The following is a 54732-nucleotide window of genomic DNA, read 5'->3' as shown; positions in this document are numbered from 1 at the left end:
AGTCGTTCCGCCGAGAGTTCCGGCCACCGGGAAGGGCGGTTGAGGCCGGCGAGCACCTCGACGGTGCCTGCGCTGGTCTCCATCGACACCGAGATGCGATCGAGCTCTGCGGCGTCGAGTCCGCCGAGCCCGGCACGACGGCACGCCGCAGCGATGCCGGGAGCATCATCGCCGAGCCCGAGCAGCAGCGCCAGCGACGGGGCGACGGTGTCGGCGTCGATCAGTGCGCAGCGGCTCGCCGAGCGCGAGAGCTCGAGGGCGAGCTGGATCGCGAGTGTGGACCGCCCAGGAGCCCCGTGCGGACCCCATACGGCCACGATGCGGTGCGGAGCGTTCGGCGCAGGTTCGACGGTCCGCGGTGCTTCGGCGGACAGCGCTGCGGCCACCTGCCAGGCGTCCGCATCCTCGGGGAGCGCTTCGGGGAGGCCGTACCGGCTGAGCAGCCGCGAGTCGCCCATCCCGAGCGTCACGATCCGCACACCGGACTCATCGCACGCCGCGACGAGGTCGCCGGTGAGCGCTGCGCGCGTGGCGGGAAGGACGAGCGCATCAGCCGCCGAGAGGAGGCTGCGGCTGAGATCCACTGGCCGCACCACGCCGATCACCGTGTGCCCGATGCGTTCGAGGTCCTGCGCGAGTGCTGCGGCGCGCGGCTCCTCGACGGCGACGACGACGGCCGTCATGAGCCGGACCCGAGCGGGACGATCGACAGGGCGGCCCCGGCGTTGATGGCGGCGAGCACGTCGGCGACGTCCGCCCTGTCGATGACGAGCTCGACGGCGGCGCTCCGTTCGGCCAGCACTCCGTCGCTCTCGGGGATGGATGCCACGACGACGTCCGCTGCCAGGATGCGCGGCGCGTCGTACTCGCCGTCGTCCTGAAGCGGCGGCGAGTACCAGAGCTCGACCGGTGTCCCGGCCTCGACCCTGGCGGGGATGCCGACGCTGCTCTCGACCACGATGTTCGTCGTGCGGCCGCTCTCTGCATCGCCGGTGGCCGCGGCCGCGAGCAGTTCGCCGTCGGCGACCGTTCGGGCTGCGATCATGCCCGGCTCGAGATCCTGGGGCGCGAGGTAGCCGTCCACGACCGTGCCCAGGCTCACCTCCACGACCTGGAAGTCGCCGGACGCGAGTGCCTCGCCCTGCGTGATCGTGCGATTCGCCTGGAGCACGGGAGTCGTCTCGCGCGCGGACGAGACGATGAGCCAGACGCCGGCGATGGAGAGGATCACGAGGACCAGGCCGATCAGAAACCGGATGTCACCCCAGAACGGCCGTCTGGCGCGTGGATGCGTCGTCATGCGTTCATCGTCACAGAATCATGAGCCGGCGGTCGAAAGTTATCCACAGGACCGCGCCGCATCTCATGACTCCGACCGCAGCGGGACACAATGGAGGCATGGCCGATTCGCCCGCATCTGCTCCTCGCTTCCTCGCGCCCGCGCAGGTGGCCGAGCTGCTCGACATCGATGTCGATGAGGTGATCGCCCTCGTGATGGCCGGGCGCCTGCGCGGTGCTCAGCTCGGCGCCCCGGCGCGATGGCGTGTGGAAGAGGCCAGCGTCTCCGACTATCTCGCTGAGCAGACCGAGGATGCCCGGCGCATGGCCCTGTGGCGCCAGGCCGACGCTGCGAGCTTCCCCGAGGTGTGGGGCCCGCAGCGGCCCTGACCTCCGTCGCATGGATGAGCGTGCCTCGCGCTCACACCGTGGCTGCGGTCGTCCGCACCCACCGCACCGCTGTGAGCGGGACGATGCGGAACGACCGCACGGCACTCGCGAGCCGCGACTCGCCCGCGTCATGAACGGCGAGGTCGAGGTGATCTTCGCCTGCCCGATCTATCGTCCCGTGCACGCGCTCGCCGCCGCCGAGGGCGAGGTGCACGGCCACGCGGCGGCGCGCGAAGTCGCGCAGCAGGAACCCGAGCGTCATTCGGGAGCGCAGTGCGTCGTGAGGCGCCTCGACATCCTCCAGCGTCTCGAGGATCGCGCCGTGGTGCGTCTCGATTCCGCTCAGCGCACCGACCGGGACGATCAGCGCTCCTGCGGTGTCGCGGGAGTGCACGGCGATCCAGTCCGCTCCGACCGCGGCGAGCCGCCCGGAGACCCGGTCTCCCTCTGCGAGATGAACGACCACCGGCGCCCCGCTCCGGTGCAGGACGTTCAGCCGGTCGCGCAGCGTCAGCTTCGAGATCCGCAGACGCTCGGACTCGGCATCCAGCACGGCCCGCTCCGCCTCCCACTCGGCGGCGAGCTGACCCTCGAGGTCTTCGAACAGACGATCCCAGTGCACACGAGAGAGCGTACGGGAGCCGATCGGCCGCATACGAGTTATCCACATCTTGCGCTTCGTGCCCGGCGGGCAGGTGCTCAACCGTGCTGTACTGACTCCCATTGCCGACGGAGAGTGACGACGATGACGCTTCATGAGTACTTCGCACCGCAGCCGACGCCCGCATCCGAGCTGCCGGACCCCGCGCCGCTGCTGCGGAGTCTGACCCAGGGAGTGCTCGAGGTCTTCGCCGGAGTCCGCGAGCTCGATCAGCTCGCACGATGGTTCAGCGAAGAGGCGTTCCGCAGGCTCGGCGCGCGGGCGAACCTCTCCGCCCGGGCGCGCAGCGCCCGCGGCACGGCCCCGGTCCGCCCCGTGTTCGAAGTGCTGTCGATGCGTCAGTCCGCCCCTGCCGACGGCGTCATCGAGGCCGTCGTGATCGTCGCCGGCCCCGGGCGTACGAGGGCGGTCGCCGTGCGCCTGGAGGGCCTCGACAGACGGTGGCGCGCCACGTCGTTCGCCGTGCTCTGATCGGGCCGACAGCTGACTAGTCTGGGAGAGTGTCGACCCTCAGTGACCTCGTCCATGCCCAGGGACTCCTGAACGACGAAGACGTCGAATGGCTCCACCGTCTCGCCGGTGACGGCCAGCTCCTCGCGGACCTCGCATCCGCTGACATCGTGATCTGGATCGCCACAGAGGACGGATCGTTCGTGGCCGTCGCGCACACGAGGCCCAGCGGAGCCGCGACCCTGTTCTACCGCGACATCGTGGGGGAGCGCGTGCGCCCGCAGTGGAAGACGCAGGTGCAGGGCGCGTTCGACTCCGGCGAGATCGTCGATTCGTCTTCACCGGACTGGTTCGAGGAGACGCCGACGCGGGTCCGCGCGGTGCCCATCTTCAGGGCGCGCCGTTCCGACTCGGGCAAGCCGGTCATCGGCGTCGTCACCAGGCACACCAACCTCGGCGAGGCCCGCACACCGTCCAGGCAGCAGATCACCTTCGACGAGTGCGCGAACGACCTCTTCCACATGATCGCGGGCGGCGACTTCCCCGACCTCGCCGCTCCCACCTCACCGCGCCGCGGCGCCCCCCGGGCCTCCGACGGGCTGATCCGCATCGACGTCGACGGCATCACGACGTTCGCGAGCCCCAACGCGCTGTCCGCGTTCAACCGGATGGGCTTCGACGACGAGCTCGAGGGCGAATCGCTCGCCGAGGTCACCACGCGTCTGGTTCCGCCCGGCCGTGAGGTCGACGAATCACTGCCCGTCGTCGTGACCGGTCGCGCCCCGTGGCGCACGGACATCGAGGCGCGCGGAGTGACGGTTTCGCTGCGCGCGATTCCGCTCAAGGACCACGGATCCCGCATCGGCGCGATCATCCTGTGCCGCGACGTCAGCGAACTGCGCCACCAGGAGCAGGAGCTCATCACGAAGGACGCGACGATCCGCGAGATCCACCATCGTGTCAAGAACAACCTGCAGACGGTCGCCTCACTGCTGCGCATCCAGGCACGGCGCACGCACTCCGACGAGGCCCGCGACGCCCTCACACAGGCGATGCGCCGCGTCGACGCGATCGCCGTCGTGCACGACACCCTCGCACAGGGTCTGACGCAGAAGGTCGACTTCGACGAGGTGTTCCACCGGGTCCTCAAGCTCGTCGCCGAGGTCGCGGCCGCCCCGAACACCCGGGCGCGGACGCAGTCCACGGGGCACTTCGGCGTCCTGCCCAGCGAGTATGCGACGCCGCTTGCGCTGGCGCTGACCGAAGTGGTCACGAACGCCGTCGAGCACGGCCTGGCCGGCAAGGAGGGGACCGTCACGATCGACGCCACGCGCACGGACGAGAACCTGCACGTCTCGGTGCGCGACAGCGGCCACGGCCTGCCCGAGGGTCGGGTCGGTCAGGGCCTCGGCACGCAGATCATCCGCACCCTGATCCAGGGGGAGCTGGGTGGCAGCATTGCGTGGCACGGCAGCGAGGGCGAGGGCACGGAGGTGTCCATCGACATCCCGCTGCGCTGGCTGACCAAGTAGTCCCGCGCAGCGGGCGGGCGGTGCTCCGCGTCAGCTGGCGCGGCGCGCGCGGGCAGCGCGGCGCTTGAGGGCGCGGCGCTCGTCTTCGGACAGACCGCCCCAGACGCCGGAGTCCTGGCCGGTCTCGAGTGCGTACTGCAGACAGATCTCGGTCACCGTGCAGGTGGCGCAGACGGCCTTCGCCTTCTCGATCTGGTCGACCGCTGGTCCGGTGTTCCCGACGGGGAAGAACAGCTCGGGGTCGACAGTCAGGCAGGCGGCCTTGTCGCGCCAATCCATGGGGGCTCCTCGGTGTGGATGTACGGTGAGCGTTCGCGGTGCGAAGACTCGATTTCGAGCGACGATATCGGGGGACATCGCTCATCAGTAGTGCGAGCGGATACTCGCCCCACGCCGCTGTGGGAGCACATGACTGTTAACATTGTGTTACAGCGTGGGCATGAAATCAAGGGTTTCCTGCCGGCAACCTGATTTCTGGAGTCACCGTGCGTTCATCTGCCGTCGCCACCGCAGCCGCGGCGGTGCTCGCCCTCGAGGGCGCCGCCCTCCTCGTCTTCGCCGTCGTCGAGCTGTTCGGTCTCGGCAGGGGCGAGGCGGCCTCGCTGCCCACGGCGCTCGCCCTGATCGTCCTCACTCTGATCGGCGCCGCCGCGCTGGTCGCGTTCGCGCTCGGTACGCGGCGGGGGAGGACCTGGGCCCGTTCAGGCGGGATCGTCCTGCAGGTGCTCGCGCTTGCGCTCGCCCTCGCGTCCCTGACGGTCCAGCCCGTGATCTGGGCATTCGTGCTCGGGGTCGGCATCCCCGCGCTCGTCGGTTTCGTGCTGCTGATCGCGGCGACGCGCGCCGGGGCCGGCGCAGAGCGCGCGGCAGAACCTGCGGGTGACGACCAGGAGACCTGATCAGGCGTCGACGCCGAGCAGCTTGCGCAGCCGAGCGACGTGGCCGGTCGCCTTCACGTTGTACAGCGCCGTCGTGATCACGCCCTGCTCGTCGAGCACGAACGTCGAGCGGATGACGCCCTCGACGACCTTGCCGTAGTTCATCTTCTCGCCCCACGCGCCGTAGGCGCTGTGCACCGCGTGGTCGGGGTCGCTGAGCAGCGTGAAGGTGAGCCCGTCGCGTTCGCGGAACTCGGCGAGCTTCGCCGGCTCGTCGCGCGAGATGCCGACGACGCGGTACCCGGCACCCTGAAGCGACCCGATGCTGTCGCGGAAGTCGCACGCCTGCGTCGTGCACCCGGGCGTCATCGCCGCCGGGTAGAAGTACAGGATCGTCCGCTGCCCGTTCAGATCAGCGAGCCGGACGGTCGTGCCGTCCTGGTCGAGGAGCGAGAAGTCGGGGGCGGGGGTTCCGGGTTCCAGGCGCAGGTTCGTCACGCCACCAGCCTACTTGGCGTCCCTGCTGTCGGCCTTGTCGGCGAAGGTCTGCAGCAGGCGCTGCAGCGAGTCGAGGCGGGCGAGCTCTGCGGGGCCGAGCTCGCCCCGTTGTGCAGCCTCGATCAGCGCGCAGTCCGGCGCGTCGACGAGATGCGTGCAGCCGCGCGGGCAGTCCTCGGCGATCGCGGCGAGCTCGGTGAACGCCGCGAGGATGTTCGCCGGGTCGACGTGTCCGAGGCCGAAGGACCGGACGCCGGGGGTGTCGATCACCCAGCCCGTGCCCGCGGCGTTCTCGTAGCGGAGCGACACGGTCGACGACGACGTGTGACGGCCGCGACCGGTGACCTGGTTGACGTGACCTGTGGCGCGTCCGGCCGACGGGACGAGGGCGTTCACGAGCGTGGACTTGCCGACGCCCGAGTGCCCGACGAACACCGTCGAGTGCCCCACCAGTTCGGCGCCGATCGCGTCCGTGGGCATCTCACCGCGTGCGCTCGTGAAGACCCGCAGATCGAGCCCGTCGAAGTGCGACAGGAAGGGTGCCGGGTCGGCGAGGTCGGTCTTCGTCACGACGAGGAGCGGGCGGATGCCGGCATCCAGCGCCGCGACCAGATAGCGATCGACCAGCCGCGGGCGCGGCTCCGGGTCGGCCGCGGCGACCACGATGAGCATCTGGTCGGCATTGGCGACGATGACCCGCTCGACCTGATCGGTGTCGTCGGCGCTGCGGCGCAGCAGCGAGGTGCGCTCGGCGGTTCCGACGATCCGAGCGAGGGTGCCCTCCGCCCCCGAGGTGTCGCCGACGACACGTGCCTGGTCGCCCGTGACGATCGGCGTGCGACGGAGTTCGCGCGCCCTGGTGGTGGTGATGACCCGCTCGTCGGGCCCGCCCTCGTCGACCATGACGCTGTAGCGGCCCCGGTCGACCCCGAGCACGCGGCCGATCTCGGCATCCTCGTGCGCGGGGCGGCGCTTGGTCCGCGGGCGGTTCGCCTTCGGGTTCGGGCGCGTGCGGATGCTGCTCTCGTCGAACTCCTCGTAGTCGTCGTCGAAGTCGTCGGGGCCCAGCCAGCTCACGCGTTCGCGCTCCCCGGCTGCGCGCCTGCGAGCATCCGATCCCACAGCCGGGTGAACTCCGGAAGCGTCTTCGCGGTCGTCCCGATGTCGTCGATGACGACGCCAGGCACGCGCAGGCCGACCAGCGCACCGGTCGTCGCGATCCGGTGATCGTGGTAGGCGGCCCACGCGCCCCCGCGCAGGGGCCGCGGGGTGATGCGCAGCCCGTCGGGGAGCTCCTCGGCCTCGCCGCCGAGCGCTGCGAGGTCCTCGATCAGTGCCGCGATGCGATCGGTCTCGTGCAGGCGGATGTGCCCGATGCCGCGGATCGTCGTCGGGCGGTCCGCGAAGGCGGCCAGGCCCACGATCGTGGGTGTCAGCTCGCTCGCGGCGGACAGGTCGAGGTCGAGGCCTCGGATGCCGTCGCCGGCGCGCACCGTCATGGTGCCGCTGTGCCGGCCGACGTGCGCGCCCATCGCCTGCAGGATGTCGGGGAGCAGGGCACCGGGCTGCGTGGAATGCAACGGCCACCCGGTGACGGACACCTCGCCGCCGGTGATCATCGCCGCCGCGAGGAACGGCGCGGCGTTGGACAGATCGGGTTCGATCGCGATCTCCTTGGCGCGGGGAACGCCGCCCTCGACCAGCCACTCGCCGGGGGCGGGCCGCTCGATGCGGATGCCGCGGCGGCTGAGCGATTCGATCGTCATGTCGATGTGCGGCAGGCTCGGCAGGTGCTCGCCGGTGTGCACCAGGTGCAGCCCCACGTCGAAGCGGGGAGCGGCCAGCAGCAGGCCCGAGACGAACTGGCTCGAAGAGGAGGCATCGATCTCGACCCGTCCGCCGCGGATGCGACCGTGCCCGCGGACGGTGAACGGGAGGGCCCAGGTGCCCTCGTCGTCGATGTCGACGCCGAGGTCGCGCAGCGCCGTGATCATGGCGCCCATCGGCCGATGCAGCGCGCTCTCGTGCGCGGTCAGGTGCACGTCTTCGGCGGCGAGACCTGCAAGCGGGGTGACGAAGCGCATCACCGTTCCCGCCTGGCCGCAGTCGATCGTCGTGCCGCCGCGCAGAGGGCCAGGGGTGACGGCGAGGTCGGGTCCGAACTCGCCGTCACCCTCGACCTCGTCGATCCGGATGCCGAGAGCGCGCAGCGCATCGATCATCCGGCGGGAATCGTCCGAGTGCAGTGGCGCGATCAGGCGCCCTGGACCGTCGGCGATCGCGGCGATCATGAGCTCTCGGTTGGTGAGCGACTTCGACCCGGGGATGGTCAATGTCGCATGCACGGCCCCGGCGGCGGCGGGCGCCTCATACGCGCCCGTTGCGGGTGAAGGGGAATAGGTCGTGTCGCTCATCGGTTCCAACCTTAGTGAATGGCCCCGAGAACCCTGAGAGGAGGGGGAATGATCGCGACGCTGGAACGCGAGGTCGTGGACGTCGTCGGCCTAGACTGGCCGGTGATGGATGACACGACCCCCGCAGACACCCTCGGCGACGCTCAGCGCCAGTTCGAGGAGCAGGCGATCCCCTTCATGGATCAGCTGTACGCCGCAGCGATGCGCATGACGCGCAACCCTGCGGATGCCGCCGATCTCGTGCAGGAGACGTTCGTCAAGGCGTTCGCCTCGTGGTCGTCGTTCACGCAGGGGACGAACCTGAAGGCGTGGCTGTACCGCATCCTCACGAACACGTACATCAACATCTACCGCAAGAAGCAGCGTGAGCCGTTCCAGGGGACGATCGACGAGCTCGAGGACTGGCAGATGGGCGGTGCGGAGTCGACCACGGCGTCGCACAGCCGCTCGGCCGAGGCCGAGGCGATCGATCGGATGCCTGCGTCCGTGGTCAAGGATGCGCTGCAGGAGGTCCCCGAGGATTTCCGTTTGGCTGTGTACCTGGCCGATGTCGAGGGATTCGCCTATCAGGAGATCGCCGACATCATGAAGACCCCCATCGGCACCGTGATGAGCCGTCTGCACCGTGGCAGGCGGATGCTGCGGGAGCTGTTGGCAGATTATGCCGCCGAGCGAGGGATCGCGGCGGCCAGCACGAGGAGCACGAAATGACCGATTGCGGCTGTGAGAAGGCCCGACTCGATCTGGAGGAGTACCTCCGCAACGAGGTCTGCAAGACCGAGCACGCGCAGATACGCGAGCACATCGAGAGCTGCCCGTCCTGCCAGGGTGAGGCGCTCGTCGCCAGTACCCTGACCGAAGTCGTCGCTCGCGCCTGCAAGGAGTCCGCTCCCGAGGAGCTCCGCGACCAGGTCCTCGCCAAGCTGCGCGAAGCCCAGGTCGCCGCTCACTGACGCCGCTCCGGGCGCCTCCCATAGGCTGGGACGATGACCGACGCACGCCAGATCCCCGTCGACCCCGCATCCGCCGAGCGCCTGGCGGGTCAGAACCTCACCTATCGGCTCGTCGACACCGAATCGGATGCCGATGCCGATGCCTTCCTGCGCGCGGACGCGCGCGGCTTCCTCGACGGCGAACCCGAGGCCGATGTCGTCGCGGCCGACCGCGAGGGCATCAAGGACCGCCGCAACATCGGCGTCTTCGAGGCCGAGGCTCCGGTGGGCACCTGGCCGGTCGCCACCATCAACTCCTGGGTCACACCGCTGACGGTGCCCGGCGCAGAGATCGACATGTGGGCCATCAGCTCGGTGACCGTCTCCGGTACTCATCGCAGGCGCGGGATCGCGCGGGCGCTACTCGAGGGAGAACTGCGCGCCGCAGCATCCGCCGGTGTGCCGATCGCCGGGCTCACGGCCTCCGAGGCGACGATCTACGGGCGGTACGGGTTCGCGCCGGCCGTGCCTGTCGCGAAGCTCACCGTCGATACCCGCCGTGCCGGCTGGAACTCTCCCACGCCGGCTGGCCGGCTCGAGTACGTCGACAAGGATGCGCTCAAGACCACTCTCGCCGCAGTCCATGACGTCGAACGCACGCAGCGCGCCGGCCAGATCGCCGGTTGGGAGCGGCGCTGGGGGCGCATGACGGGTGTCGAGCCGGGCAACTCCTCGGCAGCCAAGGTGCGCGGCGTCCGCTACGTCGACGAGAACGGAGACGTGCGCGGCGTGCTGGTGTACACGCTCGAGGACATTCCCGCGGTGTTCCGGTCCGAGATGCGCATCGCACTGCTTTCGGCTGTGACGCCCGACGCGCTGACGGCGCTGTGGGGATTCGCTCTGCAGCACGACCTCGTGGACACGGTCACCGCCGATCTGCGCCCGATCGACGATCCGCTTCCCTGGCTCGTGCGCGATCCGCGCGGCGTCGAGGTGTGTGTGCACGATCACGGTTGGCTGCGGATCCTCGACGTTGCGGCCGTCCTCGAAGCTCGCACCTATCGGGCGCCGCTCGACCTCGCGCTGCGCGTCGACGACGGTCTCGGATTCGCAGCCGGAACATGGCGGCTGACGATCGCAGACGGCCGCGCCGTCGTGAGGCCATCCGACACGGCGGCTCCGGATGCCGTGCTCGACGTCGCGACCCTCTCGGCCCTCTACCTCGGCGGTGTCAGCGCCGCCCAGCTGCGCTCGGCAGGGCGACTGCAGGCGAGCGCAGAGGTCGCGGGACTCATCGACGACGCATTCCGCGCCGTGCAGGCGCCCGTCCTCGGCATCTGGTACTGAGGGCGGACGCCGCAGCGGTCAGTCCAGGGTCAACGCGCGGCGCAGGATCTCCGCCTGCTCGGCCGCGTGCACCTTCGACGAACCCGTCGCAGGTGATGCCGAGGCGGCACGCGAGATGACGCGGAACCCGCGCTCGCGCACCTTGTCGAACTCGAGGGCCAGGAACGGCCAGGCACCCTGGTTCTCTGGCTCGTCCTGGACCCACACCAGTTCGGCGTTCGGGTACGAATCGGTGATCTGCCTGAGCCCGTCCAGCGGCGTGGGGTAGAGCTGCTCGAGGCGCACCAGGGCGACCCGGTCGTCGGGGTTCTTCTCGAGCTCGCTGCGCAGGTCCCAGTGGATCTTGCCCGAGTGCACGAGCACGCGCTTGACGGCGTCCTTGTTCAGCTGACGGTGGTCGTCCAGCAGGGGCTCGAAGCGGCCGCTGGTGAAGTCCTCGACGCTGCTGGTCGCGCCGCGCAGACGCAGCATCGCCTTCGGGGTGAAGACGATCAGCGGCTTGCGCGGGCGTGCGTACGCCTGCCGGCGCAGCAGGTGGAAGTGCGAGGCAGGAGTCGAGGGGCGAGCGACGACCATGTTCTCCTGCGCGCACAGCTGCAGGAAGCGCTCGATGCGCGCGGAGGAGTGGTCAGGGCCCTGACCTTCGTAGCCGTGGGGGAGGAGGAGGGTGACGCCGGACTGCTGGCCCCACTTCTGCTCGGCCGATGAGACGTACTCGTCGATGACGGCCTGAGCGGTGTTGGCGAAGTCGCCGAACTGCGCCTCCCACAGCACGAGCGCTTCGGGCGCCTCGACCGAGTAGCCGTACTCGTACCCCACCGCGGCGTACTCGCTCAGCAGTGAGTCGTAGATGAAGAAGCGGCCCTGGTTGTCGGAGAGATTCGCCAACGGCAGCCACTCCTGGCCGTTCGTGCGGTCGTGCATCACGGCGTGCCGCTGCACGAACGTGCCGCGGCGCGAATCCTGGCCGGCCAGGCGCACCGTGGTTCCTTCGACGAGCAGCGATCCGAACGCGAGGAGTTCGCCGAAGCCCCAGTCGATGTTGCCGGTCTTGGCCATCTCGACCCGCTTGTCCAGCAGCTGCTGGATCTTCGGGTGCACGGTGAAGCCCTCGGGCTTGTTGCCGAAGGCCTCGCCGATGAGCGACACGATCTCGTTCGAGATCCCGGTGACGTCCGGTGCGCCGACGACCTCGTCGACCGGCGAGACCTCCGGTGCGATCGGCGTTGCGCCGGTCTCGGCGGCGTGCGTCTCGGCGAAGGCGATCTCCAGGCGGTTCTGGAAGTCCTCCTTGGCCTGCTCGTACTCCTCTTCGGTGATGTCGCCGCGACCGACGAGGGCCTCGGTGTACAGCTTGCGCACCGAGCGCTTGGCCTGGATCAGGTCGGTCATGAGCGGCTGCGTCATCGACGGGTCGTCGCCCTCGTTGTGACCGCGTCGGCGGTAGCAGACGAGGTCGATCACGACGTCGCGGTTGAACCGCTCGCGGTACTCGAACGCGAGCTGCGCGACGTGGATGACCGACTCGGGGTCGTCGCCGTTCACGTGGAAGATCGGGGCCTGGATGGTCTTCGCGACATCGGTCGCGTACACCGAGGTGCGCGCATCCGTCGGCGTCGTGGTGAAGCCCACCTGGTTGTTGACGACCACGTGGATCGTTCCGCCGGTGCGGTAGCCGCGAAGCTGCGACATCTGCAGGGTCTCGACGACGACGCCCTGGCCGGCGAAGGCCGCGTCGCCGTGCACGAGGATCGGCAGCCACGAGAACGTGCCGATGGGCTTGCGGTCCTGCTTGGCGCGGACGATGCCCTCGAGCACGCCGTCGACGGTCTCGAGGTGCGACGGGTTCGCGGCCAGGTACACGGGCAGCTCGGACCGGTCATCGGCGACGAACGTGCCCGCGGTGCCGAGGTGATACTTCACATCTCCCGAGCCACGCTGGTTGCCGGGCATCTGCGTGCCCTCGAACTCGCGGAACACCTGACCGTACGTCTTGCCGGCGATGTTCGTGAGCACGTTCAGCCGACCGCGGTGGGCCATGCCGATCGCCGCGCCGTCGAGGCCTGCGGTGGCCGCGCCCTGGAGGATCTCGTCCAGCAGAGGAATCAGCGACTCGCCGCCCTCGAGCGAGAACCGCTTCTGCCCGACGAACTTCGTCTGCAGGAACGTCTCGAACGCCTCGGCCTCGTTGAGCTTGCGGAGGACCCGCAGCTGCTCGTCGTGGCCCGGCTTCTGGTACTTGACCTCGACCTTCTCCTGGAACCAGCGGCGCTGCTCCGGGTCCTGGATGTGCATGTACTCGATGCCGAGCGTGCGGCAGTACGAGTCGCGCAGCACGCCGAGGATGTCGCGCAGCTTCATGACGCGCTTGCCGCCGAAGCCGCCGGTGACGAACTCGCGGTCGAGGTCCCAGAACGTCAGCCCGTGGTTCTCGATCTCGAGGTCGGGGTGCGAGCGCTGGACGTACTCGAGCGGGTCGATGTCGGCCATGAGGTGGCCGCGGACGCGGTAGGAGTTGATGAGCTCCTGCACGCGGGACTGCTTGTCGACGCGCTCGGCGAGGTCGACGGCGATGTCGGCGTTCCAGCGAATCGGCGCGTACGGGATGCGCAGGGCCGCGAAGACGTCGTCGTAGAAGCCGCGCTGCCCGATGAGCAGCTCGTGCACCTTCTTGAGGAACTCGCCCGAGCCCGCGCCCTGGATGACGCGGTGGTCGTACGTGCTCGTGAGCGTGATGGTCTTGCCGATCCCGAGCTCGGCGAGCGTCTTCTCGCTTGAGCCCTGGAACTCGGCCGGGTACTCGAGGGCGCCGGCGCCGATGATGCAGCCCTGGCCCTTCATCAGACGCGGCACCGAGTGCACGGTCCCGATCCCGCCCGGGTTGGTCAGCGAGACCGTGGTGCCGGCGAAGTCGGCGGCGGTCAGCTTATTGCCGCGGGCGCGGGTGACGAGGTCTTCGTACGCGGCGAGGTACTCGGTGAACGTCAGGGTGTCCGCGTGCTTGATGCTGGGCACCATGAGCGCACGAGTGCCGTCGGGCTTGGGCAGGTCGATCGCGATGCCGAAGTTGATGTGTGCTGGGGCGACGACGGAGGGCTTGCCGTCGATCTCGGCGTAGAACACGTTCTGGCTGGGGAACTCCTTGAGCGTCTGGATCAGAGCCCAGCCGATCAGGTGCGTGAAGCTGACCTTGCCGCCGCGGGAGCGCGCCATGTGGTTGTTGATGACGATCCGGTTGTCGATCATCAGCTTCGCCGGGATCGTGCGCACGCTGGTCGCGGTGGGAACCGTGAGCGACTGATCCATGTTGGCCGCGAGGGTCTTGGGCATGCCGCGCAGGACGGTGACCTTGTCCTCGTCCTCGGCCGTCTCGTCGGCCGGCTTCGCCTTCGGCTCGGGCTTCGGCGCCTGAGCGGGGATGGGAGCCTGCTTCGCCGGCTTGGCGGTGGTCCTGGCCACCGGCTGCGTCCCGATCACGGGGATCGGCGCGGTGACGGGGTGCTGCTCGTTCGCCTGGCTCGTCGCGGGGGATGCAGGAGCTGCGGATGCGGCATCAGGGGAGTAGTTCTCGAGGATCGGCCACCACTCCTTGTCGACGGAGTTGCGATCGGTCTTGAACTGCTCGAAGAGTTCGTCGACGAGCCACGAATTGGCTCCGAAATCTCCGTCGTCCGAACCCCCGACGCCGGTCACCTGGTTCGCCACGCGCTATCGCCCTCTTTCATCGCTGAAGATCTGTGTGTGCACGCGAGTTCGGGAGGCTCCCGGGTCCGCGCATCCTGCCCTCTAGCCTAACGTGTTCCTCCACCCCGGCACCCCTCGTGACGCACCGCGGAGGAGCGGGAAAAGCTACCGTGGAGATATGAAGTTCGTCACAGAGCAGCCCGCCGTCGATCTGACGTATTCGGACGTCTTCCTCGTGCCGAGCCGCTCGGGCATCACGAGCCGTCTCGAGGTCGATCTCGCTCCGCAGGACGGCACCCCCGCGACGATCCCGCTCGTCGCATCGAACATGAATTCGGTGACCGGCCCGAGGCTCGCCGCCGTCCTGGCCCGTCGAGGCGGTCTCGGCGTCCTGCCCCAGGACATGCCCCTGCAGGAGCTCGATGCGGCGATCCGCGAGGTCAAGGCGCAGCCGGTGGCCTGGGACACCCCGCTCGTGCTGTCGCCGTCCGCGACGGTGGCCGACGCGCTGGAGCTGATCCCGCCGGTGAGCGGGCACGGTCTCGTCGTGGCCGAGGGCGCCGGGCGGATCGAGGCATCAGCCGTGCGCGGCATCCTGCCGGCCACGCGCCTGGCGACCGCGCTTCCCGATGCGCAGCTGGGCGACCTCGTGCACACCGGCAGTCCGGCGCTCGAGGCCGCGGACGTCGGCGACGCCCGCGCCGCCTTCGACGTCATCACCGAGACCGGCGCGGACCTCGTCACGATCATCGATCACGGTCACCTCGTCGGCACGCTCAGCGCGCGCAGTGCGCTGCGCTCCACTCTCTACGGGCCCGCGGTCGATGCGGACGGCCGCCTCGCGGTCGCCGCCGCGGTGGGGATCAACGGCGACGTCGCGGAGAAGGCGCGGGCCCTGGCGGCCGCCGGAGTCGACGTACTCGTGATCGACACGGCGCACGGACATCAGGAGGGCATGCTGCGCGCCCTCGCCACCGTGTCGTCGTTGAACCTCGGCATCCCGCTCGTGGCCGGCAACATCGTCACGGCCGACGGTGCGAACGACCTCGTCGACGCAGGCGCGTCGATCCTCAAGGTCGGGGTCGGACCCGGCGCCATGTGCACGACCCGCATGATGACGGCGGTGGGGCGCCCGCAGTTCTCCGCGGTGCTCGAGACCGCCGAGGCGGCCAAGGCGAGCGGCGCGCACGTGTGGGCCGACGGCGGCGTGCGCTATCCGCGGGATGTGGCGCTCGCGCTCGCCGCGGGCGCCGCGTCCGTCATGATCGGCTCGTGGTTCGCCGGCACGATCGAGGCGCCGGGGCGCCTGCAGGCGGATGCCGATGGACGGGTCTACAAGGAATCGTGGGGCATGGCCTCGACCAAGGCCGTGCAGGCGCGCTTCGGCCGCCTCGACGCCTACGAGCGGGCGCGCAAGGAGCTGTTCGCCGAGGGGATCTCCTCTTCGAGGATCTACCTCGACCCGCGGCGGCCGGGCGTCGAGGACCTGCTCGACATGATCACCTCGGGTGTGCGCTCGTCGTTCACCTACGCCGGGGCCTCATCCGTGCCCGAGTTCCACGACCGCGCCCTGGTGGGACGGCAGTCGGCGGCGGGCTACGAGGAGGGCAAGGCTCTGCCGGTCAGCTGGTGACCGGGATTCACAGCGGAATCAACGCAGGCGCGGCGAGCGACTCGCTAGAATCTTTCCATCATGGACGACCCTCCCAGTTGTAGTACCTCGCCCCACTGCCCGCGCTTGCACTCCGAGGAGGGGAGCGTCTGATGGATTACGTCATGCTGGGCGTGGGGCTCCTGCTCACGGTGGGGACGGGCCTGTTCGTCGCCAGCGAGTTCGCGCTCGTCAACCTGGATCGCGCTGAGCTCGAGGCGAGGCAGGCGCGCGGCGAATCACGGCTGTCGTTGACGATCAGCGCGCTCAAGCACACCTCCACCCACCTCTCGTCCGCGCAGCTCGGCATCACACTGACCACGCTGCTGACCGGCTACACGATGGAACCGGCGCTGTCGAACCTGCTGCGGCCGGTGCTGACCGGTTGGGGGATCGCTGAAGCCGTCGTCGCTCCGATCGCCACGGTCGTGGCGATGCTCGTCGCCACCGTGCTGTCGATGATCCTCGGCGAACTCGTCCCGAAGAACTTCGCCCTCGCGATCCCGCGTCAGACGGCGAAGCTCGTGGTGCCGTTCCAAGTGGCCTTCACCACGGTATTCAAGCCCGCGATCCTGCTCCTCAACGGAAGCGCCAACGGCATCCTGCGCTCGATGGGCATCGAGCCCAAGGAGGAGCTCTCCGGAGCCCGTACGGCCGAGGAGCTCTCGTCGCTCGTGCGCCGCTCCGCCAGCGCGGGCGTGCTCGAGGCCGACACCGCGACCCTGCTCGACCGCAGCCTGACCTTCGCCCGCCTGTCGGCCGCCGACGTCATGACGCCCCGCCCGAGCATGCACGCGATCGCCGCGAGCGACTCGGCGGAGGATGTCATCCAGCTCGCCCGCCGCACCGGCCACAGCCGCTTCCCCGTCTACGAGGACGATCTCGACGACATCACGGGCGTCGTGCATCTGAAGGCCGCCGTCTCCGTGCCGCGCGAGCGTCGCAGCGAGGTGCCCGTCGGGGCGCTGTCGACCGAGCCGCTGCGTGTGCCCGAGACGCTGCACCTCGACGTGCTCATCTCGGAGCTGCGCGCCAAGGGATATCAGCTCGCGATCGTCGTCGACGAGTACGGCGGCACCGCGGGCATCGTGACCCTCGAGGATCTCGTGGAGGAGATCGTCGGCGAGGTCTCCGACGAGCACGACCGCAGCCGTGCCGGCGTCGTCCGCGGACGCGACTCCATCACGTTCCCCGGCGAGCTGCGTCCGGATGAACTCAAGAACAGGACGGGCATCGACGTGCCGGAGGGCGATGTGTACGACACCGTCGGCGGATACATCATGAGCGTGCTCGAGCGCGTGCCGTCCACGGGCGACGAGGTCGCCCTCGACTCCGGCGTCCTCCAGGTCGTGCGCATGGACGGCCGTCGTGTCGATCGCATCCGGTACACGCCGGAGCCGGTCGATGCCGCGAGTGAGGAGGTGACACGATGAGCGACTGGATGGGAATCGTCTGGCTCGTGATCCTGCTCGTCGCGAACGCCTTCTTCGTCGGGGCAGAGTTCGCCGTGATCTCCGCGCGCCGATCGCAGATCGAGCCGCGTGCGGAACGGGGCTCCCGTGCGGCGAAGACAGCACTGTTCGCGATGGAGCACGCGACGCTCATGCTCGCCACCTCGCAGCTGGGCATCACGATCTGCTCGCTGCTGATCCTGAACGTCTCAGAGCCCGCCATCCACCATCTGCTGGCCGTGCCGATGCACGCCCTCGGGTGGGCCGAGCCCGTCGTCGATATCACCGGCTTCGTGATCGCGCTGGTGCTGGTCTCGTACCTGCACGTCGTGTTCGGCGAGATGGTTCCGAAGAACCTCGCGTTCTCGGTGCCGGACCGGGCCGTGCTCATGCTCGCACCTCCGCTGGTGTGGATCTCGAAGGTGTTCCACCCCGTCATCTGGTTGCTCAACGCCGCAGCCAACGCCGTGCTGCGCCTGTTCCGCGTCGAGCCGAAGAACGAGGCGGCATCGACCTTCACGATCGACGAGGTCGCGACGATCGTCGACCAGTCGCGCCGTGAGGGCGTGCTCGCCGACGCCTCGGGCGCGGTGGCCAACGCGGTCGAGTTCACCGACAAGAAGGCGCGCGACGTCGCCGTCGGACTCGGCGACCTCGTCACCCTGCCGCAGACGACGACGCCCGACGACATCGAGCGCGCGGTCGCCCGGTACGGCTTCTCGCGCTACGTGATCGTGGACGACGATGGCGCCCCGATCGGGTACGTGCACCTCAAGGACATCCTCCGGGCCTCGGAGGGGGAGGATGCCGCGTCGAAGGCGGCGGCCCCGATCCCGTCCAAGCGCATCCACCACATGGTGCCCGTGCAGGAGGACACCGATCTCGAGGACGCCCTCGCGATCATGCGCCGTGCGGGACGGCACCTGGCGAAGGTGCGCAACGCTCAGGGTGAGACGACCGCGGTGCTCTTCCTCGAGGACATCATCGAGGAGCTCGTCGGGGAAGTGCAGGATGCGACGCGGCGGGTGCACGGCCGCTAGCTCATCGGCCGCCAGGCCGCCGCAGGATCAGCGCCAGCGAGCGCGCAGGTACTGCGGCGGCCAGGTGGTCTCGGCGCCGAGCTCATGCGCGGCACGAAGGCCGAAGTGCGGATCGCGCAACCACTCGCGGCCGGCGAAGACGGCATCCGCCGAACCGCTCGCGAGCACCTGCTCGGCCTGTTCGGCCGCCGTGATCAGCCCGACGGCGCTGACCGGGATCCTCCCGCTCTGCCGGACCGTCGCCGCCAGCGGCACCTGGTAACCGGGGTGCACGTCGATGCGCTGATGCGCGACGAGTCCGCCGCTGGAGACGTCGATCAGGTCGGCGCCGCGGGCGATCGCCCAGTCCGAGACCTGCGCGGCCTCGTCGGGGGTGAAGCCGCCATCGGCATGGTCGGTCGCTGAGATCCGCACGAAGACGGGCACCGCGTCGCCGGCTGTCTCGCGCACCGCGTCGAGCACGCGCAGCAGCAGCCGCGCCCTGTTCTCCAGCGTGCCGCCGTACTCGTCGGTGCGCAGATTCGACAGCGGCGAGAGGAACTGGTGCAGCAGGTATCCGTGTGCACCGTGCAGCTCGAGAACGTCGAACCCGGCATCCACTGCGCGTCTCGCCGCCGACGCGAAGCCCGTGACGACGCGTTCGATGCCTGCGGCATCCAGCGCGACCGGTTCCGCGAAGCCGTCGAAAGCGATGGCGGACGGCGCGACCGTCTGCCAGCCGCCCTCGCTCGCGGGAACCGACCCGCGCTCGTCCGCCCACGGCCACCACGTCGACGCCTTGCGCCCGGCGTGCGCGAGCTGGACGCCGGCGACGCCGCCGCGGTCGTGGATCGCCTGGACGATCGGCGCCCAGGCGTCGCGCTGCTTATCGGTCCAGATTCCGGCGTCGCGCGGGGAGATGCGGCCCTCCGGTACGACCGCGGTCGCCTCGGCGACGATGAGGCCGGCGCCGCCGGACGCGAATTGCGCGAGATGCGTGTGGTGCCACTCCTGCACGACGCCGTCGACGGCGCTGTACATGCACATGGGCGACACCCACAGTCGGTTGCGGAAGGTCACGGAGCGGATGCTGAGACGGGAGAACAGGAGAGTCACTCTTCGACCGTAGTGCCGCAGCGGCCCGGGTCGGCGCGATAGCGTGGAACCCATGGTCGACGTACGCGAATGGTCCCGTGCGGACACCGTGACGCATCTGCGCGTGCCGATCGCAGACGACGACAAGTATTCACGGGGCGTCGTCGCCCTGCGCACCGGCTCGGACGCGTATCCGGGCGCGGCGGTGCTCGGCGTCGAGGCCGCCTGGCGCACAGGAGCAGGATTCGTGCGCTTCGTCGGAGACGGCCGTGCCGCGGATGCCGTGATCGCCCGGCGCCCGGAGACCGTGACCGGTCGCGAGGTCGGGGCGACGCGGGTGGACGCCTGGGTCATCGGGTCCGGCACGTCCGCTCAGGAACGTGCTCCCGAGGAGGAAGCAGCACTGCGGAGCATCCTCAACAGCGACGCTCCCGTGATCGTCGATGCCGGCGCACTGGAGCTCGCCGCGCGCAGCCGTGCCCCGAAGATCATCACCCCGCACGCCGGCGAATTCGCCCGGCTGCGCCAGACGCTGCGTCTGAGGCCCGACGGCGACCGCGCCGCCCAGGCCGTCGAGGTCGCCGCGCTCCTGGACGCCGTCGTCCTGCTCAAGGGCGCGACCACGCTCATCGCCGGCCCCGACGGCGTCGTCCTCTCGACGGCGTCGGCGCCGCCCTGGCTGGCCACGGCCGGAGCAGGCGACGTGCTCGCCGGCGTCCTCGGCGCTCTCGTCGCGGCGAATCCGACCGCACCGCTCGCCGAGGTCGCGGCATCCGGCGCCTGGTTGCACGGCTACGCCGCGACCCTGGCCGCCGGGCGCACCGGAGGTCGACGCGGGCGCCCGATCGTCGCCCTGGACGTCGCCGAGCACGTGCCGACCGCGATCGGGGACCTGCTGTCGTGAAAGCGCGCGTCGCGGCCGCATGGGCCGCCTTCCTCGCCGCGCACGTGCTCATCGCGTGGCTCGGCTGGGTGCTTCCCACCCAGCCGATGGGCGATGTCGTCCTCGTCTACCAGCCGTGGTCGTCGGCTGCGCTCAGCGGGGGCCCGATCGTCGGGATCACGGAGTCGTGGGTGTATCCGCAGCCGGCCCTGCTGCCGATGCTCCTCACGCAGCTGATCGCGTGGCCGCTGAACGGCGTCGTCGGCACGACCGGCGCCTATCTGATCGGCTGGGCCGTGCTCGTGACCGCGGTCGATGCGGTCGGCTTCGGGCTGCTCGTCGGCCGGACCGGTACGGCGGCGCGGCGTTCGGCCGGCTGGTTCTGGACCACCGCCCTCGTGCTGCTCGGGCCGATCGCGATGTACCGCATCGACGCGATCACCGTGCCCCTGGCCGTGATCGGCGGATGCTGGCTCGTGAAGCGCCCTGCCGTCGCCGCCGCGATCCTGACATTCGCCGCCTGGATCAAGATCTGGCCCGGTGCGCTCGTCGCCGCGGCCGTGGTCGCGGCGAAGGCTCGGATGCGGATGCTGCTCGCCATCCTCACCGTCATCGCCGGGATCATCGTGGTCCTGTTCGTCCTCGGAGCGGACCGCCACCTGTTCGGGTTCGTCTTCGAGCAGACCGGCAGGGGGCTGCAGATCGAAGCGGTCGCGGCGACTCCGTTCCTGTGGCTGGCGACGGCGGGCGCGGCGTCCATCGACTACAGCCACGAGATCCTGACGTTCCAGATCGGGGCGCCCGGCGTCGAGATCGTGGCGGCGCTTCTGACCCCGCTGATGGCGCTCGCCGTAGCCGCCGTCGTGAGCTACGGGGCCGTGAAGGCGGCGCGCGGAGCATCCTTCCCGAGACTGTTCCCACCCCTCGCGCTCACGATCGTGACGGTGCTCATCGTGACGAACAAGGTCGGCTCACCGCAGTTCCAGACCTGGCTGATCGCGCCGATCATCCTGTGGATCCTGTTCGACCGGACTCATTCGGGTCTGCCCGCCGGGCTCACGCTCGCGATCAGCGCGCTGACGTTCCTCGTCTACCCGCTGACGTACGCCGGTCTTCTGGCGGCTGAGACCGTCCCGATCCTCCTGCTCACCCTCCGCAACGCGCTCGTCATCGTCCTGCTGATCGTCGCCGTGCGTGCACTGTTCCGCGTCCCGTCCACCCGGGGATCGTCCCCGCAGAGAAACTGAGGTCCACCATGCTCATAGCCTTCTCCGTCGCCCCGTCCGGCACTGGCAGCGCCGATGCCTCCGTGCACGACGCGGTCGCCGCAGCGGTCGCGGTCGTCCGGGCCTCCGGGCTTCCGCACCGGACCACCAGCATGTTCACCGAGATCGAGGGCCCGGACTGGGACACCGTGATGGACGTCGTCAAGCGCGCCACCGAAGCGGTCATGCCGTTCGGCTCGCGGGTCTCGCTCGTGCTCAAGGCCGACATCCGACCCGGGTACTCCGGTGAGCTCGACGCGAAGGTCGACCGGCTCGAGGCCGCGATCTCCGAGCGCGAGGACTCGCCCTCCTGACCGCCGGTACGATGGGCTGGTGACTCACTCCTCGACTGTTTCGAGGGGTTCGGCGATGATGGCGCTCCTCTCTCTCGCCATCGGCTCCTTCGGCATCGGCATGACCGAGTTCGTCGTCATGGGGCTCCTGCCGAACATCGCACAGGACCTGCTGCCGGCGCAGTGGGCCGTGTCCCACGAGGAGGCCATCGGGCAGACCGGTATCCTCATCTCGCTCTACGCGCTCGGCGTGGTCATCGGTGCCCCGACGATCGCGGGGATGGTCGCGCGGTTCCCGCGGCATCGCGTCATGCTCGGTCTCGCCATCGCCCTGACCGTGTTCAACGCCCTCACCGTCTTCATGCCCACCTTCGGGCTCGTCGGCGCCTCGCGACTGCTCGCCGGTCTTCCGCACGGCGCCTACTTCGGCATCGGGGCGCTCGTCGCCGCCGACGTCCTCGGCCCGGGGAAGCGCGCCCAGGGCGTCGCGTTCATCCTCACCGGGCTCACCGTCGCGAATGTCGTCGGAGTGCCGCTGGGCACCTTCCTCGGCCAGCAGTGGGGTTGGCGGACGGCGTTCCTCGTCGTGGCCGTGGTCTTCGCGCTCGCCGCAGTCAGCATCGCCGCGTTCGTTCCGAAGCATCCGGGCGAGCCGGGACGCACCCTGCGCTCCGAGCTCGGCGTGTTCCGGGTCGGACAGGTCTGGCTGACGCTGGGGATCGGGGCGATCGGCTTCGGCGGCTTCTTCGCCGTGTACAGCTTCATAGCCCCGCTCGTCACGGACGTCGCCGGGTCACCGGAGTGGGCGGTGCCGATCGTGCTGGTCATCGTCGGTCTCGGCATGACGGTCGGCAACCTGCTCGGCGGCTACATGGCCGACCGGGATCTTCGGCGGACGCTCATCTTCGGCATGGGCGCCATGGTGGTCGTGCTCGTGCTGCTGGCGCTGCTGTCGTTCCAGATCGTGGTGCTCGCCGTGCTCGCGTTCGGGGTGGGCCTGGTGTCGTCCGTGCTGAGCCCGGCGATCCAGACCCGCCTCATGGACGTCGCCGGCGACAACCAGTCGATCGCAGCGGCGATGAACCATTCCGCTCTCAACATCGGCAACAGTCTCGGTGCCTTCCTGGGCGGAACGGTCATCGGGCTGGGCTGGGGCTTCACCGCCCCGGCGTGGACGGGAGCGGTTCTCGCGCTCATCGGCCTCGGCATCCTGACCATCGCCTATCGCGCCGAACGGGTGGCTGTGGCCGCGTAGGCTGGCGGCATGGATGAGACCCTGCTCGTCGGCGGCACGACCGTACTGCTGCGGTCGACGGAAGCGGGACTCCAGACGCTCCTCATACGGCGTCCCGAACGCGGGTCCTTCGCCGGCGCCTGGGTGTTCCCCGGCGGCGTGACCGAGGAGGCGGATGCCGCAGGCGCCGCGACCGAGGTGCAGACCGCGGAGCGCGCGGCCGCCAGGGAGTGCGAGGAGGAGGTCGGCGTCCGGCCGGAGCGCCTCACAGCGCTGTCGTGCTGGGTGCCGCCGGTCGAGGCGCCCAAACGGGTGCGGACGTGGTTCTTCCTCGCCCAGGCCCCGGATACCGCCGTGCACGCCGCACCCGACGAGGTGGTCGACGTGCAGTGGATCGCCCCCGCCGACGCCCTCCGACGTCACGCCGACGGCGACATGGTGCTCTACCCGCCGACCTGGATCACGTTGCGCTGGCTTGCTGCTCGATCCTCCGTGGACGAGGCGGTCGCCGCGGCATCCGCACCGGAGCGCTACACGACTGTGCTGCTGGGCGGAGGCGTCTTCGTGTGGGAGGGGGATGCGGAGCATCCGGCGGGCGGCACGGGGCGTCACCGGCTGGACACGTCGTCCTTGCCCTGGATCCACACCCGCGACTGATTCAGGCGGTGAGCAGGCGTCGGAGCTGACGACCCACGGCGTCCGTCTCGATGAGGAAGCCGTCGTGTCCGAAATCGCTGGTGAGGACGACCGCCTCATTGCCGTCGAGCGTGTTCGGGATGCTCCGCGCGATGCGGTGCTGACCGTCGACGGGGAACAGCCGGTCGGTGTCGATGCCGAGGACCAGCGTGGTCGCTGTGACCGACTGCAGTGCGCTCTCGACACCGCCGCGACCGCGGCCGACATCGTGCGAGTTCATCGCCTCGACGAGCGTCAGGTAGCTGTTGGCGTCGAAGCGGCGGGTGAACTTGTTGCCGTGGAAGTCGAGGTAGGACTCGACGGCGAACCGGCCGCCTCTGCCGAGAGGAGAGACCTCGGACTGCCACGAGCGCTGGAAGCGCTGGTTCAACTCGATCGGACTGCGGTAGTTGAGCAGCGCCATGCGGCGAGCGAGCGCGAGACCGCGGTGCGGGCCCTCGCCCGTGCTCTGGTCGTAGTACTCGCCGCCCTGGAAGCGCGGGTCGATGCGGATGGCCTCGAGCTGCACGGAGTTCAACGCGATCTGGTCGGCGGTGTTCACCGGGGGAGAGGAGAGCACGGCGAGCCGCGCGACGCGCTCGGGGTGCGCGACACCCCACTCCAGGGCGTGCATCCCGCCCATGGAGCCGCCGACGACGGCCGCCCAGCGATCGATGCCGAGCGCATCGGCGAGCCGGACCTGCGCCGCGACCTGGTCCCGGATCGTCAGGTACGGGAAGCGGGAGGCCCACTCGTAGCCGTCGGGGGCGACGCTGGCCGGCCCGGTCGAGCCCTGGCATCCGCCGAGCATGTTCGGGGCGATGACGAACCAGCGGTCGGTGTCCAGCGGCGCGCCTGGTCCGACGATGTCCTGCCACCAGCCGTCGGTGGGATGCCCCGGCCCTGCGTCGCCGCGGACGTGACTGTCGCCGGTGAGCGCGTGCAGCACGAGGATCGCGTTGTCGCGGGCGGCGTTGAGCTCGCCCCACGACTCGTAGGCGACGCGGATGCCGGGAAGCTCCTGCCCGCTCTCGGTGCGGAAGGCGCCGAATGCCGCGAAGCGCCGCTCGCCGACGGGGTCGCCGTCGCGCCAGGCCCCGGTGACCGGCGGGCGGGCTCGCAGGAGACGGGCATCATCGTCGGTGACGCGCGCCGACGGCACCGTGTCCTCCGACGTGCTCTGCCAGTCCATGCATCCATTCTCTCGGCTTGTGCCCGCCCGCGGGCGAACGTTACGCGTGCCCGCGGGCGGGAACCGAGTGGATGCTCAGGCGCGGGCGGCCTCCGAGACCCGGCGAGCGGCGGCCAGGGCGCCCTCGAGGTCGGCCTTGAGGTCGTCGATGTTCTCGAGGCCCACCGACAGGCGGACGAGGCCGGGGGTGACGCCCGAGGTGAGCTGCTGCTCGGGCGTGAGCTGCGAGTGCGTCGTGGATGCCGGGTGGATCACGAGCGAGCGCACATCGCCGATGTTGGCGAGGTGGCTGAACAGCGACAGCGAGTTCACGAACTCGCGACCGGCCTCCACGCCGCCCTTGAGCTCGAACGACAGCACGGCGCCGACGCCCTTCGGCGCGTACTCGTTCGCCTTGGCGTACCACGGCGACGAGGGCAGACCCGAGTAGTTCACCGAGGCGACGTCGGCATGGTTCTCGAGCCACTCCGCGATCTCCTGCGCGTTCTGCACGTGGCGCTCGATGCGCAGCGACAGCGTCTCGATGCCCTGGATGAGGTTCCACGCGCTCTGCGGCGCGATCGCCGAGCCGAGGTCGCGCAGCAGCTGCACGCGCGCCTTGATGATGTACGCGAGAGCGTCGCCGACCGCTGCGGTGTAGACGGCGCCGTGGTACGACGGGTCGGGCTGAGTGAGCTCCGGGAACTTCTCGGCGTGCTCGGTCCAGGCGAATGTGCCGCCGTCGACGATCGCTCCGCCGATCGTGGTGCCGTGACCGCCGAGGAACTTCGTGACCGAGTGCACGACGATGTCGGCGCCGTGCTCGAACGGACGGATGAGGTAGGGCGTCGCGATCGTGTTGTCGACGATCAGCGGGATGCCGTTCTCATGCGCGACATCGGCGATGCCGCGGATGTCGAGCACGTTGATCTTCGGGTTGCCGATCGTCTCGGCGAAGAACAGCTTCGTGTTCGGGCGGACGGCGGCGCGCCATTCGTCGGGGTCGTCCTGGTTCTCGACGAACGTGACCTCGACGCCGAGCTTGGCGAGGGTGTACTTGAACAGGTTGTACGTGCCGCCGTAGATCGAGCTGGAGGAGACGAAGTGGTCGCCGGCCTGGGCGATGTTCAGGACGGCGAAGGTCGATGCGGCCTGACCGCTGGAGAGGACGAGCGCACCGGTGCCGCCTTCGAGCGCTGCCAGACGCTGCTCGAGGACGTCCTGCGTCGGGTTCTGGATGCGTGTGTAGATGTTGCCGAACTCCGCCAGGGCGAACAGGTTCGCGGCGTGGTCGGCGTTGTCGAACACGTACGAGGTGGTCTGGTAGATCGGCGTCGCGCGGGCCTTGGTGACGGGGTCGGGCGCGGCGCCGGAGTGGATCTGCTTGGTTTCGAAACGCCAGGTCTCGGGTGCGGACATTGTGTGCCTCCTCGGCTGGTTCGAAAACAGTGGCGGATGCCGTTGATGCGAGGCTACGGAACACGGCGCGCGCCGACAACGCGCGAGAAATGTTACGTAACATCCACGATCTGCGTGATCGCGCGGAAAAGTCGTACGGTGGAGGCATGGCTGAACAGGCAGTGACCAGACGTGCAGTGGTGACGGGCGCGAGCTCGGGCATCGGCGAGGCGACCGTGCGGGACCTCCGCGATCGTGGCTGGGACGTCGTCGGCGTCGCTCGACGGGCGGACCGCCTGCAGGCGCTCGCCGACGACACCGGGGCATCCGCGGTCGCGTGCGACCTCACCGACCCTGATGCCGTGACCGCACTGCTCGCCGAGATCGACGCGGCAGGCCCTGTCCACGCGCTGGTGCAGGTCGCCGGCGGTGCACGCGGGACGGACAGCGTCGAGGCCGGCAGCACCGAGGACTGGCAGTGGATGTACGACGTGAACGTGCTGGCGACGCAGCGGCTGGTCGCCGGCATCCTGCCCATGCTGCGGCGCGCCGCGGCATCCGACGGGCATGCCGACGCCGTCTTCGTGACCTCCACCGCGGCGCAGGTCGCCTACCCGGGAGGCGGGGGCTACAACGCCGCGAAGGCCGCGGAGTCCATGCTCGTCAAGGCGCTGCGTCAGGAGCTCAACGGCGAGCCCATCCGCGTCGTCGAGGTCGCGCCGGGGCTCGTGCACACCGAGGAGTTCACATTGAATCGGCTCGGCGGCGACCGCGTCGCGGCCGACGCGGTCTACGCCGGTGTCGAGGCGCCGCTGACCGCCCGCGACGTCGCGGACGTCATCGGCTACGCGCTAGATGCTCCGGGGCACGTCAACCTCGACCTCATCACGATGCGGCCCGTCGCCCAGTCCGCGCAGCACCTGCTGGCCCGCGGTGCGCTGCGCGTGCGCCCCGACCTGGAGGACTGAGGCGGTGCCGGGGCGGCCGCTGACCCAGCTCGTCGATGAGGGACTGATCGACGCGGGGTGGGCGCAGGCTCTCGCTCCCGCTGCCGACACGATCCGGATGCTGGGGGACAGGCTCCGTGCCGAGCAAGCGAGCGGCGTCGGATATCTGCCCGACGGCGCGCACGTCCTGCGTGCTTTCCAGCGTCCGCTCGCCGACGTTCGGGTCCTGATCACCGGGCAGGACCCCTATCCGACGCCCGGACATCCGATCGGGTTGTCGTTCGCCGTGAACAGCGATGTGCGCCCCCTGCCGCGCAGCCTGACGAACATCTACGCCGAGCGCGAGAGCGATCTCGGCATCCCGCCGGCGCCGCACGGCGACCTCACCGCGTGGAGCGAGCAGGGGGTGCTGCTGCTGAACCGCGTGCTCACGGTGCGGCCGGGCGCGCCGGCATCCCATCGCGGCTGGGGGTGGGAGCAGGTCACCGAACTCGCGATCCGCGCGCTCGTCGCGCGCGACCGGCCGCTCGTGGCGATCCTGTGGGGCAGGGATGCCGCGAACCTCCAGCCGCTTCTCGGCGAGACGCCTGTGATCGCCTCGGCGCACCCGTCGCCGCTGTCCGCACGCCGCGGCTTCTTCGGCTCCAGGCCGTTCTCGCGAGCCAACGCGCTCCTCGAGCAGCAGGGCGCGGAGCCTGTGGACTGGCGCGTGGACGGGGAAGTATAGGCTGAGCGCATGCAGTTCGAACCCGGCGACCAGCGTCGCCGGCTGCCGCGCCATCTGCAGGCGCCGCCGCCGGAGCCGGACAGCTTCAGCTACGTCATCCGGCCCGCACGCGTCGGCGATCTGCCCGACGTCCGCGGCATCTACAACCATTACGTCGCCAACTCCGTCGTGACGTTCGATGAGAAGGCGTCGACGCACCGCTATTGGCGCGAGAAGTTCGCGTTGCTCACGAAGCTGAAGCTGCCATTCCTCGTGGCGGTGACCCCCTCGAATGCCGTGATCGGCTATGCGCTCGTGCAGCCGTGGGCGAGCAAGTCCGCCTACCGCTACACCGTCGAGGATTCGATCTATCTCGGCCCCGGGGCCGGCGGCAAGGGGCTGGGCACGGTTCTGCTGCGTGCGCTCATCGAAGCGTGCGAGCAGATCGGCCTGCGCGAGGTCGTCGCCGTCATCAGCGACAGCGGAGCCGAGGCATCCGTCCGGCTCCACGAACGGGCCGGCTTCGTCGAGGTCGGACGGATGGGCAGAGTCGGCTTCAAGTTCGGCCGGTCGCTCGGCACGATCTATCTGCAGCGAACCCTCAAGCCCCAGCGCCGCCGGCGGTGACTACTCCGGGATGACCGGGATCGCGGCGAGGAGCCTCTTCGTGTAGTCCTGCTGCGGGCGCAGCAGAACGTCGCGGGTGGTTCCGCGCTCGACGATCGCGCCGTCCTTCATCACCGCGACCGTGTCGCAGAGGTTCTGCACGACGCCGATGTCGTGCGACACGAGGATCAGGGTCAGGTCCTCGGTCTCCAGCAGGTGCTCGAGCACGCCGAGGATCTGCGCCCGCACGGTGACATCGAGCGCGGAGAGCGGTTCGTCCCCGACGAGGATGCGTGGCCGGTGCACGATCGCGCGCGCGATCGCCACGCGCTGCCGCTGACCGCCGGAGAACTCGTGCGGGTAGCGGCCCGCCATGTCCGGATCCAGCCCGACCTGCTCGAGCACCTCCTGCACGCGCGCGCGACGGTCGCCGGAGATGTCGAGCGCACGCAGCGGCTCGGCGATGATCTGACCCGCGCTCATCCGCGGGTCCAGGGACGCGTACGGGTCCTGGAACACCAGGCCGGTGGCACGGCGGAGCCAGTGCAGCGAGCGGGCGGATGCTGCGGCATCGACGTCTCGTCCGTCGATGCGCACCGTCCCCGTGGTCGGCCGGTCGAGCCCCAGCAGCAGGCGGATGAGTGTGGACTTGCCCGACCCGGACTCGCCGATGATGCCGATCGACTCGCCCGCCTCGATGTCGAGGTCCGTGGGCTGCAGAGCGGTCTGGCGTCCTGCCCGTTCGAAGATCGAACGCTTGGGGACGGGGAAGTCACGGCGCAGGCCGCGGGCTTCGATGAGGCTCATGAGTCACCGCCCTCCGGCCGCCACAGCGTCGCGGTGGCATCGCGGAGCAGGCCCTGCGTGATCGGTGACGTCGGGGCGCTCAGCAGGGTCTGCACCGGCGCGGATTCGACCACTCGGCCGTCTTCGAGCACGACGCCATGCGTCGCGACCTGTGCGAGGACGGCCAGGTCGTGGGTGATGAACACGAGCGACATGCCGTGTTCGGAGGTGAGCGAGAGCATGAGCCGGAGGATCTCGGCCTGGATCGTCACGTCCAGCGCCGTGGTGGGCTCGTCGGCGATGAGCAGCCGGGGCCGGCATGCCAACGCCATCGCGATCGCGACGCGCTGGCGCTGGCCGCCGGAGAGCTGATGAGGGTATTTGTCGACGATCGATGCCGGATCGGGCAGGTGCACGCGGGCGGCCTCGTCGATGGCGCGCGTGCGCGCTTCGCTCCTCCCGACTCCGGAGTGGATGCGCACGGACTCGGAGATCTGGCGGCCGACGGTGCGGATCGGATTGAGGGCCGTGCGCGGCTCCTGGAAGACGATGCCGATGTCGTCGCCGCGGAAGCGGGCGAGCTCCCGGTCGGGCATCCCGAGCAGCTCCGTGCCGTGCCAGCGGATGCTTCCGCTCGCGGTGGCGCCGTCGGGGAGCAGCCCCAGGATCGCGAGGGCGGTGATGGACTTGCCCGACCCGGATTCGCCGATCAATCCGACTCGCGAGCCGTCCGGAACCTCGAACGAGACGCCGTCGACGACCCGGCGTCCGTCGATCTCGACGACGAGGTCCTGCACGACGAGACTCATGCGACCACCGCCGGTGTGTGGGCCTCGGCCGCACGATGGCGCAGCGTCGGGTCGGTCGCCTCGCGCAGCGCGTCGCCGAGCAGGTTCAGCGCGAGCACGGTGACCGTGATGGCGAGCCCCGGCCAGATCACCGAGAGGGGATGGATGCTGATGTACCGCTGCAGGTCCGACAGCAGGATGCCCCACGACGGCTCGGTCACCGATGCCCCGAAACCGAGATACGACAGACCCGCCTCGGCGAGCACGGCGACGGCCATCGACCAGGACAGCTGCACGATGAACACCGGCGCAACGTTCGGGAGCAGGTGGCGGACGAGGTTCTGCACCGGGGTGAGACCTGAAGCGCGGCCGGCGAGCACGAAGTCGCTCTGCTGGACGCGACGCAGCTCGGGTCGGGTGACGCGGGCGATGTTGACACCGAAACCGATCCCGACCGCCCAGATGACGACCCACAGCGAACCGCCCCACACCGACGAGATCATCATGGCGATGATGAGGACGGGGAAGGCGATGAGGATGTCGACGAGGACGGCGACGGTCTCGCGCATCCAGCGGAAGGTCAGGGCCCCGAGGGCTGCAAGGGCGATCCCCACGAGGGTCGCGACGACGCCCGCTCCGACGCTGACGAACACGGTCGTGCGGGCACCCGCCATGATCAGGCTCAGGATGTCGCGTCCGGTGCCGTCCGTGCCGAGCAGATGCGGCCAGCTGGGCGGCGCCCAGCGACCCCGCACATCGGCGCTGAGCGGGTCGAACGGCGTCCAGAACAGCGCCACGAGCGCGGTGAGCGCGATCATCGCGACGACGATGAGCGCGAAGCGGCCGGTGGCATCGGACCACAGGCGTCGCAGCCAGCGGGGCATCATGACTCCCTCTGCCTCGGGTCGACGACGTGGTGGATGAGATCGACGATGAACCCGATCACGAGCACGAGAGCGGTCAGCACGAGCAGTTCGCTCTGGACCTTCACGAGATCGCGCGTTCCGACGTCCGCGACGAGCATGCGCCCGATGCCCGGCAGCGTGAACAGCTGTTCGATGATGACCGAGCCGACGATGATCCCGGCGACCTGCAGGCCGAGCACCGTGACGATGGACAGCCCGACGGCGGGGATGCCGTGCTGGATCAGGGCGCGGTTGCGGGTGAGGCCCTTCGCCGCCGCTGTCCGGACGAAATCCTGCCCCCGGGCCTGCAGCGTGGCGCTGCGCACGAACCGCAGCAGCATGGCGCCCTCGACGATGCCGATGGTCAGCGCCGGCAGGAGCAGGGCGCGGAGGGCCTGCCATGGCTGGTCCCAGCCGCCTCGAGGGAAGCCCTGCGCCGGCAGCCAGCCCAGCCAGACCGCGAACACGACGATGAGCATCATCCCGGCCCAGATCACGGGCACCGCGGCGAGGGCTTGAGCTGCGACGCTGATGGCCGTGCCGCCGGCGCGTCCGCGCAGGAGCGCCGAGCCGATGCCGAACGGCACGGCGATGAGCAGAGCGATCAGCAGCGCCATGATGCCGAGAGGCACGGTGACCTGCGCCTTCTCGGCGATCTCGGCGCCCACGGACGCTCCGCTCAGCTGCGACGTGCCGAGGTCGCCGGTCAGGACGCCGCCGATCCAGTCGGTGTACTGGACGAACAGCGGGCGGTTCAGTCCCAGTGATTCGCGCAGGGCTTCGACCGTCGCCGGTGGCGCCTGCGTGCCCGCGATCAGCTGCGCGACGTCACCGGGGAACACGCGCAGGGTGAGGAAGATGACCACGCTCGACACGAGGAGCCCTGCGATGAGCAGGACCCCTCGTGTCAGCGCGTATCGGATCACCGGGATGAGCTGCCGGTCAGTCCGCGGCGACGGTGACGCCGGCGAGGTCGATGCGCGAGTTGATCGAGTCCTGCGGGAAGCCGGAGACGGTCGGGCGGACGGCGGTGATCGTCTGTCCGTTGTAGAGCCAGTCCGCCGCGTGGTCCTCGGACACGAGGCGTGCCGCCTGTGCGAGCAGCTCGGCGGAGGCGTCGGCATCGGTCTCGGCCAGAGCGCGGGTGTAGAGGTCCTGCACCTCCGGGTTGTCGTAGCCGAAGTAGTAGTCCGGATTGGCGAAGTTGCCGAAGTCGCGGGGCTCGACGTGCAGGACGAAGCTGAGGTCGTAGTCCTTGTTCGTGTAGACGTCCTCGAGCCAGGTCGGGAACTCGACCGGGTCGACCTCGAGGGTGACGCCCACCTTCGCGAAGTCCGAGATCAGCACCTGCGAGACGGTGGTGCCGTAGAACGACGGGATCGTCAGTGTGAGCTTCAGGTCCTCCTGGCCGGCCTCCGCGAGCAGCTCCTTCGCCTTCTCGGGGTCGTAGGGGGCGACGTCCGAGAGGTCCTCGTACCCGGGGTCGAGCTCGGGGATCGGGCCGTACAGCGGCTCTCCCGCGCCGACGGCTTCGATGAGGCCCTCGTGGTCGATGGCCAGGCGCAGCGCCTCTCGGACGCGCACGTCGTCGAGCGGTGCCTTGGCGTTGTTGAACGCGAGGGTCGCCTTGTCGGTGGTGCGCCCGGTCGTCAGCGCGAACTCTCCGGAGCTCTCCAGTTCGGGTGCGAGGTTGGGGTCGACCGCCGTGAGGACGTCGAGACTGCCGTCGAGGGCGGCGTTCACACCTGCGGTGAAGTCCGGAATGTACTCGAAGACGACCTCGGCGACGCCGGCCGAGTCGCCCCAGTAGTCGTCGAACCGGTCGAAGGTGATGCTGCTGCCGCGGCTCCAGTTCTGGAGGGTGAAGGGTCCCGTGCCGTTCTCCGCGGTCTGCAGATCGGTCGTGTCTCCGCTGCGGAACACGAGTCCGGCGGGGCCCGTGAGCGCGAACAGGAAGTTCTGGTTCGGCTCGGTCAGGGTGATCACGACGGTCATGTCGTCGGGGGCCTCGACGGAGTCGACGGCGGCGAACTCGGCGTGACCCTGCAGGGATTCGTCGGTCTGCACGGCCTCGTACGAGGCGACGACATCGGCCGAGGTGAGGGCCGAGCCGTCGTGGAACGTGATGCCCTCGTTGAGGGTGAACGTGTAGGTCAGGCCGTCGTCGGAGACCTCGTAGCCGGATGCCAGGCGCGGTTCGATCGTGTTGTCCTGCGTGCGCGAGACGAGGCCCTCGTAGATGTTGTCGACGAGCACCTGTTCGAGAGCGGCGCCGCTGGTGTGGCGGATGTCGAGGTTGGTCGGCTCGAGGACGAGGCCCACCGTGAGGGTCGCGGCGGGATCCGGCGTGCCGCTCGAGGTCTGCTCCGGGTCGGGCGAGGTGCTCGTGCAGGCGCTGAGCACGACGGCGGTGGCGGCGAGCGCCGATACGACGGCGAGGCGTCTGGTGCGGTGGGACATGATGATCGCGGGGTCCTCTCGGGCGGCGGGTTCGCTGTGCGCCGGTTCGCTGTGCGCCGGTTCGGGGTGATGCCTGGGCAGGATGCCGGTTCAGGCGGGTGAGACGGCCGCGGCTCTGATGAGCTCTGCGAGCTCTCCCGGGGCGGTCTCCTGGACATTGTGGGTCGCGTCGAGCTGAACGACGCGTGCGCCGGGGACGCGACGCTCGAACTCGGCGGCGTCGTCCTCTCCGACGAATCCGCGCAGAGCGTGGACGAGCGTGATCGGTGCGTTGGTGCCGGTGAGGTCATCCCATCCGCGTGCGTCGAGGATCGCGCGCTGCGGCGCGGCATCGGTGGCACCAGAAGGACCGGACAGCGCCTTCGCCGCGAGGCGGGCGAAGTGGTGCTTCCATTCGATCCGTCCGTCCGGACGGACGCGGGTGTTGAGGAAGACCCCGCGTTCGGTCTCGGGGCGCGTGTTCCCGAAGCCGAGAGACATGGCCCGGTCGACGAGTTCGTCGCGGGTCGCGAAGTCGGTGGGACCTTCGTAGAAGGCGCGGAGGACCGCCGGGCCGGCGGTGGTGTCGATTCCCGGGGTGATGTCGACGACGATCAGTTCGCGGACGAGGTCGGGGTGAGCGGATGCCACAGCTGCCGCAGTGAGCCCTCCGAGCGACTGGCCGACGAGGACCTGAGGAGCCGTGGTCCACTCCTGGAGCACGAGGGCGATGTCGGGGGCGAGCGAGGCGGCGGAGTAGTCCGCGTCCTCGCGCCAGTCGGAGTCGCCGTGCCCGGCGAGGTCGATGGCGAGAACCGGCTGCTGCAGCCGCAGGACGGTGGTGTCCCACGTGTGGGCGTTGAGTCCAGCGCCGTGGAGCAGCGTGACGACCGGGTCACCGGTGCCGTAGTGGAGCGCACTGAGCCGGCGCCCGTCGGGGAGGTCGAGCGTGAGGCGTTCGACGGGGGGAACGGGTGCGCCGAGGGCCTGTGCCTGGAGCGGGAGGTAGTGGAACTCGCTGTTCTCGGTCGTCACGCCCATATTCTGCTCCGATTTGCAGGTCAGCGCGAAACGCGAGAGCAGGTTGCGCGGTGATGCCGGGATCTGGTTGCTAAATATGCACATTCAAGGCACGAGAACATGTGCATATTGCATTTGCTGCATCAAGATGGCTCACAGGGGCGGTTGCTAGTTTCGTGCCCCATGCTCACATCGATTCTTCCCTCGCGTGTCCGCTCCGGGAAGCACTATGCGCTCAGCTGGAGCATTCCCGACGCATTCGGCGGCATGACGAGCGCTCTCCTGCATCGGTCGAGAGCATTCGTCCGCCTCACGGGTCAGCCTGTCGAGATCCTGACCTTCGACGATCGGCTGGACTATCCCGAGCTCGTCGATCGACTGCGCTCGTCCGGGGATGTCGTCGACGGCATGCGCATCATCAACATCTGGGAATGGTTCCGCGAGCACGACGAGCAGCCTGCACGCACGGGAGCATCCGCGCACGGGCACGAGCGCCTCGATCCGGCAGATGGCGACGGGCAGGCCAGACGTGACGGCGTCGTGCTCGTGAGGCAGCGGCGGACGGAACCTGGCGGTGAAATGCTCGCGACGGACCGCTTCCGGCCCGACGGCACCCTGTTGATGACGGACCGTCGCGACCCGGACACGGGTGGGCGCAGCGTCGTCCTCTATGACCGGCGCGGCGAACCCGTGCGCAGGTGGGAGAGCGTCTGGGCGCTGTACAGGCATTGGCTGGACCGCGTCTTCGGTGCGCAGGAGAGCTTCGTCATCGTGGACTCGAAGACGGTCGCCCGGTTCGCGCGGACGTACCACCGGGCGAACGTCGTGATGATGCACGTGCTGCACGGGTCCCACCGATCCGCCGACGGCTCGCAGCTGAGTGCGACGCGGCTCACCGTGCTCGAGCATCTCGATGACTTCGATGCGGTGATCGTCCTCACATCGCGGCAGCGGGAGGACCTCTTGCACGATCTGGGTCCGCATGACAACATCGCGGTCATCCCCAATGGTTTCGACGGGGCGGGCCCGTCGCGCGCATCCTCCGGGAGGCGCAGAGGCCGCGGGGTCATGCTTGCATCGCTCATCGTCCGCAAGCGGGTCTCGCACGCGATCAAGGCTCTCGCCCGGGCCTCGGACGATGCCGACCTCACTCTGGACGTCTTCGGCGAGGGAGAGAGGCGCCCGCTCCTGGAGGAGACGATCCGCTCGCTGGGCGTTCAGGATCGTGTGCGCCTGCGGGGGCACGTCGACGACGCGCGGGCGGCGTTCGTGTCCGCGGACTTCATGCTCCTGACCTCCAAGACGGAAGGACTTCCGCTCGCTCTCATCGAAGCAATGGCGGCGGGTTGCATTCCGATCGCGTACGACATCCCCTACGGCCCGTCGGACGTGATCCAGGACGGACGCAACGGCTTCCTCATCCCGCCGGGCGACATCGGCGCCATGTCGCGTCGGATCGCCGAGCTCCAGCGGATGCCGGAGCAAGACGTCTCCGCGATGCGCCGTCGCGCCCGCGAGAGCGCTTCACGGTTCGACGACCGGAGCGTCGTGCGCGCCTGGGGGCGTGAGATGCGACGGGCGCGACGGCGCAAGCGGCGTGCGTCAGACCCCGGTCCCCGTCGCATCCGCCGTCTCGCCGGCCGGATCAAGCGGCGCCTGCACCGCCTCGCCGAGCGAGCGCTCGTCTCAGATCCGTGAGCGGGCCCGCCTCGGCACGGCGCCACCCGCCATCCTGGCGATGCGCTGGGACGGCGCCTCCACGACGCGGTGGAACACGGCGGCCAGGACGAGGCTGGTCGGGATGCCGATGGTCATCACGAGCGGCCATCTGTCGCTGCCCCACAGGTAGGCCAGTGTCGCGATGACGGGCACGTGCACGAGGTAGAGGCTGTACGACGTGCGCCCCAGCCACTGCGGAACCCGCCCTTCGAGTGCCGTGCGCAGCCACGGCCATCCCAGCGCTGCGACGATCGCCAGCACGGCGCCGATGCCCGCCAGCCCCCACATGGTGCGGCCGAGCAGGCTGCCGGGAGCGGCGACCGGTCGAGCGAGCCAGCTCGCGATGAGCAGCGCTAGCGCGCCGGCGGTGAACGCGGGCCAGAAGGCAGGGTGCCGGGGCCGGCGCACCCACGCCAGCAGGTCGTCGAACCGGACGGCCATCAGGGTGCCGAGCAGGAACACAGGCAGGTAGACGAGCGGTTCTGCGTCGATCAGCCGCCCCGCTACGGTGAGCGCGCAGCATCCGATCGCCGCGATGAGGGCGTGCCGGCGCACGACGATCGCGACGCCGATGAACATCGGGAGGCCCAGCGAGAAGATGAGCTCCCAGCGCAAGGACCACAGGACGTTGTTGATGTCGTAGCTCGTCGTCGTCAGGAGGGCCTCGTCGAAGAACGAGCTCCACGTGACCGTCGCGGCCTGCGCGTTCTGCATCCACGAGTCATCGGGCATGGTCGCAGGGTCCCGCGGCACCAGCGCAATGAGGCCGGCGGCGAGAACGACGGAGGCCCACACCGGCAGGTACAGGCGCAGGATGCGCGTGGGGTAGTAGCGCAACCAGCTGAAGCCGTCGCGCAGCACCGGCAGCGCCACGACGAAGCCCGACAGCACGAAGAACACCAGCACGGCCTCGGTTCCGGCGAACAGGATCTTCGCCGGCGTCTGCGTCAGCCAGGCGGCGGTGGCATCGTCCAGATACGGTATCGCGACGAGACTGCAGTGGTACACGAGGACCACAGCCGCGGCTGCGCCGCGGACTCCGTCAAGACTCCTCATGCGTTGCGTGTTCGCCATCTGCACCCACGCTAGAGACGGGGTCTGAGCCTAAGCTGAGGGCATGAGCGAGACGCGCGTGCGCCTGTCGAAGACCGAGCCGGCCGCGTACGAGACTCTGGATCAGTTCGCCAGGACCGTCGGCCAGATCTGTCGCGACAACGGCATCGACGACCGGCTCAAGGAGATCGTGATGATCCACTGCTCGCAGCTCAACGGTTGCGCGTACTGTGCGCGCGTCCATCTCGACCGTGCGGTGAAGGCCGGCCTCGACACCGACACGATCGTGCAGATCCCCACCTGGCGCGAGAGCGGCGTGTTCTCGGATCGCGAGCGTGCGGCCCTCGAACTGGCCGAGGCGTTCACCTTCATCCACGACGACGGCATCCCCGACGACGTGTACGACCGCGTGGGCGGCGCGCTCACGGAGAAGGAGTACGCCGCGTTGAGTTGGGCGTGCGTGTCGATCAACGCCTTCAACCGGATCGTGATCGCCGGACGGTATCCGGTCCCGCCGCGTGCAGATCAGGCGCCGGTGTGACGCTCCTCGAACTCCCCGGCGTGTTCAACGCCCGTGACGTCGGCGGGATGCCGGCGTCACGCGGCCGCATCCGCGAGGGCATGCTGCTGCGCTCGGGCAGCCTCGTCGCGGCGAAGCCGGCGGCCGTCGCCGCGATCGAGCACCGCGTCGGACACATCGTCGACCTGCGCGACGGCCAGGAGGTCGCCGAAGCGCCGTCGGCGGTCAGCTCGGTGCCCACGACGAACCTGCCGCTGTTCCTCGGCTCGGTCGCGTCGTTCTTCGACGAGGATCTGAGTCTGGAGGAGATGTACCGTCACCTGGTCGACGAGAGCGGCACGCGGCTGGCGGACGCCGTCCGCGTGATCGCGGAAGGGGAGGGCACTCTGGTGCACTGCACGGTGGGCAAGGACCGCACAGGGGTCACGGTCGCGCTCGCCCTTTCGGCTGTCGACGCGGATCGGGACGCCGTCGTCGCGGATTACGCGCTCACGGCGTCGCAGCTGCCGGCCGAGCGCAATCGCCGGATCACGGAGTTCCTCCGGGCGCAGCATCCGCACGCCGAGAACGCGGTGGCCCTGGCGACGCAGTCGCCGGCCGCTGTCATGCGCGGCATCCTCGATGAGATCGACCGCCGGTGGGGATCTTCCGCCGACTACCTGCGTGCCCACGGCATCGCCGACGACGACCTCGTCGCGCTACGGGCTGCACTCATCGAGTCCTGAGCACGATCTGAGCCGAGCAAGGTAAGGCAACCCTTCATCAATGCTATGATGAAGAGATCATGAAGATGTCGACCGAACTGCGAAGCGGACGCGCCCAGCGCCGAGCCGCCCGTCTGCGCTCGCACCACCTGGTGACCGCGGACGAGAACTCGCTGCTCGAACTCGAGACCTTCCTCGCGACGCTGCCGCTGTGCGCTTCGGGTCGGGTGTTCATCGAGGTCGCCGACGCGACCGACATCGGCGTGATCGATGCGCCCGCACGCATGACCGTGACGTGGCTCGCGCGTTCATCGCGCTCCGGTGCTCCCGGTTCCGGACGCTCCTGCACGCCGGGGACGGCCCTGGCCCGCGCGGCCTGCGCCTGGGCAGACGAGATGCTGTGCGACAGCGAGCTGCCGACCCACGTCACGCTCCTGGGCGGCTATCTCGGCACCGCCGACATCGTCGAGCACCTGACCGGGAGTCTCGACTTCCCGGCCGAGATGATCAGCGCCCCGGAGCGGTTCGGGCTGCTGCCGTCCGCGAACTGACCGCGGCCGTTCGGCTCGATCGCCGTACGTAGTTGCCGTCCTCGAGGCCGGCCTCGATCTCGAACCGGTTTCGCATCGGATCGCGTCCTGCGAACAGGTACAGGACGGGCATGAGGAATCCGTAACGGAGCCACTGCGCCTTGTGCACGGCCTCGTGGCGCAGGATCGCGTCGCTGGGGTCGGCATCGCCGGTCAGGAAGCAGCCGCCCACGCAGACGCCTCCTCGGTTGAACGTCCACTTCGGCATGCCGCGGAACACCCACAGGCCCTCTCGCCGCTCGACGGGTCCTGTGCTCCACAGCGAGCCCCAGATCCAGCCGACGGCGGTTCCCCAGGCATAGCCGATCCGGCTGATGGGCGACCGCAGCAGGAACGACGGGATCCGGCGATCGAACCGGCGTCCCCGCCGGAGAGCGGCGTCTGCGACTGCGCGCCAATCGGGACGCGGCGATGAGCCCGGTGTCATGCCACGGCACCCACGAGTCGCAGGATCGCCCCCAGGTCGTCGACGGCATCGAGGGGGGAACGGGGCGCGAACCCGGCGATGGTCGCACCGGCGAGCGGCACCTGAGCCCGAAGGGCTCTGATGGCGGATGCCAGGGCCGCCGCGCGTGCACCGAACGGCGCAGCCGTGGAGACGCCGGCAATCTCGGACGGGTCGAGGACGTCGACGTCGATGTGCACCCACACGGCGGAGGCGCCGGTGCCGGCGACCGCGGTCGCGAGCGCGCTCTCGTCGTCGAGGTCGTCGATCCCGAGGCTCGTCAGCCGCGCGAGCGGATCCTCCTCGGCGTCGTCCAGAACGCGTGCGCCGACGACGACCACGCGATCGGCTGGCAGACCCGGCGAGAGGGCGAGTTGCGGTTCGCCGTCGCCGAGGATCGCGCGCAGAGCCATGCCGGAGAACGCACCGGACGGCGAGGTCTCGTCCGTGTGCAGGTCGGGGTGCGCGTCGAACCAGACGAGCGCGAGGGAATCACGGTCGACGGCGTCGAGCGCGGCGACCGTGACGCTGCAGTCGCCGCCGATGACGATCGTGTCCGGTGCCATGGCCTCGGCGACCATCGAGCGGATGCGCTGCAGCGCGCTCAGCCGATGGACGCCGGTGCCGAGCGATTCACCTGCCTCCAACGGGATGTCGAGCACCGTCGTGGCTGCGCGCGGCAGGTCGCCGGCGATCGCCGAGGCGCCGTCGACGAGCAGCATCGCGCGCGCGGAGGGCGAACCCTGCCACTGCGGGACGACGAGGAATCTTGCCATCAGGGTTCACCTCCCACGCGCATCGATCGGGACTCAGCCCTCGAGCTGCGCCTGGGGGCGACCGGTCTTCAGCTCGGCCAGCCGGGCCTCGACCTCGGTCAGCTCGCCGAGGTCGTCGAGGCTCTCGAACTGCGCGTCGAGGCTGGATGCCGCGAGCTCCACCTTGCCCTGGGCGAGGGCCTCCTGGCGGCGGACCTTGTCCTCGAAGCGGCCGAGCTCGCTCGTCGGGTCGAGCACGTTGATCGACGAGACGGCATCCTGGACCTTCGTCTGAGCCTCGGCGACCTTGGCGCGGGCCAGAAGCTCGCTGCGCTTCGCCTTGAGCTCGCCGAGCTTCTCCTTCATGCCGTTCAGGCCGCTCTTGAGCTTCTCGACGACCTCGGTCTGGGAAGCGATCGTGGGCTCGGCGGCGGCTGCCTCGCGCTCCTCGCCGATCTGACGCTGGAGGGCGATCTTGGCCAGGTTGTCGAACTTGTCGGCGTCGGCGGTGTTGCCCGCCGCCCGCAGCTCGTCGGCCTTGCGGCTGGCGGCGAGCGCCTTGTTGCCCCAGTCCTTCGCGGCCTGGACGTCCTCTTCGTGGTCGCGCTCGAGCAGGCGCAGATTGCCGATGGTCTCGGCGATCGCGGCCTCCGCGTCGGCGACGTTGTTGGTGTAGTCGCGGACGAGCTGATCGATCATCTTCTGCGGGTCTTCGGCCTGATCGATGAGGGCGTTGATGTTCGCCTTCATCAGCGTCGAGATGCGACTGAAGATGGACTGCTTGGCCATGGTGTTTCCTTTCGATTGGAACGGAGTCGTGCGAGTTCGTGATGAGCGTGTGAAGAACGAGCGGATGCTAGAAACGACCTCCCCGGGAGCGGCCCCCGCTGCGGGAGCTGCTGCGTGAGGAGCCTCCGCCGAAGCTGGACGGGCGGCTGCTGCGGGAGCTGCCGCTGGAGCGCCATCCGCCGCCGGAGCTCCATCCTCCGCCTCCGCCTCCGCCGCCTCCGCCGCTGAACAGACCGCCGAGGATGCCGCCGAGGATGGCTTCGCCGAAGTCGCTGCCGCCGCTTCGGGGGCCGGTGGTCCACCCGCCGCCGCCCCAACCTCCGGTGTTGAACGTGTCGACCTCGCTGCGCGCCGATGACAGTGCTTCGGAGGCGAGGCTGTACGCGCGGGAGGCGCGGTCGAGTGCGAGCGCAGGGTCTGCGCTCTGGGCGGCAACGGCTTCGGAGTAGGCGGCGTTCGCCTCCGCCAGACGGGTGCGCGCGGTGGCGCCGATCGCTCCGCGCCGGGTCGTGATGAAATCGTTCGCCGTCGCGATCTGCGCCTGCGCCTGCGTCAGGCGCTGCTCGATCATGCGGGCCGTGCGCTGCGCCTGTTCGCTCGTCTGACGCGCTTGTCCGAGAGCGCCGTCGATCTCGGTGTTCGCGGTCGTCAGCATGTCGAGGATCTGCTGGGGATTGCGGGGCGAGCCGTCCAGGCCGCTCCGTGCGGCATCCAGGTTCGAGCGCGTGCGCGCGACGATGGGAGCGAGCTGCCCCTGGGCATCGGGCATGGCGCCGGCAGCGGCGATATCGGCCTCGATGTCGGTGATCATGGCGCGCGCCTGTTCTTCCACGGCTGCGAGGTTCGCGCCGAGCGACGTCACGGCGTCGACGAGGTTCTCGCTCTGCTCGACGGCCTCTTCGGCCGTGCGGATCGAGAAGGCGGCTTCGCCGTTGCGCCCCGCGGCGATCGCTGTCTCCGCCTCGGCGAGCTCGGCGTCCGCGAGGGCGAGCCGCTGCTGCGCCTGCCCAGGATTCTCGGCGACGGGCGCAAGCGCGGTGGCATCGTACGTCTGCGCGAGAGCCGTGAGGGCAGGAGCGGCCGTGCCGAGCGTCTGCTGCGCCGTCGCGTGCCGGGCCTTGATGCGTTCGAGGGCCTGAGGAGCCTCGGCCTCGAGCTTGCGCAGCTCTTCGAACGCCTCGATGTTGGCATTGAGCAGGTCGTCGGCCTCGTGGCAGAGCTGGATGATCCGGATGTGCCAGGCGCGACGCTGCTCCGGAGCGTCGGGAACCTCGTCGTCGATCTTCTGCTTGAGGGAGAACGCCTCCGCGACCTTGGCCCGCGCAGCCTCGATCACCTGCGTGAACTGCCGAGTCGAGTCATCGCCGTACTGCGCGACCGCGAAGCCGAGCTCCTGACGGCTGGACGTGATCGCGTCGTCGGCGCGCACCAGGGCGCTGCCGGCCTGAGCCTCCAGCTCCTCGTCGCTCGCGGATGCGTACGGATCGTTCGGGTCGGGGATCCGCGCCTGCGTCGTCTGCTGGGCCTTCCTGCGGCGCGAGCGCATCGCCAGGACGATGATGAGGACCACCGCGACGATGACGATCAGAAGGACCACGATCCAGATGATCCCGCTGCCGTCCGCTGCGCCGGACTGGCCGGGGAACGCATCGGCGGCGGCGATCACCGCGCCGTCCCAGTCGCCCTGGCTCAGCCCGCTCTGCATGGCCTGGAGCACCCGGTCGATGTCGCCGTCGTCGAGGGGACCGTTGGCGTCCGCGGAGATCGCGTACTGGCTGTCGTCGACGGCGACGGCGATGAGGTACTGGTCGATGTCGAGGTTGTTCTGCGCGGCGGTCTCATCCGCCCACGCCTTGCTGTCGGACGGGTCGGTGAAGGAGTCGACGAACACGACGAACAGGTCGCCGCCCTCGCCCTGAGCGAGCTCCGAGAGCCGGGTGTTCACAGCATCCGCCTCGCCGGAGGAGAGCACACCCGCCTCATCGGTCACGTAGCCGGAGTCCAGTGTCGACGGTGGCACGGCGAGCGCCGCAGACGCCGTCCACCCCGACGCGAGGACCGCCACGATCAGCCCCAGCACGACGGCAACCCGAGTCCGCATTGCACTCCCTCCGCAGGGCCGCAGGCCCCAGCGCTCCGAGTCTATTCACTACCGACGACAGACGATAGCGACTCTAGGGAAACAGTCTGTGTCGCCGCCGGGAAGCGCCAGGGCGACGCATACGCTGGAAGGCATGGACGACAGGTACGGCTCGGATGTGCTGGCCGCCGGATGGCGGGAGCGGGGCGCGAAGAAGGTCGCCGATGTTCCGGCCGAACGGGATCTCGTCGTCGAGGTCGCCGACGACGGATACTGCGGCGCCGTGACGCGCGTGCAGGGCGGCAACGTCGAACTCGAGGACTACAAGGGACGCAAGCGCGTGTTCCCGCTCGGCGGCGGATTCCTCATCGACGGCGAGCCGGTGCGACTCACCCCGCCCGCGGCGGTGAAGCAGACGCCCCGGCGCACGGCATCCGGCTCGTTCGCCGTCGCCGACCAGCGCGCACGCGTGGCGCTTCCCAGCCGCATCCTCGTCGAGGGCAAGCACGACGCCGAGCTCGTCGAGAAGGTGTGGGGCGCCGACCTGCGTGTCGAGGGCGTCGTCGTCGAGTACCTCGAAGGCGTCGACAAGATCGACGAGCTGCTGGCCGCCGAACCGCCCGGCGCGAAGCGCCGCTACGGCGTGCTCGTCGACCACCTCGTCGCGGGATCCAAGGAGACGAGGATCGCGGACGCGATCATGCGCGGCCCGCACGGCGCGCATCTGCGCATCGTCGGGCATCCGTTCATCGATGTCTGGCAGTGCGTCAAGCCGCAGGTCCTCGGGATCGCCCGATGGCCGGAGATCCCCCGCGGAACCGATTGGAAGACCGGCATCTGCAAGGCGTTCGGCTGGCCGTACGAGTCGCAGGGCGACACCGGGCGCGCATGGCAGCACATCCTCGGCAAGGTGCGCACCTACCGCGATCTGGAACCCGCGCTGCTCGGCCGCGTCGAGGAGCTCATCGACTTCGTGACCGAGCCCTCCGGTCCCTGAGTCCCTTCCGGTCCGTGAGTCCCTTCCGGTCCGTGAGTCCCTTTGGTCCGTGAGGCTGTCGAAGGGCCGGACCGCCGCGACACGTACGATTGATTCATGCCAGAGCCCCGTACCTTCCGCGATGAACCGGTCTCCTTCGTGCGCCGGAGCGGACGGATGTCGGAGGCCCAGGAACGGGCGTTCGCGGAGCTCGCGCCTCAGTACCTGCTCGAGGTTCCGCGGCACGTCGCCTGGACGAGCGTGCATCCCGAGGCGCGCATGGATCCGGTCGCCGAGTACGGCCGCCAGGCTCCGCTGATCGTCGAGATCGGTTCAGGGCAGGGGCATGCGATCGTGTCGGCGGCATCCGCCAGACCCGATGACGACTTCCTCGCCGTCGAGGTGTTCCGCGCGGGGCTCGCGCGCACCATGCTCGATGCCGACAAGGCGGGCGTGCGCAACCTGCGGCTCGTCGAGGCGAACGCGCCGGAGGTGCTCTCCACCTACCTGCCCGAGGGGGCCGCATCCGAGGTCTGGATCTTCTTCTCCGACCCCTGGCACAAGAAGCGTCACACCAAGCGCAGGCTGATCCGCCCCGGGTTCGGGGACGCGGCCGCGCGTGCGCTCGCGGACGGGGGCCTGCTCCGCCTGGCGACCGACTGGGAGGACTACGCCCTGCAGATGGTGGAGGTCCTCGACGCGGAGCCGCTGTTCGAGCGCGCCTTCGAAGGGGAGTGGGCCGAGCGCTTCGAGGGTCGGGTGATGACGGCGTTCGAGCGCAAGGGCATCGCCAAGGGACGCGAGATCCGTGACCTCGTGTATCGGCGGAGGCCTCGGGCGTGAGCCGCCTTGCCGCGGCGCTGCTCGTCTGCCTCGCGGCGCCCGCGTTCTTCGTGCTCGAGACGCCGTGGCTGGGCTGGGCGCTGCTCGCGGCCGGTCTCGTCCTCGCCTGTGCGGTGGAGAGACGGGCGGTCATGGCAGCGGCTCCCTCCCTCACCCGCGACCTCGGGCTCATCGCGATCGGGATGCTGATCGTCAGCGTCATCCCGCTGGCGGCGGAGCTCGACAACCTCGCGATGCTGCGGTTCACGCTCGCGCTCGGCGGGGCGGTGGTCGTGCCGTATCTGATCTCGCGGTTCGTGTTCCGCGACAGGGCGATCGGCTTCCCGTGGCGCACCGGCAGACGGTGGGGCAGGCTGCAGTGGACGTGGCTGGTCGCCGTGCTCGTGCTCGGCTGGCTGATCCTGCCGTTCTACTTCATCACCAGCGGCGTCTACCAGAACTGGCCGGTCGTCGACACGCCGGACCTCATCGCCCGGCTGTTCGTCGGCGTCGGGGCGGTCGGCATCTGGGACGAGCTGTTCTTCATCTGCACCGTGTTCGCTCTGCTGCGCCGGCACTTCCCCGATGCGCTCGCGAACGTGCTGCAGGCGATCGTGTTCGTGTCGTTCCTGTGGGAGCTCGGCTACCGCGAGTGGGGACCGCTGCTGACGATCCCGTTCGCGCTGCTGCAGGGGTACATATTCCTCCGGACGCATTCGCTGGCGTACGTCGTGACCGTGCACCTGCTGTTCGATGCGGTGGTGTTCGCCGTGCTCGTGCACGCGCACAACCCGGGGCTGCTGCCGGTGTTCCTCCTCTGAGCTCTCAGAACTTCAGCAGCACCTTGCCGACACGGCCGGGAGCATTGCTCGCGCGCACGGCATCGGCGATGTCGGCGGCGTCGAAGACCCCGGCGACGGGGAGGGTGAGCGATCCGTCGCCGACGCGCGTGATCAGTTCGCCGAACAGGGCGCGGCGGGTCGCGGCATCCATGGTCTGACTGACCTTGCTTCCCCAGAAGCCCTTCACCGTGGCCTGCTTGAAGATCACGTCGCCCGAACTGATGTTCATGGTGGGCGAGCTCATCGCGCCGAAGGCGACGAGCGTGCCGTTCTCGGTCAGGAGAGACAGCACGTCGCCGCTGGATTCGCCGCCGACCGAGTCGACGCCGGCGATGATCGGTGCGCCGCCGGTGATCGCGGTCGCCTGCGTGCGCCAGTCGTCGTCTGTGGACACGACGTTCTCGATTCCCTGCGCGCGGAGCTCGTCGATGCCGTCCCTGCGACGGACGAGGCCGAGGACGTTGACTCCGCGCGCGGCAGCGAGCTGCGCGAGCATGCGGCCGACGGCGCCGTTGGCGGCGTTCTGGACGATCCAGTCGCCTTCGGCGACGTCGAGGAACTGCAGCAGGCTGATCGCGCTGAACGGCATCGAGATGAGCTGAGCCGCCTGCTCGTCGGCGAGGCCCTCGGGGACGGGGATGAGGCCCGCCGCGTTCGTGACCGCGTACTCGGCCCACGCGCCGAAGGTGCCGCCCGTGGCGACGCGCTGACCGACCGCGAGATGCTCGACGCCCTCGCCGAGCGCGTCGACGATGCCGAGGGCCTCCGTGCCGGATGCTGCGGGGAGAGCCGGCTTGAAGCCGTAGGTGCCGCGGATCGTCCACAGGTCGTGGTTGTGGATGGGGGAGAGCACGATGCGCAGGCGCACCTGCCCCGGGCCGGGCTCGGGCACAGGGCGGTCGTCGAGGGTCAGGACGTCTTCAGCCGGGCCGAATTCCTGGTGGATGAGTGCGCGCACAGCGGTTCTCCTTGTCGGTCGTGCAGGTCGTGGTCGGTGGGTGTCAGGACTCGTGCAGGCGGGCGGTGATCTCCCGCAGCTCGGCGATGAGCTCTCGGTGCTGGAGATCGCCGACTCCGGCGATCTCCGCGACCTTCTTGTGGATCGGTGCGATCTCGGCTCGCAGTGCGGTGCCGGCATCCGTGAGCCGCACGCGCACGACGCGCTCGTCGTCGGCGTCCCTGGTCTTCGTGACGAGACCGTCGCGCTCGAGGCGGCGCACGAGAGGCGAGAGCGTCCCCGAGTCGAGCTGCATGGCCTCGCCGAGTGACCCGATGGTCTGATCGCCCTCTGTCCACAGGACGGCGAGGACGAGGTACTGCGGGTAGGTGAGCGACCACGGTGCGAGCAGGCGGCGGTACACCTGCGTGGTGGCGCGAGCAGCCGAGTACAGCGAGAAGCAGATCATGTCTTCGGTGATGCTCATGCCGGCTCCTTTTCATTGCCCACAGTTAGATTGTGCACAATCGATTTGAGAATGTGCTGAACGTGCTGTCAGAATCGAGCCATGCTCATCGTCGGTCTTCTGCTCGCCGCGCTCGCGGCGGCCTTCCACGTGTTCATCTTCGTGCTCGAGTCGGTGCGGTGGACGGAGCCGGCGACGAGGAAGATCTTCGGGGTCGCCAGCGAAGCGGATGCCGAGGTCACGAAGCCGCTCGCGTTCAATCAGGGCTTCTACAACCTGTTCCTCGCGATCGCTGCGCTGCTGGGGATCGTCCTCGTGCTGTCGGGTCAGGCGACCGTCGGTCTCACCCTGATCTTCACCGGCGTCGGAATGATGCTCGCGGCAGCCCTCGTGCTCGTGCTCTCCAACCCGAAGATGGCGCGCTCGGCGGCGATGCAGGGCGGTCTGCCGCTGCTTGCGGTCATCGCGCTCGCCGTGGCGGTAGCGATCAGCTGATCGGCCCGACCGGCTGACGCAGGAGCGTCCGGCGCTTCGCCGGGTCGCCGCGTCTGGGGTCGCTGAAGTAGATCTCGTGGTGCGTGCCGGTCAGCTGCAAGCCGTGCGCCGGGATGAACACGTCGTGCATCTTCGCGAGCACCGGGGCCTCCTCGTCGTAGGTGCCGACGTGCAGAGTCTGTGCGCTCAGGCCCTCATCGAGCGTCTCGAGCCGAACCCCGAGGACGTCGCGGTTCTTCGCGGATGCTTCCTCGGCGGCATCAGCGAACATCCCGTGGTCGATCCACTCGGGCTGCATGATCATCAGCGTCCAGTGCCATGCCGACTTGTCGCGTGAGGACGTGAACAAGGCCTGGTCGTCGGCCCACCACAGCCCTTCCAGCGGCATGACCGTGTAGTCGCGGTCGTACTCGCGCCTGCTGGCGAACTTCAGCCCGTAGGCGAGCGGGTACAGCGCTTCCACCGCTGTCGTGAATGCCGGTGACGTGTTCGGGTCGCCGTGCCCGTCGATCATCAGGTACTGCAGTGGCGGCACCTCGATGAGGTCGAAGCGGCCTTTGCGGGCGCCGTACGCCTCGATCTCCTTCTTGAAGTCGACCTTGGCGGACACGGTTCGCTCAGCCCAGTGCGTTCGCGGAGATGTAGTCCCGCAGCTGCTGCTCGTCATCCGGCATCGCGATCACGCGCTGCGGTGCATCGAGGAGAGCGCGAGTGGCGGCATCCGGTTCGGGGCTCTCGCCGAGCGCCTCCTCGATGAGATCGGCGAACTTCGCGGGCTTGGCCGTCTCGAGCACAAGCATCGGGATGCCTGCTTCAGCATGCTCGCGAGCGACCTTCACACCGTCGGCGGTGTGCGGGTCGATCGTGACGCCCGACCGATCGTGGACGTCGCGGATCGTGGCCAGACGGTCGGCGTGCGTGCTCGTGCCGCTGACGATGCCGAATTCGCTCCGGAATCGCCCGAGCTCGGCGGACAGATCGATCTCGTCCCGCTCCTCGAGCTCGTGCCAGGCGGCGGCGGTGCGCTCGGGGTCCCGGCCGAGCAGGTCGAACACGAACCGCTCGAGGTTCGAGGCGCGCGAGACGTCCATCGACGGACTCGACGTCGCGAGCGTGTCGGCAGCGCCGCGCGGGCGGTAGTGACCGGTGCGGAAGAACTCGTCGAGCACGTTGTTCTCGTTCGTCGCCAGCACGAGCTCGTGGATCGGGGCGCCCATGGCACGGGCGTAGTGACCCGAGAGGATGTTGCCGAAGTTGCCCGACGGCACGGCGAACGAGACGCGGAAGGACGCGCGCTCGGGTTCGGCGACGGCGTCCGTCATGCGCAGCCAGGCCCACACGTAGTAGACGATCTGCGCCGAGATGCGGCCGAAGTTGATCGAGTTCACGGCCCCGAGGCTGTGCGCGCGCTTGAAGTCCAGGTCGGTGTTCAGGCGCTTGACGAGATTCTGGCAGTCGTCGAACACGCCCTCGACGGCGATGTTGTGGACGTTGGCGTCCTGCAGCGAGTACATCTGGGCGCGCTGGAAGGCGCTCATCCTGCCCTGCGGGGAGAGCATGAAGACCGAGACACGGTCGAGGCCGCGCAGGGCGTGCTCGGCGGCCGAGCCGGTGTCGCCCGAGGTGGCGCCGACGACATTCAGCACCCGATCGTTCTTCTCGAGGACGTACTCGAGCGCCTCGCCGAGGAACTGCATCGCCATGTCCTTGAACGCGAGGGTCGGCCCCTCGGACAGGCCCACGATCGTCATGCCGTCGACGGCGGTCAGGGGGACGATCTCTTCAGCTGCGAACTTGCCGTCGCCGTACGCGCCTTCGGTGAGCCGGGCGAGATCGGTACGGGGGATGTCGGTCGCGAACAGGCCGATGATCTCGGTCGCGAGCTGAGGGTAGGTGAGCACGCGCAGACGCTCGAGGCCGTCCGCCGACAGGCGGGGAAGCGTCTCGGGAACGGCGAGGCCGCCGTTCGGTGCGAGTCCCTCGAGGAGGACGTCACTGTACTGTCCGAGCGTGCCGCCGCGGGTGGAGATGTACTGCACGTCGTGAACCTCGCTCGCGCTGAAGATGGATACCGGGACCTGTGCTCCATCGTATGCCGCCGGACGGACGTGTTACGCCGCATCCGTTCCGTGCGTCAGCGGACGAAGCCGGCCTGAAGTCTGCCGCCTGCGACGGCGAGTTCGCGCTCGACGGCATCCGCAAGTTCGTCGACGTTCCCGTTCAGATACGGCTCGACCAGCGCGTCAACGCGCTCAGCGGGCAGCTCACGGAGACGTCTGGGCAGGTACTTTCCGGTTCCGATCCAGCGTCCCGCGGTGAGGAGCATGAGCTCCGCCGTGCGCTCGAACAGGGTCGCGGCGATCACCCGGCGCTCGAGCGGATCCGTCGCGTCTCGCAGATCGTCGAGGACGTCGGTGATGACGTAGCGACGGAAGTCCAGTTCATGGGCGTCCACGGACGGGCCGCGATCGAGTCGTTCGGACCATGCGTCGCGCAGCGTCGCGAGTTCGTCGCCTGCCCGAACCGGGGTGCCCTCGACGAGCATGTGGACGATGACCGGACGGTGCTGGGTGACGCTGCGCTGCGCCCACTCGTCGAAGCCCTGCGGCGTGTAGGCGAACACTTCGAAGATCTCGCCTTCGAATTCCTCGGTGAGGGCGGCACCGGTCTTGCCTTCGAGCAGCAGATCGTCGCCGATGAGGAGGAGATCGATGTCGCTCGTCGGGGTGCGCTCGCCGCGGGAGGTGCTGCCGCCGATGACCGCGACGGATGCCTTCGGGAAACGCGCGGCGACGAACCGCTCCGCGAGGTCGACATAGCCCATCCCGTGATTCTAGGCAGGCGGGATCGGCTCGGGCACAATGGGGCGATGGCAGCCAAGCCGGATGGCACACTCGAGGAGATCGCGGCCGAGCTGTACGCGTTGCCGCCCAGGGAGTTCACCGCCGTGCGTGATGCGCGAGCGAAGCAACTGACGGATGCCGCCCTCGCGAAGAAGGTGGGCGCGCTGCGCAAACCGCTGCTCGCCGCGTGGGTCGTGAACCTGTTCGCGCGCGAGCAGACGCAGGCGCTGGGCGGCGCACTCGAACTCGCCGCCGAACTGCGCGACGCGCAGGACGATCGGGATGCACGCGCACTCACGGCCCTGGGGCGGCAGCGCCGTGCACTCGTCCGCGCTCTCGCACAGCAGGCGAGCGAACTCGCGAGCTCCCGAGGGGAGAAGATCACGCAAGCGACGACGGATGCCGTCGAGAGGACGCTGAACGCCGCGATGTTCCATGCCGAAGCTGCGCTCGCCGTGGCATCCGGAAGGTTGATCAGGCCGCTGGATGCCGCGAGCGATGACACCGCCGACGTTTCGGATGCGGTGGCCGGTGATCTGGACTCCGCTTCGGCGGCACCGACCCCGAGCCGACCCGACGAGCTCGCTGCCCGCCGCGCGCGCAAGGCCGCCGAGGACGAGTTGCGCACGGCGGAGCGTGCGCTGAGGAAGGCGGAGCAGGACCGGGACGCGCTGGAGCGGAAGGCGGAGGCGGGCGCCGAGAACTCAGCACGGTTGAGTGAGCGGCTGGACGAACTCGAGAAGGAGATCGAACGCACGCGGCAGGAACTCGACAGGCAGAAGAAGGAGAGCGGCGATCTCGAGGCGCTCCTCGGCGATGTCCGCGAAGGTGTGCGCGCGGCGCAGCAGGGTGTGTCGGCCGCGCGGAAGGCAGTCGATCGGCTCTAGAGACGACGAAGGCCGCTCATTGAGCGGCCTTCTGCACGTGCCCCCGACAGGAGTCGAACCTGCGACCTACGGTACCGGAAACCGGCGCTCTATCCACTGAGCTACGGAGGCGTACCGAACGACGATATCACTGACCGGGGGTGCTCTCCGCACCGCCGGCTTCGGTCACCGGCGCCGCTTCGATGTCGGCGAGGGCAGCGGCGACCTTCTCGGCCAGGTAGCGGTGCCCCGCGGTGGACGGATGCCGCTTGCCGACCTCGACGTCGATCACGTCGAGGTAGTTCTGCTCCGTGATCCATTGGTCCTGGACGGGCGAGATGTACCACCAGCCGCGAGCAGCCGCGAGCGCCGCGAGATCGTGGTCGATCCGGATCGTTCCCGCACCGACGGGCAGCACGTGCGGAGCGGGACCGAGGACGACGATCGGCGTGTCGGGATACGTCGCGGCGAGGGCATCCCACGCAGACGTCACCGCGTCCCGATAACCGACCGAGCCCAGCTTGTGGTCGTTGATCGACCCCTGGATGATGACGAGGTCCGGATCCAGCTCGGGGTCCAGGGCGGCGATCCGGTCGCCGAAGTCGGGGCCGTCTATGCCCGGCTTCAGATATCCGCTGCCGCGCACGCCATCGACGATGGTCTCGCCGTCGATCAGATCCGCGAGCACGTAGGCGTATCCCAGCGTCGGCTTTGACGCAGCCGACCCGTACGTCCACGAGTCGCCGAAGACGAGAACCCGCGGATGCTCCGGCAGGACGAGCGGGGTCGGAGCGATCGCCGCGGACTCCTCAGAGGCCAGCACCGGAGAGTCTCCGACAGCGGGCACCCACGGTCGCCACACGCCGAGCAGCACGCCGCAGGCGACCGCTGCGACGATCGCGATCAATGCTGCAGCGCGCCCCGCGCGCCGCACCCGCCCAGAACCCATGGCATGAGGGTAAGCGAACGGAAGGTGAACACCAACTCCCGCCCTAGAATTGATGCGATATGAATCCCGACACCCTCGCCGAAGCCATCCTCTCCGTCGTCACGCCGATCGCGGCGTCTCTGCGACCGGACGAGACGCTCGACATCGATGCCTCCGACATCCCGCTGGAGCGCCCGCGCAACCGCGACCACGGAGACTGGGCGTCGAACCTCGCGATGCGGCTCGCGAAGCGAATGGGAACCAATCCGCGTGACCTCGCGCAGCAGATCGCCGACGGACTCGCCGGTATCGACGGCGTGGCCAGCGCAGAGGTGGCTGGCCCCGGGTTCATCAATATCCGACTGGATGCCGCAGCGGCGGGCGTGCTCGCCAAGACGATCGTCGAGGCGGGTGACTCTTACGGCCGCAACGACTCCCAGGCCGGTGTCAGCGTCAACGTCGAGTTCGTCTCGGCCAACCCGACCGGGCCCCTGCACATCGGCCACACGCGCTGGGCTGCGCTCGGCGACTCGATCGTCCGGCTCCTGCTCGCCAGCGGCGCGAACGCCGTGCGCGAGTACTACATCAACGACGCCGGCGCCCAGATGCAGCGGTTCGCGGCATCCGTCCTCGCGGCTGCGAAGGGTGAACCGACGCCCGAGGGCGGCTACCCGGGGGAGTACATCGCCGCCCTCGCCGCGCGCGTCCTCGAAGCCCGGCCCGACCTGCTCGAGCTCCCCGACGCGGAGCAGCTGAGCCTCGCCGAAGACCTCGCCTACGAGTACCAGCTCGCCGAGATCAAGGATTCGCTGGGGCAGTTCAACGTGCCCTTCGACGTGTGGTTCTCCGAGCGCACCCTGCACGCGAAGGGAGCCGATGGCACGAGCCTCGTCGATCAGGCCGTCGATCGCCTCCGCGAGCAGGGGCACGTCTTCGACGAGGACGGCGCCGTCTGGGTGCGCACCACCGACTTCGGCGACGACAAGGACCGCGTCATCCGCCGCTCCAACGGCGAGTACACCTACTTCGCCGCCGACGCCGCCTACTACCTGAACAAGGGCGACCGCGGCTTCGAGAACAAGATCTACCTGCTCGGCGCCGACCACCACGGCTACGTGCACCGGCTCAAGGCCGTCGCCGGTGCCGCCGGCGAGGACCCGGAGAAGAACATCCAGGTGCTCATCGGGCAGCTCGTCTCCGTGCGCGGTGCGCGCCTGAGCAAGCGCGCCGGAAACATCATCGAGATGGACGATCTGCGCGCGTGGATCGGCACGGACGCCCTGCGCTACGCGCTCGAGCGCTCGCCCGCCGACTCGCCGCTCGACCTCGACCCCGAGCTGCTGCAGAAGCGCACGAACGACAACCCGGTCTTCTACGTGCAGTACGCGCACGCCCGCACCCACAACGCCAGCCGCAACGCTGCCGACTCCGGCGTCGAACGCAGCGAGTTCGCCCCCGAGACGCTGTCGCACGAGACGGAGTCGGCGCTCCTCGGGGCGTTGCAGGAGTTCCCGCGCATCGTGGCCTTCGCGGCCGAGGTGCGCGAGCCGCACCGCGTCGCCCGCTACCTCGAGGAACTCGCAGGCCTCTACCACCGCTGGTACGACAACTGCCGCATCACTCCGCTCGGCGACGACCCGATCGAGAGCGTGCACCGCACGCGCCTGTGGCTGAACGATGCCACCGGCCAGGTGCTTCGCAACGGCCTCGACCTGCTCGGCGTCTCTGCGCCGGAGCGCATGTAGTCACCCGATCGGAGACACCCGTGAGCGACGAGCACCCCACACTGCCGTACCCCGAGCCGTCGTCCGAGCATCCGACGCTCGTGATTCCGGGAGGCGACGAGCCGCGACCCGCGAGACGCCGGGCGCGGTGGCCGTGGGTCGTGCTCGTGATCGTCCTGGTGCTCGCCGCGCTGATCGTGGCCGCCGAGTTCCTGGCCAGGGCGATCCTGCCCGGCATCGTCCGCGGCATCGTGATCGAGCAGCTGGATCTGCCGCAGGATCAGCAGCTCGACGTGGATGCCGTAGGCATCCTGCTGCCTCAGCTGATCGGCGGTCGCCTCGATGAGCTGCATCTGACCACCGACGCGGTCACGTTCGGCGGCATCACCGGAGCCGCGGACGTCACCGCTACCGGCATCCCGCTGCGCGGCGGCGACCTCGCCGATGCCCGCGGAACGGTGCGCATCGACCAGGAGCAGTTCACGAATCTGGTGACGGCGTCCGATCTGCCTGTCGATGAGATCGGCTTCGACGAGCCGAATGTCACAGCATCCGGCAGCTTCGAGGTCTTCGGAATGCCGGTACCGGTGTCGGTCACCGTGACACCCGGAGCGGATGCCGGTGACCTGCTGCTCACGCCGGTGGAGCTTCAGATCGCGGGACTCACCCTGAACGCCGCCGACATCGCCGAGCGCTTCGGCGACGCGGCGGCACAGCTCGCCGGGCCTCAGCGCATCTGCATCGCCGACCAGCTTCCCGCGGGCCTCACCGTGACCGGCCTC

Annotated in this window: 57 protein-coding genes and 1 tRNA gene (2 of these 58 only partly in view); 29 read left to right on the top strand and 29 right to left on the bottom strand. The window is 69.4% G+C overall.

All coding sequences use genetic code 11. The annotated features are described in order from the left end of the window. Both KEC56_RS07235 and KEC56_RS07230 read right to left on the bottom strand, forming a co-directional pair. Positions 1-683 carry the 5' portion of a CpaE/TadZ family protein gene (locus KEC56_RS07235; RefSeq protein WP_227530397.1) on the bottom strand. Its footprint begins 568 nt before the window's first position, so 683 of the gene's 1251 nt are visible here — the first part of the coding sequence; the start codon lies at positions 681-683; the stop codon falls past the left edge of the window. Beyond that, entirely contained in the window at positions 680-1300 is a 621-nt protein-coding gene (locus KEC56_RS07230; RefSeq protein WP_175985953.1) for an SAF domain-containing protein, read from the bottom strand. Before KEC56_RS07230 ends, KEC56_RS07235 begins: the two co-directional genes overlap by 4 nt. A 98-nt stretch (positions 1301-1398) precedes the next feature. Here KEC56_RS07230 and KEC56_RS07225 point away from each other — a divergent pair, with 98 nt between their 5' ends. Next, positions 1399-1668 (top strand): helix-turn-helix domain-containing protein, encoded by a 270-nt coding sequence (locus tag KEC56_RS07225; RefSeq protein ID WP_175985954.1) that lies wholly within the window; start codon positions 1399-1401, stop codon positions 1666-1668. A 31-nt stretch (positions 1669-1699) separates the two neighbouring features. On the opposite strand, the gene KEC56_RS07220 is transcribed toward KEC56_RS07225, so the two are convergent. Next, on the bottom strand, positions 1700-2290 hold the full coding sequence (locus tag KEC56_RS07220; protein WP_175985955.1) for a hypothetical protein: 591 nt from the start codon (positions 2288-2290) through the stop codon (positions 1700-1702). A 123-nt stretch (positions 2291-2413) separates the two neighbouring features. Between KEC56_RS07220 and KEC56_RS07215 the strand changes: the two genes are divergently transcribed. Continuing rightward, positions 2414-2800 carry an Rv3235 family protein gene (locus tag KEC56_RS07215; RefSeq protein ID WP_175985956.1) on the top strand — a complete coding sequence of 129 codons (387 nt, stop codon included), beginning with the start codon at positions 2414-2416 and terminating at the stop codon, positions 2798-2800. Positions 2801-2829: 29 nt separating this feature from the next. Next, entirely contained in the window at positions 2830-4311 is a 1482-nt protein-coding gene (locus tag KEC56_RS07210; RefSeq protein ID WP_175985957.1) for a sensor histidine kinase, read from the top strand. Between the two features lie 30 nt (positions 4312-4341). Here the strand turns inward: KEC56_RS07210 and KEC56_RS07205 are convergent, their stop codons facing one another. Then, the gene (locus tag KEC56_RS07205) at positions 4342-4590 is read right to left on the bottom strand and encodes a WhiB family transcriptional regulator (RefSeq protein ID WP_172990412.1); all 249 of its coding nucleotides are present in this window, start codon (positions 4588-4590) and stop codon (positions 4342-4344) included. 206 nt (positions 4591-4796) lie between these two features. Here KEC56_RS07205 and KEC56_RS07200 point away from each other — a divergent pair, with 206 nt between their 5' ends. After that, complete coding sequence (locus KEC56_RS07200) at positions 4797-5210, top strand: hypothetical protein (protein ID WP_227530395.1); 414 nt, start codon at positions 4797-4799, stop codon at positions 5208-5210. Here KEC56_RS07200 and bcp read toward each other — a convergent pair whose 3' ends face one another. The 3 genes from bcp to aroA are packed head-to-tail and all read right to left on the bottom strand — an operon-like array spanning position 5211 to position 8101. After that, positions 5211-5687 (bottom strand): thioredoxin-dependent thiol peroxidase, encoded by a 477-nt coding sequence (gene bcp / locus KEC56_RS07195; protein ID WP_227530394.1) that lies wholly within the window; start codon positions 5685-5687, stop codon positions 5211-5213. Between the two features lie 9 nt (positions 5688-5696). Beyond that, positions 5697-6764 carry a ribosome small subunit-dependent GTPase A gene (gene rsgA / locus KEC56_RS07190; RefSeq protein ID WP_227530393.1) on the bottom strand — a complete coding sequence of 356 codons (1068 nt, stop codon included), beginning with the start codon at positions 6762-6764 and terminating at the stop codon, positions 5697-5699. Next, positions 6761-8101 carry a 3-phosphoshikimate 1-carboxyvinyltransferase gene (gene aroA / locus KEC56_RS07185; protein ID WP_227530392.1) on the bottom strand — a complete coding sequence of 447 codons (1341 nt, stop codon included), beginning with the start codon at positions 8099-8101 and terminating at the stop codon, positions 6761-6763. The genes rsgA and aroA overlap by 4 nt, the downstream gene beginning before the upstream one ends. A gap of 48 nt (positions 8102-8149) precedes the next feature. Here aroA and KEC56_RS07180 point away from each other — a divergent pair, with 48 nt between their 5' ends. Genes KEC56_RS07180 through KEC56_RS07170 form a run of 3 tightly spaced genes read left to right on the top strand, consistent with a single transcriptional unit; the run spans position 8150 to position 10380 of the window. After that, positions 8150-8812 carry a sigma-70 family RNA polymerase sigma factor gene (locus KEC56_RS07180; protein ID WP_372456250.1) on the top strand — a complete coding sequence of 221 codons (663 nt, stop codon included), beginning with the start codon at positions 8150-8152 and terminating at the stop codon, positions 8810-8812. After that, positions 8809-9054, top strand: coding sequence for a zf-HC2 domain-containing protein (locus tag KEC56_RS07175; protein ID WP_227530391.1), 246 nt, complete (start codon positions 8809-8811; stop codon positions 9052-9054). The genes KEC56_RS07180 and KEC56_RS07175 overlap by 4 nt, the downstream gene beginning before the upstream one ends. 33 nt (positions 9055-9087) lie before the next feature. After that, positions 9088-10380 (top strand): GNAT family N-acetyltransferase, encoded by a 1293-nt coding sequence (locus tag KEC56_RS07170; RefSeq protein WP_175985963.1) that lies wholly within the window; start codon positions 9088-9090, stop codon positions 10378-10380. Positions 10381-10398: 18 nt separating this feature from the next. Here KEC56_RS07170 and KEC56_RS07165 read toward each other — a convergent pair whose 3' ends face one another. Continuing rightward, entirely contained in the window at positions 10399-14085 is a 3687-nt protein-coding gene (locus tag KEC56_RS07165; protein WP_227530390.1) for a multifunctional oxoglutarate decarboxylase/oxoglutarate dehydrogenase thiamine pyrophosphate-binding subunit/dihydrolipoyllysine-residue succinyltransferase subunit, read from the bottom strand. A gap of 157 nt (positions 14086-14242) precedes the next feature. On the opposite strand from KEC56_RS07165, the gene guaB1 reads away from it, so the two are divergent. The 3 genes from guaB1 (at position 14243) to KEC56_RS07150 (ending at position 18206) form a co-directional block, all read left to right on the top strand. Continuing rightward, on the top strand, positions 14243-15697 hold the full coding sequence (gene guaB1 / locus KEC56_RS07160) for a GMP reductase (protein WP_227530389.1): 1455 nt from the start codon (positions 14243-14245) through the stop codon (positions 15695-15697). Between the two features lie 131 nt (positions 15698-15828). Further along, on the top strand, positions 15829-17148 hold the full coding sequence (locus tag KEC56_RS07155) for a hemolysin family protein (RefSeq protein ID WP_175985966.1): 1320 nt from the start codon (positions 15829-15831) through the stop codon (positions 17146-17148). Next, on the top strand, positions 17145-18206 hold the full coding sequence (locus KEC56_RS07150; protein WP_175985967.1) for a hemolysin family protein: 1062 nt from the start codon (positions 17145-17147) through the stop codon (positions 18204-18206). Before KEC56_RS07155 ends, KEC56_RS07150 begins: the two co-directional genes overlap by 4 nt. A 27-nt stretch (positions 18207-18233) precedes the next feature. Here the strand turns inward: KEC56_RS07150 and KEC56_RS07145 are convergent, their stop codons facing one another. Further along, positions 18234-19301, bottom strand: coding sequence for an NADH:flavin oxidoreductase/NADH oxidase (locus tag KEC56_RS07145; RefSeq protein ID WP_227530388.1), 1068 nt, complete (start codon positions 19299-19301; stop codon positions 18234-18236). A 52-nt stretch (positions 19302-19353) separates the two neighbouring features. On the opposite strand from KEC56_RS07145, the gene KEC56_RS07140 reads away from it, so the two are divergent. Genes KEC56_RS07140 through KEC56_RS07120 form a run of 5 tightly spaced genes read left to right on the top strand, consistent with a single transcriptional unit; the run spans position 19354 to position 23612 of the window. Beyond that, positions 19354-20184 carry an NAD(P)H-hydrate dehydratase gene (locus KEC56_RS07140; RefSeq protein WP_227530387.1) on the top strand — a complete coding sequence of 277 codons (831 nt, stop codon included), beginning with the start codon at positions 19354-19356 and terminating at the stop codon, positions 20182-20184. Beyond that, entirely contained in the window at positions 20181-21410 is a 1230-nt protein-coding gene (locus KEC56_RS07135) for a hypothetical protein (RefSeq protein ID WP_227530386.1), read from the top strand. The genes KEC56_RS07140 and KEC56_RS07135 overlap by 4 nt, the downstream gene beginning before the upstream one ends. 8 nt (positions 21411-21418) lie before the next feature. Next, positions 21419-21742 carry a thiamine-binding protein gene (locus tag KEC56_RS07130; protein WP_227530385.1) on the top strand — a complete coding sequence of 108 codons (324 nt, stop codon included), beginning with the start codon at positions 21419-21421 and terminating at the stop codon, positions 21740-21742. 55 nt (positions 21743-21797) lie between these two features. Next, a complete protein-coding gene (locus KEC56_RS07125) occupies positions 21798-22976 on the top strand; it encodes an MFS transporter (RefSeq protein WP_175985972.1) in 1179 nt (392 codons plus the stop codon). Positions 22977-22985: 9 nt separating this feature from the next. Further along, on the top strand, positions 22986-23612 hold the full coding sequence (locus tag KEC56_RS07120; RefSeq protein WP_227530383.1) for an NUDIX hydrolase: 627 nt from the start codon (positions 22986-22988) through the stop codon (positions 23610-23612). Between the two features lies 1 nt (position 23613). On the opposite strand, the gene metX is transcribed toward KEC56_RS07120, so the two are convergent. Both metX and KEC56_RS07110 read right to left on the bottom strand, forming a co-directional pair. After that, complete coding sequence (metX, locus tag KEC56_RS07115) at positions 23614-24822, bottom strand: homoserine O-acetyltransferase MetX (RefSeq protein ID WP_227530382.1); 1209 nt, start codon at positions 24820-24822, stop codon at positions 23614-23616. 75 nt (positions 24823-24897) lie between these two features. After that, a complete protein-coding gene (locus tag KEC56_RS07110; RefSeq protein ID WP_227530381.1) occupies positions 24898-26220 on the bottom strand; it encodes a bifunctional o-acetylhomoserine/o-acetylserine sulfhydrylase in 1323 nt (440 codons plus the stop codon). A 146-nt stretch (positions 26221-26366) separates the two neighbouring features. Between KEC56_RS07110 and KEC56_RS07105 the strand changes: the two genes are divergently transcribed. From KEC56_RS07105 to KEC56_RS07095, 3 genes are read left to right on the top strand one after another with little or no spacing between them, the layout of a single operon-like run. Continuing rightward, positions 26367-27167 carry an SDR family oxidoreductase gene (locus KEC56_RS07105; RefSeq protein ID WP_175985976.1) on the top strand — a complete coding sequence of 267 codons (801 nt, stop codon included), beginning with the start codon at positions 26367-26369 and terminating at the stop codon, positions 27165-27167. Positions 27168-27171: 4 nt separating this feature from the next. Further along, entirely contained in the window at positions 27172-27873 is a 702-nt protein-coding gene (locus KEC56_RS07100; protein ID WP_227530380.1) for a uracil-DNA glycosylase, read from the top strand. Positions 27874-27882: 9 nt separating this feature from the next. Then, on the top strand, positions 27883-28479 hold the full coding sequence (locus KEC56_RS07095) for a GNAT family N-acetyltransferase (RefSeq protein ID WP_175985977.1): 597 nt from the start codon (positions 27883-27885) through the stop codon (positions 28477-28479). Here the strand turns inward: KEC56_RS07095 and KEC56_RS07090 are convergent, their stop codons facing one another. The 6 genes from KEC56_RS07090 to KEC56_RS07065 form a co-directional block, all read right to left on the bottom strand. Beyond that, on the bottom strand, positions 28480-29265 hold the full coding sequence (locus tag KEC56_RS07090; protein WP_227530379.1) for an ABC transporter ATP-binding protein: 786 nt from the start codon (positions 29263-29265) through the stop codon (positions 28480-28482). It lies immediately after the preceding gene. Continuing rightward, entirely contained in the window at positions 29262-30053 is a 792-nt protein-coding gene (locus KEC56_RS07085) for an ABC transporter ATP-binding protein (RefSeq protein ID WP_227530378.1), read from the bottom strand. The genes KEC56_RS07090 and KEC56_RS07085 overlap by 4 nt, the downstream gene beginning before the upstream one ends. After that, entirely contained in the window at positions 30050-30919 is an 870-nt protein-coding gene (locus KEC56_RS07080; protein WP_372456249.1) for an ABC transporter permease, read from the bottom strand. Before KEC56_RS07080 ends, KEC56_RS07085 begins: the two co-directional genes overlap by 4 nt. Continuing rightward, positions 30916-31863 carry an ABC transporter permease gene (locus tag KEC56_RS07075; RefSeq protein ID WP_227530376.1) on the bottom strand — a complete coding sequence of 316 codons (948 nt, stop codon included), beginning with the start codon at positions 31861-31863 and terminating at the stop codon, positions 30916-30918. The genes KEC56_RS07080 and KEC56_RS07075 overlap by 4 nt, the downstream gene beginning before the upstream one ends. Positions 31864-31879: 16 nt before the next feature. Continuing rightward, positions 31880-33397, bottom strand: a complete 1518-nt coding sequence (locus KEC56_RS07070) for an ABC transporter substrate-binding protein (RefSeq protein ID WP_227530375.1) — start codon at positions 33395-33397, stop codon at positions 31880-31882. A gap of 90 nt (positions 33398-33487) precedes the next feature. Continuing rightward, complete coding sequence (locus KEC56_RS07065; RefSeq protein ID WP_227530374.1) at positions 33488-34417, bottom strand: alpha/beta fold hydrolase; 930 nt, start codon at positions 34415-34417, stop codon at positions 33488-33490. 162 nt (positions 34418-34579) lie between these two features. Here KEC56_RS07065 and KEC56_RS07060 point away from each other — a divergent pair, with 162 nt between their 5' ends. After that, on the top strand, positions 34580-36094 hold the full coding sequence (locus KEC56_RS07060; protein ID WP_227530373.1) for a glycosyltransferase: 1515 nt from the start codon (positions 34580-34582) through the stop codon (positions 36092-36094). On the opposite strand, the gene KEC56_RS07055 is transcribed toward KEC56_RS07060, so the two are convergent. Then, positions 36083-37171 (bottom strand): acyltransferase family protein, encoded by a 1089-nt coding sequence (locus KEC56_RS07055; RefSeq protein ID WP_227530372.1) that lies wholly within the window; start codon positions 37169-37171, stop codon positions 36083-36085. The genes KEC56_RS07060 and KEC56_RS07055 overlap by 12 nt on opposite strands. Positions 37172-37232: 61 nt before the next feature. Here KEC56_RS07055 and KEC56_RS07050 point away from each other — a divergent pair, with 61 nt between their 5' ends. From KEC56_RS07050 to KEC56_RS07040, 3 genes are read left to right on the top strand one after another with little or no spacing between them, the layout of a single operon-like run. Then, the gene (locus tag KEC56_RS07050; RefSeq protein ID WP_227530371.1) at positions 37233-37709 is read left to right on the top strand and encodes a carboxymuconolactone decarboxylase family protein; all 477 of its coding nucleotides are present in this window, start codon (positions 37233-37235) and stop codon (positions 37707-37709) included. Then, on the top strand, positions 37706-38413 hold the full coding sequence (locus KEC56_RS07045) for a tyrosine-protein phosphatase (RefSeq protein WP_227530370.1): 708 nt from the start codon (positions 37706-37708) through the stop codon (positions 38411-38413). The genes KEC56_RS07050 and KEC56_RS07045 overlap by 4 nt, the downstream gene beginning before the upstream one ends. A 59-nt stretch (positions 38414-38472) precedes the next feature. Next, positions 38473-38943, top strand: a complete 471-nt coding sequence (locus KEC56_RS07040) for an SIP domain-containing protein (protein ID WP_308013004.1) — start codon at positions 38473-38475, stop codon at positions 38941-38943. On the opposite strand, the gene KEC56_RS07035 is transcribed toward KEC56_RS07040, so the two are convergent. The 4 genes from KEC56_RS07035 to KEC56_RS07020 all read right to left on the bottom strand — a co-directional run bounded on the left by KEC56_RS07035 (position 38900) and on the right by KEC56_RS07020 (position 43072). Beyond that, positions 38900-39409: a Fe-S oxidoreductase gene (locus KEC56_RS07035; protein WP_227530369.1), complete on the bottom strand. Its 510-nt coding sequence runs from the start codon at positions 39407-39409 to the stop codon at positions 38900-38902. The two genes, KEC56_RS07040 and KEC56_RS07035, sit on opposite strands and share 44 nt — an antisense overlap. After that, a complete protein-coding gene (locus KEC56_RS07030) occupies positions 39406-40203 on the bottom strand; it encodes an arginase family protein (protein ID WP_227530368.1) in 798 nt (265 codons plus the stop codon). Before KEC56_RS07030 ends, KEC56_RS07035 begins: the two co-directional genes overlap by 4 nt. A 33-nt stretch (positions 40204-40236) precedes the next feature. After that, on the bottom strand, positions 40237-40971 hold the full coding sequence (locus tag KEC56_RS07025) for a PspA/IM30 family protein (RefSeq protein ID WP_227530367.1): 735 nt from the start codon (positions 40969-40971) through the stop codon (positions 40237-40239). 67 nt (positions 40972-41038) lie between these two features. Continuing rightward, positions 41039-43072 carry a TPM domain-containing protein gene (locus tag KEC56_RS07020; RefSeq protein WP_227530366.1) on the bottom strand — a complete coding sequence of 678 codons (2034 nt, stop codon included), beginning with the start codon at positions 43070-43072 and terminating at the stop codon, positions 41039-41041. Positions 43073-43205: 133 nt separating this feature from the next. Here KEC56_RS07020 and KEC56_RS07015 point away from each other — a divergent pair, with 133 nt between their 5' ends. The 3 genes from KEC56_RS07015 to KEC56_RS07005 all read left to right on the top strand — a co-directional run bounded on the left by KEC56_RS07015 (position 43206) and on the right by KEC56_RS07005 (position 45670). Beyond that, on the top strand, positions 43206-44048 hold the full coding sequence (locus KEC56_RS07015; protein WP_227530365.1) for a DUF3097 domain-containing protein: 843 nt from the start codon (positions 43206-43208) through the stop codon (positions 44046-44048). A gap of 96 nt (positions 44049-44144) precedes the next feature. Then, positions 44145-44870 (top strand): tRNA (guanosine(46)-N7)-methyltransferase TrmB, encoded by a 726-nt coding sequence (trmB, locus tag KEC56_RS07010; RefSeq protein ID WP_227530364.1) that lies wholly within the window; start codon positions 44145-44147, stop codon positions 44868-44870. Then, a complete protein-coding gene (locus tag KEC56_RS07005; RefSeq protein WP_227530363.1) occupies positions 44867-45670 on the top strand; it encodes a CPBP family intramembrane glutamic endopeptidase in 804 nt (267 codons plus the stop codon). The genes trmB and KEC56_RS07005 overlap by 4 nt, the downstream gene beginning before the upstream one ends. A 4-nt stretch (positions 45671-45674) precedes the next feature. Here KEC56_RS07005 and KEC56_RS07000 read toward each other — a convergent pair whose 3' ends face one another. After that, positions 45675-46649: a zinc-binding dehydrogenase gene (locus KEC56_RS07000; RefSeq protein WP_227530362.1), complete on the bottom strand. Its 975-nt coding sequence runs from the start codon at positions 46647-46649 to the stop codon at positions 45675-45677. A gap of 43 nt (positions 46650-46692) precedes the next feature. Beyond that, the gene (locus KEC56_RS06995) at positions 46693-47115 is read right to left on the bottom strand and encodes a MarR family winged helix-turn-helix transcriptional regulator (protein ID WP_227530361.1); all 423 of its coding nucleotides are present in this window, start codon (positions 47113-47115) and stop codon (positions 46693-46695) included. Positions 47116-47196: 81 nt separating this feature from the next. Here KEC56_RS06995 and KEC56_RS06990 point away from each other — a divergent pair, with 81 nt between their 5' ends. Continuing rightward, on the top strand, positions 47197-47589 hold the full coding sequence (locus KEC56_RS06990; RefSeq protein WP_227530360.1) for a DUF1304 domain-containing protein: 393 nt from the start codon (positions 47197-47199) through the stop codon (positions 47587-47589). On the opposite strand, the gene KEC56_RS06985 is transcribed toward KEC56_RS06990, so the two are convergent. From KEC56_RS06985 to KEC56_RS06975, 3 genes are all read right to left on the bottom strand, one after another. Further along, a complete protein-coding gene (locus tag KEC56_RS06985) occupies positions 47582-48199 on the bottom strand; it encodes a GyrI-like domain-containing protein (protein ID WP_227530359.1) in 618 nt (205 codons plus the stop codon). The genes KEC56_RS06990 and KEC56_RS06985 overlap by 8 nt on opposite strands. A gap of 7 nt (positions 48200-48206) precedes the next feature. Next, entirely contained in the window at positions 48207-49628 is a 1422-nt protein-coding gene (gene thrC / locus KEC56_RS06980) for a threonine synthase (RefSeq protein ID WP_227530358.1), read from the bottom strand. Positions 49629-49723: 95 nt separating this feature from the next. After that, positions 49724-50413 carry a nucleotidyltransferase domain-containing protein gene (locus KEC56_RS06975; protein ID WP_227530357.1) on the bottom strand — a complete coding sequence of 230 codons (690 nt, stop codon included), beginning with the start codon at positions 50411-50413 and terminating at the stop codon, positions 49724-49726. Positions 50414-50458: 45 nt separating this feature from the next. Here KEC56_RS06975 and KEC56_RS06970 point away from each other — a divergent pair, with 45 nt between their 5' ends. After that, positions 50459-51319 (top strand): coiled-coil domain-containing protein, encoded by an 861-nt coding sequence (locus KEC56_RS06970; protein ID WP_227530356.1) that lies wholly within the window; start codon positions 50459-50461, stop codon positions 51317-51319. Between the two features lie 38 nt (positions 51320-51357). On the opposite strand, the gene KEC56_RS06965 is transcribed toward KEC56_RS06970, so the two are convergent. Both KEC56_RS06965 and KEC56_RS06960 read right to left on the bottom strand, forming a co-directional pair. Then, positions 51358-51430, bottom strand: a tRNA-Arg gene (locus KEC56_RS06965). Between the two features lie 16 nt (positions 51431-51446). Further along, the gene (locus KEC56_RS06960) at positions 51447-52247 is read right to left on the bottom strand and encodes an SGNH/GDSL hydrolase family protein (RefSeq protein WP_227530355.1); all 801 of its coding nucleotides are present in this window, start codon (positions 52245-52247) and stop codon (positions 51447-51449) included. Between the two features lie 59 nt (positions 52248-52306). Between KEC56_RS06960 and argS the strand changes: the two genes are divergently transcribed. Next, complete coding sequence (gene argS / locus KEC56_RS06955) at positions 52307-53971, top strand: arginine--tRNA ligase (RefSeq protein WP_175986003.1); 1665 nt, start codon at positions 52307-52309, stop codon at positions 53969-53971. Positions 53972-53991: 20 nt separating this feature from the next. Continuing rightward, a protein-coding gene (locus KEC56_RS06950; protein ID WP_227530354.1) for an LmeA family phospholipid-binding protein crosses the window boundary here: on the top strand, positions 53992-54732 show its 5' portion. 93 nt of this gene lie beyond the right edge of the window; 741 of the gene's 834 nt are visible here — the first part of the coding sequence; its start codon is at positions 53992-53994; the stop codon falls past the right edge of the window.

It is taken from the genome of Microbacterium tenebrionis (genome assembly GCF_020682665.1).
In the GTDB taxonomy this organism is placed as follows: Bacteria; Actinomycetota; Actinomycetes; order Actinomycetales; family Microbacteriaceae; genus Microbacterium; species Microbacterium tenebrionis.
This window is presented reverse-complemented; position numbering and strand designations above follow the sequence as displayed.

What these genes read in the sequence shown, in the direction of transcription:
- argS (WP_175986003.1), top strand. Translation starts at nt 52,307, where the DNA reads ATGAATCCCGACACCCTCGCCGAAGCCATCCTCTCCGTCGTCACGCCG.
- KEC56_RS07125 (WP_175985972.1), top strand. Translation starts at nt 21,798, where the DNA reads ATGATGGCGCTCCTCTCTCTCGCCATCGGCTCCTTCGGCATCGGCATG.
- metX (WP_227530382.1), bottom strand. Translation starts at nt 24,822, where the DNA reads ATGGACTGGCAGAGCACGTCGGAGGACACGGTGCCGTCGGCGCGCGTC.
- KEC56_RS07230 (WP_175985953.1), bottom strand. Translation starts at nt 1,300, where the DNA reads ATGACGACGCATCCACGCGCCAGACGGCCGTTCTGGGGTGACATCCGG.
- KEC56_RS07105 (WP_175985976.1), top strand. Translation starts at nt 26,367, where the DNA reads ATGGCTGAACAGGCAGTGACCAGACGTGCAGTGGTGACGGGCGCGAGC.
- KEC56_RS06990 (WP_227530360.1), top strand. Translation starts at nt 47,197, where the DNA reads ATGCTCATCGTCGGTCTTCTGCTCGCCGCGCTCGCGGCGGCCTTCCAC.
- KEC56_RS07180 (WP_372456250.1), top strand. Translation starts at nt 8,150, where the DNA reads ATGATCGCGACGCTGGAACGCGAGGTCGTGGACGTCGTCGGCCTAGAC.
- KEC56_RS07090 (WP_227530379.1), bottom strand. Translation starts at nt 29,265, where the DNA reads ATGAGCCTCATCGAAGCCCGCGGCCTGCGCCGTGACTTCCCCGTCCCC.
- KEC56_RS07055 (WP_227530372.1), bottom strand. Translation starts at nt 37,171, where the DNA reads ATGAGGAGTCTTGACGGAGTCCGCGGCGCAGCCGCGGCTGTGGTCCTC.
- KEC56_RS07040 (WP_308013004.1), top strand. Translation starts at nt 38,473, where the DNA reads ATGAAGATGTCGACCGAACTGCGAAGCGGACGCGCCCAGCGCCGAGCC.
- KEC56_RS07035 (WP_227530369.1), bottom strand. Translation starts at nt 39,409, where the DNA reads ATGACACCGGGCTCATCGCCGCGTCCCGATTGGCGCGCAGTCGCAGAC.
- KEC56_RS06970 (WP_227530356.1), top strand. Translation starts at nt 50,459, where the DNA reads ATGGCAGCCAAGCCGGATGGCACACTCGAGGAGATCGCGGCCGAGCTG.
- trmB (WP_227530364.1), top strand. Translation starts at nt 44,145, where the DNA reads ATGCCAGAGCCCCGTACCTTCCGCGATGAACCGGTCTCCTTCGTGCGC.
- KEC56_RS07225 (WP_175985954.1), top strand. Translation starts at nt 1,399, where the DNA reads ATGGCCGATTCGCCCGCATCTGCTCCTCGCTTCCTCGCGCCCGCGCAG.
- KEC56_RS07065 (WP_227530374.1), bottom strand. Translation starts at nt 34,417, where the DNA reads ATGGGCGTGACGACCGAGAACAGCGAGTTCCACTACCTCCCGCTCCAG.
- KEC56_RS07205 (WP_172990412.1), bottom strand. Translation starts at nt 4,590, where the DNA reads ATGGATTGGCGCGACAAGGCCGCCTGCCTGACTGTCGACCCCGAGCTG.
- KEC56_RS07110 (WP_227530381.1), bottom strand. Translation starts at nt 26,220, where the DNA reads ATGTCCGCACCCGAGACCTGGCGTTTCGAAACCAAGCAGATCCACTCC.
- KEC56_RS07215 (WP_175985956.1), top strand. Translation starts at nt 2,414, where the DNA reads ATGACGCTTCATGAGTACTTCGCACCGCAGCCGACGCCCGCATCCGAG.
- KEC56_RS07120 (WP_227530383.1), top strand. Translation starts at nt 22,986, where the DNA reads ATGGATGAGACCCTGCTCGTCGGCGGCACGACCGTACTGCTGCGGTCG.
- KEC56_RS07140 (WP_227530387.1), top strand. Translation starts at nt 19,354, where the DNA reads ATGGTCGACGTACGCGAATGGTCCCGTGCGGACACCGTGACGCATCTG.
- KEC56_RS06960 (WP_227530355.1), bottom strand. Translation starts at nt 52,247, where the DNA reads ATGGGTTCTGGGCGGGTGCGGCGCGCGGGGCGCGCTGCAGCATTGATC.
- KEC56_RS07130 (WP_227530385.1), top strand. Translation starts at nt 21,419, where the DNA reads ATGCTCATAGCCTTCTCCGTCGCCCCGTCCGGCACTGGCAGCGCCGAT.
- KEC56_RS07020 (WP_227530366.1), bottom strand. Translation starts at nt 43,072, where the DNA reads ATGCGGACTCGGGTTGCCGTCGTGCTGGGGCTGATCGTGGCGGTCCTC.
- KEC56_RS07170 (WP_175985963.1), top strand. Translation starts at nt 9,088, where the DNA reads ATGACCGACGCACGCCAGATCCCCGTCGACCCCGCATCCGCCGAGCGC.
- KEC56_RS06995 (WP_227530361.1), bottom strand. Translation starts at nt 47,115, where the DNA reads ATGAGCATCACCGAAGACATGATCTGCTTCTCGCTGTACTCGGCTGCT.
- guaB1 (WP_227530389.1), top strand. Translation starts at nt 14,243, where the DNA reads ATGAAGTTCGTCACAGAGCAGCCCGCCGTCGATCTGACGTATTCGGAC.
- KEC56_RS07015 (WP_227530365.1), top strand. Translation starts at nt 43,206, where the DNA reads ATGGACGACAGGTACGGCTCGGATGTGCTGGCCGCCGGATGGCGGGAG.
- KEC56_RS07080 (WP_372456249.1), bottom strand. Translation starts at nt 30,919, where the DNA reads ATGATGCCCCGCTGGCTGCGACGCCTGTGGTCCGATGCCACCGGCCGC.
- KEC56_RS07085 (WP_227530378.1), bottom strand. Translation starts at nt 30,053, where the DNA reads ATGAGTCTCGTCGTGCAGGACCTCGTCGTCGAGATCGACGGACGCCGG.
- KEC56_RS07175 (WP_227530391.1), top strand. Translation starts at nt 8,809, where the DNA reads ATGACCGATTGCGGCTGTGAGAAGGCCCGACTCGATCTGGAGGAGTAC.
- KEC56_RS07095 (WP_175985977.1), top strand. Translation starts at nt 27,883, where the DNA reads ATGCAGTTCGAACCCGGCGACCAGCGTCGCCGGCTGCCGCGCCATCTG.
- aroA (WP_227530392.1), bottom strand. Translation starts at nt 8,101, where the DNA reads ATGAGCGACACGACCTATTCCCCTTCACCCGCAACGGGCGCGTATGAG.
- KEC56_RS07030 (WP_227530368.1), bottom strand. Translation starts at nt 40,203, where the DNA reads ATGGCAAGATTCCTCGTCGTCCCGCAGTGGCAGGGTTCGCCCTCCGCG.
- KEC56_RS07155 (WP_175985966.1), top strand. Translation starts at nt 15,829, where the DNA reads ATGGATTACGTCATGCTGGGCGTGGGGCTCCTGCTCACGGTGGGGACG.
- KEC56_RS07070 (WP_227530375.1), bottom strand. Translation starts at nt 33,397, where the DNA reads ATGTCCCACCGCACCAGACGCCTCGCCGTCGTATCGGCGCTCGCCGCC.
- KEC56_RS07025 (WP_227530367.1), bottom strand. Translation starts at nt 40,971, where the DNA reads ATGGCCAAGCAGTCCATCTTCAGTCGCATCTCGACGCTGATGAAGGCG.
- KEC56_RS07150 (WP_175985967.1), top strand. Translation starts at nt 17,145, where the DNA reads ATGAGCGACTGGATGGGAATCGTCTGGCTCGTGATCCTGCTCGTCGCG.
- KEC56_RS06975 (WP_227530357.1), bottom strand. Translation starts at nt 50,413, where the DNA reads ATGGGCTATGTCGACCTCGCGGAGCGGTTCGTCGCCGCGCGTTTCCCG.
- KEC56_RS07060 (WP_227530373.1), top strand. Translation starts at nt 34,580, where the DNA reads ATGCTCACATCGATTCTTCCCTCGCGTGTCCGCTCCGGGAAGCACTAT.
- KEC56_RS07050 (WP_227530371.1), top strand. Translation starts at nt 37,233, where the DNA reads ATGAGCGAGACGCGCGTGCGCCTGTCGAAGACCGAGCCGGCCGCGTAC.